Here is a 57,671-nt window from a genome sequence, read left to right on the forward strand (position 1 = left end):
TCGGGGACAGGGAACTGAACTACTACGGCTATTCCTACGGCACGTATCTCGGTGGCACGTACGCGAACCTGTTCCCGGGCTCGGTGCGGTCGATGGTGCTCGACGGCACGCTCGATCTGGTCGCCAACGCGACCGGGAAGCCGGGTCAGGAGCACGCCCCGGTCGACGTGCGTGCCGACGTCGCCTCCGCGCAGCAGGAAGAACTCGAGCACTTCTTCGCCGTGTGCGCCGCGGCCGGGCCGAAATGCGCGTTCTCGCAAGGGGATCAGCGGCAGAAGTTCGCCGACATCTTCGCGAAGCTGAGCCAGGGGCCAGTCGGCGGCGTGACGCTGGCATCGCTGCTCCAGCAGATCGACAGCGCGTTGTACCTCTCACCGCGCTGGAAGGCGCTGGGGCAGACGCTGAACTCCCTCGCCGCGTCGTCGGCCGGGGCGGCGGCCGCGCATCCGCCGGTGCTGGACCCGTACGTCCCGGTGCACACCGGCGGATTCCTCGCCGTGCAGTGCGCCGACAGTGACAACCCGCGGCACCCGGCCGACTACGACAGGCTGGCCGCGAGCGAACAGGCGCGGCAGCCGTACTTCGGGCTCGCCGCGGTGTTCTCGCTGACGCAGTGTGTCGATTGGCCCGGCCACGACGCGGACCGCTACACCGGGCCGTGGAACCGGCCGAGGAAGAACCCGATCCTGGTGCTGAACAACCGGTTCGACCCGGCGACGCCGCTCGCCAACGCGCGAGCCACCGCGGCCCAGCTCGGCGACGGCCACGTGCTGGTGGTGGACGGCGCCGGGCACACCTCGCTGGACGTGCCCAGCACCTGCGCCTCCGCGGCGATTGGGCGCTACCTCGACGACCTCACCGTCCCCGCCGAGGGCACCACCTGCCCTCCGGACGCCCAGCCGTTCTAGAAAACCCGTACCTGGACGGTCGGCTCGCGTACCCAGAACGTCGGCTCGCGTACCTGGACGGTCGGCTCGCCAGCCGACCCTGTGGGTACGCGAGCCGACCCTGTGGGTACGCGAGTTCGCTATTCCATGACGCGGATCGGCTTGCCTGCCTGGTAGGCGGCGATGTCCTCGACCGCGTCGCGGTAGAAAACCTGGTAGACCTCGTGGGCGACGTAGCCGAGGTGCGGGGTCAGCACGGCGTTGTCGAGTGTCCTCAGTGGATGGCCGGACGGCAGCGGCTCGACGTCGTAGACGTCGAGCGCGGCCCCGGCGATCTCCTTGCGCCGCAAGGCGTCCACCAGTGCCGCCTCGTCCACGATCGGACCGCGTGAGGTGTTCACCAGCAGCGCGGTGGGCTTCATCGCGGCCAGTTCGGCCGCGCCGACGAGACCCCGGCTGCGGTCGCCGAGCACCAGGTGGACCGACAGGACGTCGGCGCGGGCGAACAGTTCCTCCTTCGAGACCGCGGTGACGCCGTGTTCCGCCGCCTTCTCGGGCGTCAGGTTCTGGCTCCAGGCAATGGTTTCCATCCCGAACGCCTGGCCGATCCGCGCCGCGCCCGCCCCGAGCCTGCCGAGCCCGAGCAGGCCGAGCGTCCGGCCGTGCAGGGTGATCCCGACCGTGCGCTGCCAGCCGCCCTCGCGCATGGACCGGAACTCGGCGGGCAGATTGCGCGCCGCGGCGAGGATGAGCGCCCAGGTGTGCTCGGCCGTGGACAGGCCCGAGTAGCCGGTGGCGCAGACGACGACGCCGTTGCGGCGGGCGGCGGGCACGTCGATGGCGGCGTTGCGCGTCCCGGTGCTCACCAGCAGCTTCAGGTCCGGCAGCCGGTCGAGGACCGCGGCGGGGAACCGGGTGCGCTCACGCATCGCGACGACCGCCTCGAACCCGGCGAGCCGCGCGACGACCTCGTCGGCGTCCGCGAACGGTTCGGTGAACACCTGGACGTCGGCGTTCAGGGAGTCCCAGTCGCCGTAGTCCAGCGCCACGTTCTGGTAGTCGTCGAGGATCGCGATCTTCATACCGGTCACCATACGTGGCGAGGGCTTTCCCCGCGTGACACGCGGGGAAAGCCCCTCGACCTCACGCCGGGGCCACGGCCCGGAAGTAGAGGAACCGGGGTTTCGTGCGCAGGTTCGCCGCCGCGCGCGGGTTCACCTCGTCCGTCTCGGGCAGCGGCGCTGGCTCGGCGAGCCGGTCGACGGCGAACCCGGCGTCGCGGACCGCGTCGAACGTCCAGCTCAGCGGGCGCCGGTAGTACCGCACCTTGTGCTCGTGGTCCCCCAGCGGGAACTCGTCCTCCAGCAGTTCCAGCCGGAAGTAGTCCTCCCTGCCGAACCACCGCCAGTCCTCGCCGGGGTGATGCACCGAGAACACCAGTACGCCGCCGGGCCGCAGCATCCGCCGGAACCCGGCGAGCGCGGGGTCCCAGTCCCGGAGGTAGTGCAACATGAGCGACGCGGTGACCAGGTCGATCGATCCATCCTCCACAAAGGACAGTGGCCGGGTGAGGTCGGCGTGTTCGAAGCGCGCGACGTCGCCGAAGTGCTTGCGCGCCACGGTGATCATGCCTTCGCTGGCGTCGACGCCGAGGACGTCGGCACCCCGCTCGGCCAGCATCGCGCTCAGGTGCCCGGCGGCGCAGCCCGCGTCGAGCACGCGTTTCCCCGCGACGTCACCGGCGAGGTCGAGGATCGCGGGCCGGTCGTAGAGCGTGTTGTAGACGTGCTTGCCCGAATGCTCGGCGTAGGCCTCGCTGAAGCCGTCGTACTGCGCGGCGCGGGCGCGTTCGATGATCTCGTCGATCACCGGGGTCTTGGCGTCGGCGTAGTTCTGGATGTACTTCCACTCCCGCGCGGCCAGCTCCCGCTTCGTGCGTTCGTAGCGCGCCAGTTCCCCCGGATGGGAGCGCAGCCGTTCGCGGAAGAGCCGGTAACGCTCGGTCTGGCCGTTGCCCGGCGAGTACACGTGCAGGTTGACATTGGTGTCCGGGCCCTTGAAGCACCGGTGTTTCTCCCAGTCCGGCTCACGGATGTTCAGCCGGTACCCCGCCGCCTCCAGATCCGGGACGTAGGCGTCTTCGTCGTCGGAGTCCGGGACTTCGAGCAGGATGTCGATGATCGGCTTGGCGCACAGGCCGGGTACCGACGTCGAGCCGACGTGTTCGAGCACCAGGATCCGGTCGCCGAGCGCGGCGCGGATCCGCTCGGCCTCGCGTTCGTAGAGCTTCGGCCATTCCGGGTCGTACTCGGCCAGGGTGACCCGCGAATTCAGCACGGGTGGCTCCCCCACCCAAGCGGACGCGATGTCGTTTTCGGTGTAGTCGGAGCTGTCCGGTTTGGGCATTTCCCCTCAGTGTCCTTCCCTGCAAGAGGTTCAAGGCAGTCCACCAGAATATCAGCCGATGGCTTGGGGGAAGGGGATTTCAGGAGATCGGCAGCGGCAGGATGCCCCCGGTCGCCACGCGCAGAGCCTCACGCATGGCTTCCCGGGGCGCGGGCAGTCCGGTGAACTGCTCGGCCTGCCCGAAAGCCTGATGCAGCAGCATGTCCAGCCCGGTCGCGAGCCGCCCGCCCCGGGCGCCGACGGCCTCGGCGAGCGGGGTCGGCCACGGGTGGTAGATGACGTCCAGGACGCAGCCGATGCCCGCGAGCCGCTCGACGTGGGGCAGCACCGCGTCCGGCGGGACGGTGTTCACCAGCACCGCCGCCGTGGCCAGTTCCGCGAAGTCCACTTCGGACCAGCGCAGCACCTCGACGTCCAGCGCGGCCCGCTTCGCCGCGTCGACGGTCTCCACGGCGCGCGCGGGCTCCCGCACGACGAGCCGCACCTGCCGCACGCCTAGGTCCGCCAGCCCGACCACCGCCGCCGCCGCGGTGCCACCCGCGCCGAGCACGACGGCGACGTCCCCGGTTGACGGCGTGTACCCGCCCGCGGCGCGCAGCGCGCCGGTCACGCCCTCGACGTCGGTACAGTCCGCCCGCCAGCCGCCCCCGGCACGGCGCACCAGGGTGTTGGCCGCGCCGACGGCCGCCGCGCGCGGCGTCACCTCGTCCGCGTACTCCAGCGCCGCGCGCTTGCCCGGCATGGTGACCGAGCACCCGGCCCACTCCGGGCCGAGGCCGTTGACGAGGCCGGGCAGTTCCTCGGCGCCGGCCTCGATCCGCTCGTAGGTCCAGCCGTCGAGGCCGAGCGCGTGGAAGGCGGCCTCATGCAGCACCGGCGACAGCGAGTGCCCGATCGGCCTGCCCAGCACCCCTGCCTTGCGCGGCCCTGGCTCAGCCGACACCGCGAGCATCCGCGTCGTGCTTGTTCTTCTTGTGGTCCTCGTAGGTCACCGCGAAACAGGACTGGCCGTTCTTCTCGCACTTGACGAAGAATAGCCAGTCACCGGGCGGCGGGTTGAGCGCCGCCTGGATGGCGTCCTTGCTGGACACCGCGATCGGCGTCGGCGGCAGCCCGGTGTTGAGATAGCTGTTGTACGGGCCCGGCTTGGCCCGGTCCGCGTCGCTGGTCCACAGGGTCGGCTTGTCGAGCGGGTAGTTGATCGTCGAGTCCATCTCCAGCTTCATGCCCTTGTCGAGCCGGTTGTAGATGACGCGGGAGATCTTGCCGAAGTCGCTGGTGATCGCCTCGCGCTCGATGATCGACGCGATGATCAGGGTCTCGTACGGGGTCTTCCCGGGACCGGCGTGCTGGGCGGTCAGCCCGGCACCGGCGATCGCCGTCGCCGAGTCCTTGACCAGCTTGGTGACGATGTCGAGCGCGGGCGAACCGGGCTTGACGTCGTACACGCCGGGGGCGATGAGCCCCTCCAGCCGCTTGTCCTTGTGCTCGGCCTTCGACGCGGGTGCCACCGCCCAGTCCGGCACGCCCAGCGCCTTCAGATCGGCGTTCTCGACCGTCTTGCGCAGTTCGTCGGTGCTGATGCAGGTGCTCTTGCCGTTGAGGTTCGCGCAGGAAGCCTTGGACAGCAAGGAAAACACCCCGGGGGTGACCTTGCCGTCTGGCTGCGTGATGTCGTCGAACTGGGTGTAGGGCTTGAGTTCCAGCTCGCCGACGCGCGCCTGCGGGGACACGATCTGATCGACCGCGCTCGCCCCGGACATGCGCTGCTTCAGCACGTAGTAGCCGTGCTGGATCTTGGCCAGTGCCTGATTGTCCTTGCCTGCCTTGACGAACGCCCGCCCGCTCGCCACGACGCCCGCGTCGGCGAGCCGGGCGCCGATCGCCGAGGTCGAATCGCCGTCCTCGACCTGGACGAGGACGTCACCGGTGCCCGAACCCTCGAAGTCCTCGTAGCCGAACAGGGCCTGGTAGCCGTACCAGGCACCGCCGGCGAGCGCCACGAGCACCGCGAGGGCGGCGATCCAGCCGAACGCCCGCTTGCCCCGGCGTTTCTTCGGCTCGGGCTCCTCGTCCTCGTACTCGCCGTCTTCGTACTCGTCTTCGTATTCCTGGTCGTACTCGTCGTCGTACCCGTACTCGTCGAAGAACTCGTCTTCGGCGGGTGCCTCCCCGGGCTCCGGCCGCGAGTCGCGTTTCGGGGGCTCGGGCTCGTCCGGCACGAACGGGATGATGTCGGTGGGCCGCTCGTCCCGGACCGGCCGCGGCCGCCGGGGTGGCTCGGGCGGGACCCGGGGCGGTGGTTCGGCGGGCGTACCGGCGGCACGGTCGGGCGGGCCCGAAGGCCGGTCCGGCGGGCCGACGGGCCGATCCGGTGGGCCTGCCGCACGGTCGGGCGGGCCGACGGGGCGATCCACCGGGCTCGCGGGACGATCGGGCGGACCAACCGGACGTTCCGGCGGACCCGCGGCCCGATCCGGCGGCGGCACCCGGCGGGGTGGCTGCGCGGGCGTGTCGGCCATGCGGCGAGGCCGCGGCGGAGGCGGCCCGTCCGGCTCGTCGCGATACCGGGAACGGGGGGCGCGACGGACGGGGGGCTCGTCGGCGGGTGGCGCGTGGTCCTCGGCCGGAGTCCCGTAATCCCCGGGCGCGTAGTCCTCCGGTTCGGCACGGCGCCGCCGCCCGGACGGGCGAGGCCCGGCCGGGGTGTCCGGGGGCACCGCGCGGCGGCGCGGCGGCGGGCCGTCGAACCCGGGCTGCTCCTCCGGGGGCTGGGCACGCCGGTGGTGCCGGGGCGGAAGTTCACTCGGCTGGGTGGACCGGGCGGGGCGGCCCGGCGCGGGCCGGGGCTCCGGGTTCCGGTGCGGGGGTGTCTCGGGCGCGGGTTCGCGCAGCCGTCGACGTCCTCCTCTACGTTCGGAACCGCCGGGCGGCTCGGTCATGACTCGCCCTCCCGAGCGTGCTGTGCGGCCGCGGCGTCGAGCCACGCCTGCAGGATTTCCACGGCGGCGGCCTGGTCGACCACCGCGCGCTGCTTGCGTCCCTTCACCCCACGCGCCGAAAGGATACGCGTCGCCGTCACCGTCGTCAGTCGCTCGTCGGCGAGCCGGACGGGGACCGGAGCGATCCGTGCGGCGAGCGCGTCGGCGTAGTCGAGCGCGATGGCGGCGGCCGAGCCGTGCCGGTTGGCCAGCGTCCTCGGCAGGCCCACGATCACCTCGACGACCTCGTGCTCGGTGACGAGGGCGGCAAGCTGGTCCAGATCACTGTCGTCGTTCGCATCGCGGGACAGGGTAACGAGCGGGCTCGCGAGGATCGGGGAGGGATCGCTGAGCGCGACTCCCACCCGGACAGACCCGACATCGACCCCGAGACGCCTGCCCCGGCCCGGATCGTCCACACCGGGACGATCCGGGCCGCGCTGCTTACCCAAGGGCGGCGATCGCCGCGCGCAGGGCCGTGACGGCCTCTCCGGCGCCGGCCGGGTTGGTGCCGCCGCCCTGCGCCATGTCCGGCTTGCCGCCGCCGCGGCCGCCGATCGCCGGGGCGAACGAGGGCACGAGCTTGCCCGCGGCGATGCCCTTGTCCCTGGCCGCCGACGTCGTCGCGACCACGAAGCTGACCTTCTCCCCCGCCGGCGCGAACAACGCGACGACGCCGGGGCGCGTGCCGAGCCTGCCGCGGACCTCCGAGGCGAGCGCGCGCAGGCCGTTCGCGTCCACGCCCTCGGGCACGACCTCCGCGACCACGGCGACGCCGCCCACGTCCTGTGCCTTGTCCGCGAGCGCGCCCGCCGAGCCGAGCACCTGCTGCGTGCGCAGCTGCTCGATCTCCTTCTCGGCGTTCTTGAGCCTGCTCAGCACGTCCTCGATGCGCGAGGGCAACTGGTCCGAGGGCACCTTGAAGGTGTTCGCCAGCTGCGAAACCAGCAGCTGTTCCTTGCGGACGTAGCGCAGCGCGTCCGCGCCGACCAGCGCCTCGACGCGGTGCACGCCGGAACCGATCGACGAGTCGGCCACCAGCTTGACCAGGCCGAGCTGGCCGATGCGGCCCACGTGCGTGCCACCGCACAGCTCACGCGAGTACTCGCCCATGTCGACCACGCGGACGTCGTTGCCGTACTTCTCGCCGAACAGCGCGACCGCGCCGAGTTCGAGGGCCTTGTCCTTGGTGGTGACGTAGGTCTGGACCTCGACGTCGTTGACCAGGTAGTCGTTGACCTCCTGCTCGACCTCGGTCAGCACGTCGGCGGAGACCGAGCCGGGGGTGGTGAAGTCGAAGCGCATCCGGCCCGGCGAGTTCAGCGAGCCGGCCTGCGCCGCGCGCTTGCCGTAGGCGCCGCGCACGGCCGCGTGCACCAGGTGCGTCGCGGAGTGGGACCGTTCGATGGACAGCCTGCGGTGCGAGTCGACCGACCCGGTCAGCCCGGTGCCGACGCCGACCTCGCCCTCGGTGACCTCGACGCGGTGCACGAACAGGCCGGGCACGATCTTCTGCACGTCGAGGACCTTGAGCTCGACGCCGTCGCCGACCAGCACTCCGGTGTCGGCGACCTGGCCACCGCTCTCCGCGTAGAACGGGGTCCGGTCGAGCACCAGCTCGGCCTTCTTGCCCGCGCCGACACTGGTCACCGGCTGCCCGTCCGCCAGCAGCGCGACGACCTTCGCGTCGGCCTGCAGATCGGTGTAGCCGAGGAACTGGGTCTCGCCGTGCTGCTCCAGGACCTTGCGGTACTCCGAGAGGTCGCCGTGGCCGCTCTTGCGCGAGGCCGCGTCCGCCTTCGCCCGCTGCCGCTGCTCGTTCATGAGCGAGCGGAAGCCCTCTTCGTCGACGGACAGGCCCTGCTCGGCCGCCATCTCCAGGGTCAGGTCGATCGGGAAGCCGTAGGTGTCGTGCAGCTGGAAAGCCTTGTCCCCGGCCAAAATCTCGCCGCCGGAGCGCTTGGTCTCCTCGGCCGCGAGATCGAAGATGCGCGAACCACTGGTCAGCGTCGAGAGGAACGCCTCCTCCTCGACCCGCACGACCTCTTCGATACGGCCGAAGTCCGCGACCAGCTCGGGGTAGGTCGGGCCCATGGTGTCGCGGACGACCCCGGCGAAGGCGGGCAGCACCGGCTCGTGCACGCCGAGCAGGCGCGCGGAGCGGATGATGCGGCGCAGCAGACGGCGCAGCACGTAGCCGCGGCCGTCGTTGCCGGGGGTGACGCCGTCGCCGATGAGCAGCACGCCGGTGCGGGCGTGGTCGGCGATGACGCGGAAACGGACGTCGTCGGTGTGGTCGGAGCCGTAGCGGCGGCCGGAGAACTCCTCGGCGCGGCCGATCACCGGGCGCACGAGGTCGGTTTCGTAGACGTTCTCGACGCCCTGCAGGATCGTCGCGACACGCTCGACGCCCATGCCGGTGTCGATGTTCTTCTTCGGCAGCTCGCCGATCGGCTTGTGCCCGTGCTTGGGGCTCTGCTCGCCGCGGACGTCCTGCATGAACACGAGATTCCAGATCTCGATGTAGCGATCCTCGTCCGCGACCGGGCCGCCCTCGCGGCCGTAGTCCGGGCCACGGTCGTAGTAGATCTCCGAGCAGGGGCCGCCGGGACCGGGCACGCCCATGTCCCAGTAGTTGTCCTTGCCGTCGCGGGCCTGGATGCGCTCACCGGGCAGGCCGGTGATCTTGCGCCACAGCCCGGCCGCCTCGGCGTCGTCCTCGTAGACGGTCGCCCAGATCCGCTCCGGGTCGAGACCGAAGCCGCCGTCGGCCTGGGACTTCGTGATCAGCTCCCAGGCGTTCTCGATCGCGCCTTCCTTGAAGTAGTCGCCGAAGGAGAAGTTCCCGGCCATCTGGAAGAACGTGTTGTGCCGGGTGGTCTTGCCGACCTCGTCGATGTCCGGGGTACGGACGCACTTCTGGACGCTGGTCGCGCGCGGGTACGGCGGCGGGGCCTCGCCGAGGAAGTACGGCTTGAACTGCACCATGCCCGCGTTGACGAACAGCAGGTTCGGATCGTCGAGGATCAGCGGGGCGCTGGGCACCCGGGTGTGGCCCTTGTGCTCGAAATGGCGCAGGAAACGATCGGTGATTTCGTGTGTGTCCACGGGTCAGTCCTTGTGCAGAGGCTCGGGTACGCGTCCTGGTATCCGGCCGGGTACGGGGAACGACGGCGGCGGCGAAGGGCTCGGGTCGCGGGCGCGGCCCGCTCAGCCCTCCGCCCGGCGAGCTCGCCGGGCAGGGCGACCGGCGGCGGCGTGCCTGCCGCCCGCCACCGGCGCGGAGTAGCCGGTCCGTTCCTCGACCATGTCGTGCAGCTCCTGTTCCCGCTCGTTCATCCCGGCGCGCACCTCGGCGCCGAACGAACCGACGGCGCCGGCCAGCTCACGCACGGCGTCGCCCAGGTTCGATGCTAACCCCGCCGGGGTGGCCTGGCGAGCCGTTTCGGTGGCCTTGCGCGAGAGCGCGACCCCGGCGACGACGCCGAGGCCGAGCCAGAACAGGCGCCTCATTTGCGCCCCCTCCGCCGTGCCGGGCGCAGGGCCTTCTCTTCCTTCTTCTTCCGGCGCGCCTTGACGGCCTTGGTGATGCCGTAGGACAGCGCGGCGGTCTTCACCAGCGGACTGCCGAGCGTCGCGGTGAACACCGAGGACAGCGCCGAGACGTTGCCGCTGACCGCCTGCGCGTTCGCGGTGATGCCGTCGACCCGTTCGAGCTGGGTGTTGACGTGCGTGATCGTCTCGTTGGCGCCGAGCAGCAGCGGATCGGTGTTCTCGTGCGCCTTGCGGATCGCGATGGTGGCCTCGTCCAGCGTGCGGCCGAGCTTGAGCAGCGGGATCGCCAGCAGCAATACCAGCAGTACGAAAGCTCCTGCGGCGATGAGCGCGGCGAGCTGCCCTGCCGACACGGGCCCTCCTCGGGGTTGCACGGTCTGTGGTGCCGTGAGGTTACCGCCTGGACGAGGTCACCCTGCCCGCGCCCCGCCGCACGGTCACACAGCGCAGCCGGACCGCCCCGTCACGCGAGATCTCCCGCCGATCACGCCGCATCTCCCCCGGCACACGTGAGACCTCCTGTTCCGCTCCGCGCCGTGCCGGGAGACCCGCGTGTGCCGGTGGACATCTCACGTGTTTGCGCGGAGATCTCGCGTGATCAGACGGAGATCTCGCGTGCTCAGTCGCGGACCACGGCGCGATAGAGGGCGGCCATGTCCTCGCCGCCGTGCCCGGCGGCGAGGGTGATCTCCAGGTGCGCCAGTGTCGCCCGCGCGCCGCCGAGGTCGACGGCGTCGCCGCCCGCCTCGAGCACCAGCCGCGCGTCCTTCGCGGCGAGGCTCGCCGGGAACGACGCCGGGTACTCCCCCGCCAGCATCGCGCCGCCCTTCACGTGCGCGTAGCCGACGTCGAGCCCGCCGCCCTTGATCGTCTCCAGGAACAACGTCGGGTCGAGGCCGAGCGCGCGGGCCAGGCCGAGGCTTTCCGCGGTCGCGTTGGTCAGCGCGAGCACCCAGGCGTTCGCGACGAGCTTCAGCTTGGTGCCGGATCCGACCGGGCCGACCCAGATCGTGCGCGAGCCGATGGTGTCGAACACCGGCGCGGCGCGTTCGGCAAGCGCTTCCGGCCCGGAGGCCAGCACGACGAGCTGGCCCTTTTCGGCGGGCTGCTTGGTGCCGAGCACCGGGGCGTCGACGAAGGCCGCTCCGCTCTTCTCCGCGTCCTCGGCGAGCCGGGTGGTCCAGTCGACGCCGACCGTGCTGGTCTGCAGCCACAACGTGCCGGGCGCGACGGCCGCCGCCGCGAACGCCTCGGCCACCGCCGGGCCGTCGGCGAGCATGGTGACCAGGACGTCGGCGCCCTTGGCCGCCTCGTCGGGGGTGTCCACGACCCGCGCGCCGTGCGCACCCAACGGTTCGGCTTTGGCACGCGTGCGGTTCCACACGCGGAGGTCGTGTCCGGCGCGGACGAGGTTGGCGGCCATCGCGTGGCCCATGATCCCGGTGCCGAGGAAGCCGATCGTCGTCATGTACTCCATGGTGCCGAACGAGGTGACTCCGCGCAGCCGATCGAGCACGGTTCGGCCCGGTCGTCCGGCGGGGTCGTCCGCCCCACGCGCAATAGCGACTTCCGGTTCTTGTGCCGTTCACCTTGCTCCGCAAGGGTTCCGGCATGCCTGAACTGTCCCGCCGCCGGGTACTCGGCGTCACCGGAGCGGCCCTCGCCGGTTCCCTGCTTCCCCCGTCCGTCCACGCGGCCATGGCCGAGCCGATGCGCCGGGGCGGGCTCGACGCGGTCGAGCACGTCGTGGTCCTCATGCAGGAGAACCGGTCGTTCGACCACTACTACGGGACGCTCCGGGGCATCCGCGGCTTCGGCGACACGCATCCGCTGGAGCTGCCCGGCGGCCGCTCGGTGTTCGAGCAGCCGAACCCCGCCGGGGGCACCGTGCTGCCGTTCTCGCTGCGCAAGGAGGCCGAGCGCGAGGGTCGCGGCGCCGCGGACATCCAGTACCTCGGCGACCTCGACCACAGCTGGAACGGCACCGGCAGGGCGTGGGCGCGCGGGTGGAACAACGGCTGGATCGCCGCCAAGAGCGCCGCGACGATGACCTACTACGACCGCGCCGACATCGCGCTCCAGTACGAACTGGCCGACACGTTCACCCTGTGCGACGCCTACCACTGTTCGATCTTCGGCTCGACCAATCCGAACCGGAACTTCCTGTGGACCGGCACCGTCGGCTTCGAGCCGGGCGGCACCGACCGCGCGGTGACGAACGCGGCCTACTCCTACGACCACGCCGGGTACGACTGGACGACCTATCCCGAGCGGCTCGAAGCGGCCAAGGTCTCCTGGCGGATCTACCAGGAATGGGACAACTTCACCGATAACCCGGTCGAGTACTTCAAACCGTTCAAGAAGATCGGCACGAAGATCCTCGCCTCCGTTTCGCAGAAGTTCCGTACCACCGAGGAGTTCTACGACACCGTCGCCAAGAAGGACGAGGCCGAGCGGAAGAAGCTGCTGGCCGAGTTCGCCGCCGGGGTCGCCAAGCTGAGCCCGGCCGAGCGGAGCCTGTTCGAGCGGGCGATGTACCGCAGCGAGCCGAAGACGCTGGTGTCCCGCCTGCGCTCGGACATCAAAGCGCGCAAGCTGCCCCGCGTGAGCTGGCTGGTGCCCTCGGCCGCCGACTCCGAGCATCCCGGCGCGTCCACCCCGGCCGGGTCCGCGAACCTCATCTACGACGTGCTCGACGCGCTCGCGTCCGATCACGACACCTGGTCGAAGACCGTGCTGCTGGTCAACTTCGACGAGAACGACGGCTACTTCGACCACGTCCCGCCGCCGGTCCCGCCCGGCGGCGCGGCGAACGACGCCGACCACTTCGGCGGCCAGCCGCTCGGCTTCGGGCCACGCGTGCCGATGACCGTCGTCTCGCCGTGGACGATCGGCGGCTTCGTCGACTCGACGGTCTACGACCACACCTCGGTGCTGCGGCTGCTGGAGCGCTGGACCGGCGTCGCCGAGCCGAACATCAGCGCGTGGCGGCGGACCGTCGCCGGGGACCTGACCGGCGCGTTCGACTTCGGCCGCGCGGGACGGCCGCCCCGGCTCACGCACCCGGGCCCGGTGCCCGCGCCGATCGACCGCTGGCACCCGAAGGCCCCGGCGAAGCAGGAGCCGCCTGCCGTCGAGCCCGGTACCCGTCCCGCCCGCGCGCTGCCCTACCAGGCCACCGTGTCCGGCGCGCTCGACGCGTCCGGGAAACTCGCGCTGCGGCTGGAGAACAGCGGGCGGGCCTCGGCGCACTTCGCGATCTACCCGTACGCGGGCGAACTCCCCGAACCCGGGCACCGCGACGTGCGCGGGACGGCGACGGAGACGCTGTCGTGGACCGGCGACGCCTACCGCGTCGTCGTGCAGGGCCCGAACCGGGGCTGGTGGGAACTGCGCGGCAGCCGCACCGGCCCGGCGTCCGGGGTGGACGTCCGGACCCGGACACGGACCTGGCGCTCCGGCGTCGAGTTCACGCTGGCGAACTCGGGTGCCTCGGCGGTCACGCTGCGGCTGACCTCGGGCAACGGCGGCCCGACGCGGATCGTGCGGGTGCCGGCCGGGCGGCGGGTCACCGTGGACTGGCCGAGCACGCACGGCTGGTACGACCTGAAGGTCACCGCCGAGGGCGACCCCGCCTTCCTGCGCACGCTGACCGGCCGCGTCGAGGACGGCCGCCCCGGCGTCACCCCGTGATCCCGGCTGTCCGTGGGGGCCTCCTTGAGGGACCTGGAGTCCCTCAAGGAGGCCCCCACGGACCTTCCGTCACTCCCGGCGCGCGCTGACGACGGGACGTTCGGTGGCACCGCTGTTGACGTTGGCGCGGCGGTGCCACCGCAGTTCCCCGTCGCCGGTGAACTCGGCGGTCACCGTGTCGTGGAACGGCGATTCGGCGAAGTACCAGTCGATCCTCAGCACGCGCGGGGCGCTCCACCGCGCGGCGGCGAGCACGCGCATCGACTCCGACTGGTAGGAGTGGTGCAGCCGCCACCCGGTGACCCCGGTGCGCGATTCGACCCATGTGGACAGTCCACATCGGACGTCGTGGGCGCCGCGGGTGTCTTCGAGGGTGACCACCAGCTCGTCGCCCTCGCGACGGAACGAGATCGCGTCGAGCTCGTCTTCGTTGGCGGCGCAGCGGAATCGCGCGCCGTCGACGTCGATCGCCGGGGTCACCGAAGACACCGGCGGCGCGTCGTGGGTACCCGCCAGCTCGGCGGCCAGGCGTTCGTCGGCGGCGGACGAGGGTGTCCCGGTGAACGCGGGCACCAGCTCGTCGTGCAGCAGCCCGGAAAGCAGCCGGTGGCGGCCGTGCTTGATGCTGCCGGTGGTGACCACGACGGCGTCGTGGTGCGGCAGCACGAACACGTCCTGGCCGAACATCCCGGACGCGCGGTAGGCGCCGTCGGCGTCGAGCCAGACCTGGTAGCCGTAGCCCTCCGGGCGCTCGTCGGAGTCCGCGGCGTCCTGCGGCACGAACTCCGCGCCGTTCCAGGTACCCGAGGTGGCGTTCTCGACGTGCCACGAGGACACCGCGGCGACCCAGCCCTCGGGCAGGATCCGCTCGCCCTCCCACACACCGTCGTTCAGGTGCAGCACGCCCCACTTGAGGAAGTCGGCGCTGCGCACGCTCAGCCCGTTGCCGCCCGAGCAGATCCCCTCGGGGTCGGTGTCCCAGCTGTGCCCGGAGAACCCGAGCGGCGCGAAGAGCCTCGGCGTCAGGTAGTCGAAGACGGTCTCGCCGCTCACCCGCTGCACGATCGCCGAAAGCATGTGCGAGGTCGCGCTGGAGTAGGTGAACGCCTTGCCCGGCGGGAACTCCACCTCGGCGCGCAGGAACTCCTCGACCCAGCTCGTCTTCAGCAGCCGCCAGGTTTTGCCCGACAGCCCGACGCGGTGCCCGGTGCGCATGGTGAGCAGGTCCTCGACGGTGATCGCGCGCAGGTTCGCCGACGCGTCGGAGGGCACCTTGTCCGGGAAGAACGACACCAGCGTGTCGTCGAGACGGAGCAGGTTCTCCGCGAGCGCGAAGCCGACGGCGGTGCCGACGAACGACTTCGTCGCCGAGTGCGTCATGTGCGGCCGGTCGGCCGCGTAGGGCCACCAGTACTGGTCGAGCACCAGTTTCCCGCCACGATAGAGCAGCAGGCTGTCGAGGGACACGTCCTCGGCGGTCAGCCTGCGGACGAACCGCCGGACGGCGTCGGCGTCGACCCCCGCCTCGGACGGCGCGGCGACGGGGAACGGATGGTCGGCAGTGCTCACGAACGCTCCTGTAGCTGGGGTTTGACGGTCCCCTTCCGCTCGGCGAGCCGTTCGGCCAGCCGGGAAAGGAGGATGTTGACGACGATGTAGATCACGCCGACACCGACGTAGGCCTGGATGAAGTTGCCGCTGAACTCGCTGAGCACCTTGCCGTTGTTGAGCAGTTCGGCGAGCCCCACGACGTAGCCGAGACTGGATTCCTTGATCACCCGCACCATCTGGCTGACCAGCGCCGGCGTCAGCGCCCGCGCGGCCTGCGGGAGCACGACGAACGCCATGACCTCCCAGTGCCGCAGGCCGATCGCCTTCCCCGCCTCGCTCTGTCCGCGCCCGATGGCGAGGATCCCGGCGCGCACGATCTCGGCGAAGATCGCCCCGGCGTGCGCGACGATCGCCAGCACCAGCTGCCAGAACAACGGGATCCGCACGCCGAGCAGCGGCAGCCCGAACATGAAGAAGAACAGGATCAGCAGCAGCGGCATCGCGCGGAAGAACTCGATCACGGTGGCCGACGGGATGCCGAGCCAGCGCGTCCGGCTGAGCCTGCCGAGCGCGAGGAAAACGCCGAGCACCACCGAAAGCGCGGTCGAGACCAGGCCGACCACCAGCGTCATCCACAGGCCCTGCAGGAGGAAGCCGAGGATCGGGCCGTCGGCGAGCATGGCCCAGCGGTCCAGGTCGAGCTGCCCGGCCAGGCCGAGCTGGACCAGCAGCGCCACCACGATCGCGGTCAGCACCAGGCCGCAGAGGATCGACACGGTGCGCAACCGCGCCTTCGCCCGAGGCCCCAAGGCGTCGAACAAGATATCTTCGTTCATCGCAATACCCGCGCCTTTCGCTCGATCAGCCGCACCGCGAGGCTGACCACGAGGTTGATGGCCAGATATCCGCACGCGGCGACCGCGAAGGCCAGGATCGGCTCGGCGGTCTCCAGGTTGAACGAGCGGGTTTCCAGCGTCAGCTCCGCGACGCCGACCGCGGCGCCGAGCGCCGAGCCGAGCGCGGTGTTGATCAGGATCGTGCCCAGCGGCTGCACCATCGCGCGGAACGCCTGCGGCAGCAGGACATCGGTGACGACACGGCGGAACGGCAGGCCGATCGCCCGCGCCGCCTCGACCTGCCCGCGGTCCACCGCGCGGATGCCGGACCGGACCGTTTCGCAGACGTAGGCGCCGAAGTAGATCCCGAGCCCCAGCACCAGGCACCAGAACAACGGGATGAGCAGGCCCGCGTCGGGCAGCCCGAAGATGATCAGCACGACGACGAGCAGCAGCGGCGAGTTGCGCACCACGTCGACGTAGAGCCGGCCCAGTATCCGCAGCGGCCGCACCGGGCTGATGCGGCAGATCGCCATCGCCGAGCCGAGGACGAGCGCCAGCGGGAACGCGCACACCGTCAGCAGCAGCGTGGCGTAGAAGCCGTCGAGGATTTCCCCGCCGTGATCGAAAAGCACAGACATGACTCTCCTCCTCTCAGGAGCCGGGAACGGACCCGAGCTTGGGCGGCGCGGGCGCGGCGGTGCGGACGAGAGCGCCGACGGTCTGCTCCCACAGCATCCGCCAGGTGCCGTCGGCCATGATCCGTTCCAGGAAGCCGACGACGATCTTCTTGAACTCCGGGTCGTCCTTCGGCGTCCCGATGCCGAACGGGCTGCTGCCGAAGGTCACCGGGGTCATCTCCAGGCGCACGTCGACCGCGGCCTTGCCGAGCAGGATCGCCGTGTTCGCCGACCACGCCCGCACCCGCCCCTGCCGGACGGCGGCGGAGCACTGGCTGCTTTCCTCGAACACCACGGGTTTCGCCGCCGGGCAGCCCGCGCGCAACGCCTCCTCCGCGGCACCCGGCTGCACCGCGACCTCCTGCCCGGCCAGGTCGTTCAGCGAGGTGACCCGGTGGCCGTCCGTGGCGACCAGCACCCCGGAGCGCGCGACGTAGTACGGGCCGGAGAAGTTGACCAGCCGGGCGCGGCTCTTCTTGATGGTGTACGTGCTCACCGCGACGTCGACGGAATGGTTCTGCAGAATGGCTTCACGGGTGTCCGCGCCGCCGGTGATCGTGTCGACCTCGGGCCTGCCGAGCAGGTACTTCGCCAGCAGCTGGGCGATCCCGGCGTCGAAACCGGTGATCCTGCCCGTGCGTGGGTTCATCAGCCCGAACCCGGGCATCGTCACCGAACCGGACTGCAGCAGCACGCCGCGGTCGCGGATCCGGCGCAGCGTGGGCGTTTCCGGCAGGTCCGCGCCGACCGGGCCGTGGTCGATGGCGCCGGTCTGGTCGATCGTGGCGTAGGCGTTGTTCCCGGTCGTGCGGGCACTGGCCCGGCCCCCGCAGGCGGCCAGCACCGGCACCGCGCCCGCGGCCAGCAGCGCGGCGCGGACGACGTCGCGCCGGGCATGTCTTCCTTGGGTCATCAGCTCTCCTGCTCAGTGGCTCAGCACGCGGGCGAGGAACTCCTGGGCGCGGGCGGTCTTCGGATCGGCGAAGAACGTTTCCGGGGCGGCCGTCTCGGCGATGCCGCCGTCGGCCATGAACACGACCCGGTCGGCGGCCTCGCGGGCGAACCCCATTTCGTGGGTCACCACGATCATCGTCATCCCCTCGGCGGCGAGCCCGGTCATCACGTCGAGGACCTCGTGGATCATCTCCGGATCGAGCGCGCTGGTCGGTTCGTCGAACAGCAGCACCTCGGGTTCCATGGCCAGCGCGCGGGCGATCGCGACCCGCTGCTGCTGGCCGCCGGACAGCTGCGCGGGGAACTTGTCGCCGTGGTCACCGACCCCGACCCTGGCGAGCAGCCTGTCGGCCCGCTCGCGTGCCTCCTCGCGGCTCAGGCCGCGGACCCGGACCGGGCCGAGCATCACGTTCTCGCGGACCGTCTTGTGCGCGAACAGGTTGAACGACTGGAAGACCATGCCGACGTCGGCCCGCAGCCGCGCCAGCTCCTTCCCTTCCCGGGGAAGCGCTTTCCCGTCGATCTCGATGACGCCCTCGTCCGCGGTTTCGAGCCGGTTGATGCACCGGCACAGCGTGGACTTCCCGGAGCCGGACGGGCCGATGACCACCACGACCTCGCCCCGCCGCACGTCGAGGTCGATTCCGGTGAGCACCAGCGCCGCGCCGAACGATTTCCGGACGCCCCGGAGCTTCACCAAAGGCCGATCGGTGTCCATGAGGTCTCCTCGTCGAGCTCACGTGTAGTGTCTACTACATCTCGCGCAAACCGAGTGCAGTTTGTAGTAAGCACTACGACGAAGTCAAGGGTGTCATGGTCACTACTTCGTACGGCGACAACTCCGACGGGGACAACTTCGACGGCTACGTCCGGGCCCGGCTGGACGACCTCAAGCCCGCCGAACGGCAGGTCGCGCAGTTCATGCTGGCGAACCCGAACGACGTGCTGTTCTCCTCCGCGGGCGATCTGGGCAGCGCCGCGGGCACCAGCGACGCGACCGTGGTCCGCACCGCGAAGGCGCTCGGCTACTCCGGGCTTCCCGAGCTGAAGCGGCACCTCGGCCAGACGCTCACGACGCGCACCGAACCGGCCACCCGGCTCAGTACGACGATGGAGAAGATCGGCTCGTCCGGATCCAACCCGATCGACCGCGTCGTGTCCGACGGCGTCGAAATGCTGACGGAACTGCACCGCCAGCTCGACCCGGCCGACGTCGAGGCCGCCGCGGACACCCTGCTCGGCGCCCGGCTGGTCTTCACCTGGGGACTCGGCCTGTCCTCGGTGTGCGCCGAGTACGCCGCGTTCCGCCTCGCGCGCCGGGGCCTGATCACCCGGCACTGCCCGGACACCGGCTTCCGGCTCGCCGACGCGCTGCTCCCGCTGACCGCCGAGGACGCCGTGCTGGTCTACGTCCCGGCACGGCACAACCGGGACGTCGAGATGATCATCGCGCACGCCGAGCGCACCGGCGCCGACGTCGTGCTGGTGACGAGCAAGCTGTCCACCGGCCTCGCCGCGCGGGTGCGGGTGGCGCTCCCCGCGCCGGACTCGCCGACGAAGTTCACCGGCGAGACGCTCACCGCGTCGGTCGTCACCGACATGCTGACGCACACGATCGCGGCGAGGACGTCGGACACCGCCAAGGCCACCACGGAACTGCTCACCCTGCTGCGCGGCGAACTGGGCGAACAGCCGCGCTGACTCCTTCGTCACTCCGCCGGTCCAGGCCGTTGACCTGGCCTTTCCAACGAGTACGCTGTGTATCGGATACAGCTTGTACTCGTTCAAGGAGTGAGTGACATGAGCTTCGCCGTCCCGTCCGACTACGCGTCCCGTCCGGTGGCGGTGATCGGCGCCGGCACCCTCGGCCGCCGGATCGCGCTGATGTTCGCCACCCGTGGCGGCACCGTGCGGATCCACGACCTGTCCCGGCCCCAGCGCGAGGCCGCGGTGTCCTATGTGGAACAGAACCTCGCCGAGGTCGCGGGAGGGATCGAAAACGGCACGCCCGGCGCGGTGGTCGCCAGTGACGACCTCGGCGAAGCGGTCGACGGTGCCTGGCTGGTCGTCGAAGCGATCCCCGAACGGCTCGAACCGAAGAAGCGGATCTTCGGCGAACTGGACAAGGTGGCCGCCGCGGACGCGATCCTGGCGAGCAACTCGTCCTCCTACGCGAGCCGCCTGTTCCTCGATCACGTCGAGCATCCCGAACGCGTGCTCAACATCCACTTCTCCATGCCGCCGGCGCAGAACGCCGTCGACGTGATGTCCTGCGGCCGGACCGACCGGGACGTGCTCGACTTCGTGCTGACCACGCTGCCCGAGTTCGGCGTGTTCCCGTTCGAAGCGCGCAGGGAGAGCACCGGGTTCATCTTCAACCGGGTGTGGGCGGCCATCAAACGCGAATGCCTCGAAGTGGTCGCCGAGGGCGTCGCCACCCCCGAAGACGTCGACGGGATGTTCCGGGTGAACACCGGCTCACGCGGCGGCCCGTTCCGGATGATGGACCAGGTGGGACTGGACGTCGTCCTCGACATCGAGGAACATTACGCGGCCGAACACCCCGAATACCCCGAAGGACCTCGCGTGCTACTGCGTGATTACCTCGCCCGCGGACGCCTCGGCGTCAAGAGTGGCGCGGGTTTCTACGACGACTATCCCCAGCCCTAGCGAGGAAACCGATGCCGAAGTCGCCGACGAAGACCCGCCCGAAGACCGTGGCGGCCCTGATGAGCAGTGCACGCGAACTGTTCGTCGAGCGCGGGTACCACGCCACCTCGATCAGCGACATCTGCGGCCACGCCGGCCTGACGCGCGGCGCGTTCTATTCCAACTACCCGAGCAAGGAGCACCTGTTCCTGGCGCTCTACGACACGGAAACCGACCGTGTCCTGGAAGACCTCGAACGCGCCGCCCGTGACGTCACCGAGGCCGGCGCCCACCCCGTCGCGCGCATCCTGGAGTACCTCGCCACCCACCGCCGCAACGACCGGCAGTGGTTCCTCGTGTCGATGGAGTTCACCCTGCACGCCGCCCGCCACCCCGAGCTGGCCGCCGAACTCGCCCCACACGAGGACCGGCTCACCACCGCGATGGCGGACCTGCTCACCACCCTGCGACCCCGCCTCTCCCCCGGCGACGCGCGCGACCTCGCGTGGCTGATCACCGCGCTGCACGAGGGAACGACCGCGCAGGAACTCATCCACGGCGCCCCGGCCACCGCGTTCCGTGCCCGCACGGTGCCCAGGGTGGTGGACACCCTCGCCACGGAAATGCTCGGCGAGGACGGAAAACCCTGAGGGCGCTACCGGTCGGCCGGATACTCCAGCACCCGCAGCGTGGGCTCCGCTCCGTTGGCGGGCCGGGTGATCGCGAACAACCGCTCGCCGTCGGCGGTCCACGCCAGCCCCCGCGACGCGAGCACCCCGGCATCGGTCACATCCAGTGTGGACAGTGGAGTGACCCCGCCGACCTTGTACACGTAGACGTCGTCACGCGGATTACGGACGCCGCCCGCGACGTACCGGCCATCCGGTGAGGCGGCCACGGAATCCGGGTACTGGCCGGTGCGATAGGCGCCCGCGCGGGTGAGATCGGCGCTGTTGAAGGCTTCCATGGCCTCGCGGGACCCCGACGCGGTGTAGATGGTTTTGCCATCCGGGGACAGGGTGAGGTCGGCGAGGTCACTCCCGGCCACCGCGCCGGACGCACGGGCGTCAAGCTTCCCTGCGGTGACGGCGTAGACGTACACCGCGGACTGGCTCAGTTCCGCCTGCCCCGCCACGAGCGGCCCGGTATCGCCGCTCTGTGCCGCGACGAGCGGGGCGTGCCGAAAGTGGACGTTGGCGCCCTGCTGGTCGATGGCCACGGTGGGCGGGGTGGCCGTGGTGTCGAGCCTGCCGATGCCGCCGTTCCAGGATTGTTCGCATCCGTACCCGAACCAGACAAGGGTCCCGGTGCGCGCGAGATGAGCGGGGCAGGTCTGGGAGCCGGTCGGGTACCGCGCGGTCTCGGCGAGCGTGGTGGTGTCGATCGCGGAGATCGCGTCGCCGGACGCGAGCGCGACGTACAGCGTGCGGCCGTCACCCGAGAGCACCAGACCGGACGCGCCGTACTGCCGGTCGATGGTTTTGCGTACCCTGCCATGGAAGTCGGTGACGACGACACCGTTGCTCGTCCCGCCCCCGCTCACGAACACGTGGTGGTGCGCCTCGTCGACGACCAGATCGGAATAGGCCGGCAGGCCCAGCGAACCCGTTCGCGGGCTCGCCGCCGCGCCCGGCGCCACTGCCAGCGAGGCCGCGACCGCCACCGCGGTCAGTACCGTTGTTTTCGCACACGAAACAGTTCTCATCCCGGTCTCCCCATCCGCGGAACCATGCGATCGCATGACTTGAGTGATCCGAATGTAGCGAATATCGGGAAGTGGTCCATACCGCCGACCGGTGGCGTCCCGGCCCATTGTTCATCGAATGTCCAAGCTGGACCATACGGGCTATTGAGGGCCCGGTGAGCCGGTTGTAGCGTCGTTTGCGGTGTTCGCCGCCCAGAGGAGATGCTGGCGTTGCCGCCGGCCAGTCGCATATCCAGCGGACTCGGGCGCGATTGTGCAGGGGGAAGCGAAAATGCCGACCAAACGCGCGTTTTTGTGCTGCGCTCTTACGATTATCGTAGTCGCCGGAACAGTTTTCGGAACCGGTCCGCTGGCCGCCGCGCTACCACCGCGCATCACCGCCGCGAGCCCGCCGGGCCATACCCACCACAGTGTTCCGCCGTCGCCACCGGGCCCCTCGGACGTGGTACCCCGCCACGAGGCGGCACCGCTGGGACAGGTGACACCGGAACCCCGGCGATTGAACGAAAAGATCGAGCGGCGCACGCGGACGACCAAGGCATTCCCGCTGTCGGACGGGCGGACGCAGGTCCAGGTTTCGCAGACGCCCCTGCACTATCGCGAGGCCGCCGGGCATTGGCAGGACATCGACACCCGGATCGCCAGGACCCCGGCCCGCCGAGGCTACGATTTCGGCAACGAGCGCAATACTTTCGAGAGCTCTTTCGGTACCACAACGGACACCCTCGTCGGCTTCAAGCAAAGCGAGCGGGAGGTCCGGCTCGGTATCAGCGGTGCACCGCGGGCGCTGGCCCCACGGGTTGAGGGCAGCACGATCAGCTACCCGGACGCGTTCCCCGGCGCCGAGGTCGTCTACCAGGTGACACCGCAGGCATTGAAGGAAAAGCTCGTGCTGGCCAAGCCGCCGGCACAGGCGCCGAGCTACAGCTTCACGATGGATCTGGCCGGTGTCGAGGCGCAGCAACAGCCGGACGGGTCGATCGCGTTCCACCGCGCGGGCGGCGACCGCGACGGCGGTCCGGTGTTCGTCATGGCGAAGCCGTTCATGCTGGACGGCCGTGACGACGCGGCTTCCCCGTATGGCAAGTCGTGGAGCGGCAAGGTGACGCAGACCCTCCGTGCCGACGGGAGCCGGTTCACGATCACGGTCACCGCGGACCAGGAATGGTTGCGTGCCAAGGAACGCGTGTACCCGGTCGTGATCGACCCGACCATCAAGATCCAGCCGACCGTCACCGAGGCGCAGGACACGATGCTCACCTCCGACGAGCCGGACACCAACCACGACGGCAGCTGGCGGCTTTCGGTGGGCGCGACCAACGCCGGCGCCGCACGCAGTCTGCTGAAGTTCGACCTCGCGGGCATCCCCGCCGGGACGCGCCTCGACGCGGCGCAGCTACAGGTGTACTACGACCAGGACCACACCACCGGCGACAACGACGTCACCGTGGAAGCGCATCGGGTGACCCAGCCGTGGACGGCGAACACGGCCACCTGGAACTCCTCCGCGGGCGCCTTCGCGGAAACCGGGCAGAACCAGGACAACGTCGACGACGGGGAACCCGGGCGGACCGCGGCGAACGGCGAGTGGCGCCCGGTCGACACGGGCGACGCCGAGCAGGCGGTCGGGCACAGCTACCGGATCAACCGGACCGGCGCCCCCGGCGACGACTACACCTGGGTACCGCGGCTGACCGAGGACGGTGACTACCAGGTCGAAGCCCACTACGTCGCCGCGGCGGACCGCGCCACGGACGCGCCCTACACCGTGTCCTACCAAGGCGGGCAGCAAACCGTGCCGGTGGATCAGACCGCCGCGTCCCCCGGCGGCTGGAAGACGTTGGGCACCTGGCCGTTCAAAGCCGGGACGAGTCACAAGGTCGTGCTCGGCGGGGTGCGGGGCAAGGAGGTCGTGGCCGACGCGGTGCGCCTGACCAAGCCCGGCACGCAGGTCAAGCAGGCCGGCAAAGCCAACGTGTGGCACAGCTTCAGCGTGCGCTCGACCGTGCAGGACTGGCTGGACGGTACGCAGCCCAACCACGGTTTTCTGCTCAAGGCCGCCGATGAGACCCGAGGCAAGGGCGGGCCGCGTTACGAGGCCGCCGAGTACGCCTACAACGGCGCGACCGACCAGACCCCCCGCCTGATGCTGACCTACGGCCGTCCCGGCCCGTCGCTCGAGACGCCGACGACGATCCGGGCGACCGGGGCGAACCTGTCCTGGGGCGCGTACCCCGGTGACGACCTGGTCGAGTACCAGGTCCACCGCAGTGTCTTCCAGCGGTTCACCCCCACGGCGGCGACGCTGGTCGCCCCGGTGCGGCCCGGCTCCACGAGCTACGCCGACACCACCGCGCAGCCCACCAGGGCCGACGATCCGCAGCCGTTCGGCAACGCCTTCTACTACGTCGTCGCGGCCAAGACCCGCGACGGCCTGCTGATCCCTTCGGCGACCCAGCTGGTCCGGCTGCCCAAGGCGGGTCAGGTCGTCAAGGTCGTCCAGGGCAACGCCGCCGACACCACTCTTTCGAGCAAGCAACCGGATCAGCCGCACGACCGGCTGACCGGTGAGCCGTGGCTGTCGGTCGGCAACAACTCGGGTACCTTCGGCGCGACGCGCAGCGTGCTGAAGTTCCCCGACCTGAGCGGAATCCCGGTCGGCGCGCGCGTACAGAACGCCGAACTCAGCCTGTGGGGTTTCACCTACGTCGGCGGTACCCCGGTCGGCACCGGGACCTACGAACTGCACGGCCTCACCAGGGATTTCGACCAGGGCAGTGCCACCTGGAACAGGGCAGGCGACCGGACCGCGTGGGCCGCGCCGGGCGGTGACTTCGACCCGGCGGTCGCGGGGAGCACGACGGCGATCACCAACGATCCGGCGTTGCGCGTCTTCGGCGCGACCGGCCTGGCCCAACGCTGGATCAACGACCCGGTGAGCAATCACGGCGCCCTGGTCAAGCTCGCCGACGAGGCCAATCCTCAGGAACGCACGTTGTTCCTCAGCAACGAGGCCGCCGAACCACGGCTGCGGCCGAAGCTGACCGTGGTCTACACCGAGCAGACCGCCGAGAACACCTACTACGCCCCCACCACGCCGGACCGGATGATCCCCGGCGACGAATACACCGTCCCGGTCACCCTCACCAACACCACCGGCCAGACCTGGACGGCCGGCGACCATGTCCTTTCGTATCACTGGGAACTGCCTGACGGCACCGACGTCACCGGCCCCGGCAACCGGTTGGAAACCACGCTCCCCAAGGACCTCCCGCCCGACGGTGTCGTCACAGTCGACGCGAAGGTCAGGACGGCCACCCCGTTCGACCTCGGCAACAAGCGCGAAGCCTTCGTGCTGAAGTGGGACCTGCGCGACCGGGCTGCCGGGAAGTGGCTGTCGGAGACCACGAAGATCCCGCCGCTTGCCCAGAACATCACCATCGACGACCCGAAGTCCGATCAGCTGGGCCTGGAGAAGTTCTACTCCTACACCGGCGGCAGCACCGGTGCCGACTCGACACTGATGGTCAACCAGTTCGCCGGGAACGCGGTGTGGTCCTACAACGCGCTGAGCAACCCCAGCCGCGGCCTGGCGACCTTCCTGCGGATGACCTACAACGCCCAGGACACCTCCAACTCCTACATCGGCTCCGGCTGGTCCCTTTCCGCGTCCACGTTGGCGCGCCTGGGCACCCCGTTGCAGTTCTACGGCTGGGGTGGGCCGGGGTATCCGGCGAAGATCGTGCTCACCGACGGGGACGGCACCAGCCACCAGTTCACGTTGAACAAGCACGACAGTCCCGACCCGCGTTCGTGGGACTACGACAAGCCCGCCGGTGTGCACCTCTATCTGCAGCGGACCGGGAGCACCGACCCCCAGCGCACGTGGGTGATGACACGACCGGACCGTACGCAGCTCGTCTTCGACAGTGACGGCTACCAGAGCACCACCGTCGACAAGAACGGCAACGAACTGCAGTTCACCTACGAGCGGTCCTGCGTCAACAACCACAACACCGGGGTCCTGAAGTACATCACCGACGCCACCGGCCGCCGCACGCTGAATCTGGAGTACTTCCAGACCGGCGACCCGGACTACGACTACTTCACCGGTGACAGGAAGCTGCACGGCACCAACCTGGCCAACGGGAAGATCGCCAACCAGCTCAAGACGATCACCGACATCACCGGTCGCCGGCTCGAGTTCGTCTACAGCGACCGTGGCCTGCTGCAGGAGATCACCGACGGCGCGGGCAGCGACCAGCACAAGACGTTCACCTTCTTCTACAACAACGCGCTGCTGAACAGGAACGCCAAGCTGATCTCGGTCACCGATCCACGGGGCAACTCCACTGGACTGTCCTATTACGACGATCCGGCCCGCAAGTGGAAGACCAGGACACTGACCAACCGGGCCGGCAAGGACACCGGCTTCGACTACCGCTACCCCGACCCGGAACACAGCTCGGCGGTCGACTCGATCGTGACCGATGCCAACGGGCGTACCTCCGGCACCTTCATCGACGGCTACGGCCGCCCCACCAAGCTGACCAACGCCAAGAACCAGACGACCGAACTCACCTGGGACGCCGACAACAACGTCCGCCGCCTCGCCGAGGACGGCGGCAAGGCCGTCACGACATGGGAGTACGACCCCACCACCGGATTCCCCCAGAGCATCACCGACGCCGAAGCCACCGCGAACAGGACCCCGCCCACCAAGCTGAACTACCGAACCGGGCTGGGCGGCCACGTCGCCGACCTGACCGAGAAGATCACCCCTGAGGGCCGCAAGTGGCTGTTCACCTATGACGACCGCGGAAACCTCGTCGCCGTCACCGACCCCAAGGGCAGCGGGAACCCCACGGCCGGGCACTACACGACCCTCAGCAGCTACGACACCTTCGGCCAGCTGCTCACCGTCACCGACGCGAACGGCAACGCGACCGCGTTCGGCGACTACGACCCGATCGGCTCGCCGCGCAGGATCACCGACGCCTACGGACGCGACACGCTGACCAAGTTCGACGCCGCGGGCAATGTTGTGTCCACAATGGACGCCCGGAAGAAGGTCAGCGAGTACACCTACGACGTGTTCAGTAGACCACTGTCCTCGAAGGTGCCCAAGGACGCCGACAAGGGCGACTACCTGTTCACCCCCGGCGCGCAGTACGACCCGAACGACAACGTCATCAAGACGACCGCGGCCAACGGCGCGGTCACCACGGCCGCCTACCAGCCCACCGACGAGATCGTCTCGGTCGGCACGCCCAAGGACGACCCCGGCGATCCCGACCGGATCACCACCTACGAGTACGACAACGTCGGCAACCTGCTCCGGCAGACCGATCCGAAGGGCACCCTGACCCCGGATCCGAACGATTTCACCACCACCCGCGAGTACGACCCGCTCAACCGGGTCGTCGCCACCGTCGACGCCGAGGGCAACCGGGCCACCTACGAATACGACAACGTCGGCAACCTCACCGTCGTGGTCGACCCGCGCAAGACCGCGACACACGACCCCAAGGCGTACACGTCGAAGTACGCCTACGACCTGAACCACCGCGTCAAGACGGTCACCGACGCGGCGGGATCCACCACCGGCAAGAAGTACGACCGGGACGGCAACGCCGTCGAGACCACCGACGCCGAGCAGAACACCACGGTGCTCAAGCTCGACGCTCGCGCCATGGTCGAGGAGCAATGGGTCCCACGCACCAAGGACGCCCAGGGCAACCCCGTCTACCGCAAGACGCGCTTCGAGTACGACGAGGTCGGCAACAAGACCAAGGTCATCTCGCCACGCGGCACGGAGATCCCCGGTAACGCCGAGAACTTCGCCGCGGTCACCGTCTACGACAAGCTCAACCGCGTCGTCGAACAGCAGACCCCGTTCGATCGCAACGACGAACGCGTCAAGACACCGGACAAGACGATCTACACCTACGACGAGGTCGGCCGTCTCACCGAGGTCAGCGCACCGCCGTCCAACGGACAGGCCGTCCGCAACGTCACCCGCACCAGCTACTTCGACACCGGCTGGCTGCGCTCCAGCACCGATCCGTGGAACATCACCACCACCTACGACTACGACGCCCTCGGCAAACAGACCGCGCGCACGCTCACCGCGGCGGGCGGGTCCATGAGCCGCACGATGGCGTGGTCGTTCTACCCCGACGGGAAACTCAAGTCCCGCTCCGACGACGGCGTCCCGGTCGGCCGGGACGTGCGCGTGGTCGACAACACCGACCCCGCCGCCGTCGTCACCGGGGACTGGGGCACCGGCGGGGCCGACACCAGCCCCGACTACGAGGGCTTCGACTACCGGCACCACAACCCCGGCAGCGGCACCGACACCGTCGCCTGGAACCTCGACGCGCCCCGCACCGGCACCTACGAGATCCTCGTCCGCTACCCGAAGGGCGCCACCGCCACCAACGCCACCTACACCATCGACCACGACGGTGGCAGCACGACCAAGATGCTCGACCAGACACAGCAACCCGGCCAGTGGGTCAGTCTCGGCTCGTACAGCCTCACCGAAGGCCAGGCGCGCAAGGTCACGCTGTCGGACAAGGCCAACGGCATCGTCGTCGCGGACGCCGTCAAGATCGTCCGCGACGGTGGCGGCGAAACCGGCCCCGCCCAGCAAAAGACGTTCGGCTACCGCTACGACCCGAACAACAACCTCGTCGACATCACCGACTCCAGCCCGAACACGAAGATCGACGACTACACGATCACCTACACCGGGCTCAACCAGATCAAACAGGTCCAGGAGAAGCTCAAGGGCGCCGTCGCCAAGACCACCGCCTACAGCTACGACCCCAACGGCAACCCGAAGACCCGCGACCACGACGACCAGCACTCGGTCTACGAGTACGACATCCGAGACCTGCTCGAAAAGGTCACGAACACCGACACCGGCGGCACGCCCCAGGTCGCCACCTACACCTACACGCCGCGAGCGCAGAAGCTGCTCGAAACCAAGGCGAACGGCAACCTCCTGCAGTCCGAGTACCTCCCGGACGGCGCGCTACGACACGAGGTCGAGAAGAAGCCCGACACCACGATCGTCAGCGAGCACACCCGCGACTACGACGCCAACGGCAACCCCGCGCGCGACACGCAGCACACGATGAACGCCGACAACCACGGCGCCTACCTCGACAACACCCGCACCTTCGCCTACGACCCCCGCGACCGGCTCCGCGCGGTCACCAAGACCGACTCCACCGGCGCCACCCTCGGCGTCGAAAAGTACGCGCACGACGCGAACAACAACGTCATCGAGCAGACCGTCGACGGGAAGACCACCAAGTACACCTACGACCGCAACCGGCTCGTCACCTCCGCGATCGACAAGAACACCAGCACGCACACCTACGACCCGTTCGGCCGGCTCGACAATGTGACCGCCGGCAGAAAGCTACTGGAGAAGTACCGCTACGACGGCTTCGACCGCATCGCCGAGTACCAGAAGCTCAAGGAAGGCAGCACCACCGAGCACGTCACCACCACCTACGCCTACGACCCGCTCGACCGCACCCTCGCCAAGACCGAGGCCGGCAAGACCACCGACTTCGCCTACCTCGGCCTTTCGAACAACATCCTCAACGAGAAACTCGCCGGGAAACTGGACAAGTCCTACCAGTACAGCCCGAACGGCCAGCGCCTGTCGCAGACCAAGCAGAACACCGACGGCGGTAAGGAAACCACCCAGTACGGCTACAACCCGCACACCGACGTCGAAAGCCTCACCACCGACAAGGGCGACACCAAGGCCACCTACGGCTACACCGCCTACGGCAGTGACGACAAGCAGTCCTTTACCGGCATCGACAAGCCCAAACCCCAGGATCCCGCGGCGCAGGCCTACAACCTGTACCGCTACAACGGCAAACGCTACGACCCCGCCACCGGCAACTACGACATGGGCTTCCGCCACTACAGCCCAGGCCGCAACACCTTCTTGACTCGCGACTCCTACAACGGCGCACTCAGCGACCTGGGGCTCTCCACCGACCCGTTCACCGGAAGCCGCTACGCCTTCACCGGCGGCAATCCGGTCAGCCGAGTGGAATTCGATGGCCACAAACCCTGCGGAAGCGCCGAAGACTGCCAGCAATACGACAAACACCTCAATGACACCGGTCAGTACTACAGCCCGTCAGGTGGCGAAAAGCCAAAGACCGATGCCATGAAGAGAAACGACGCCGAACAACAACAAGGCCGACGGAATAGATGGGTCGCCGACCACTCCAGCCAGTCCAACGACCCCTACCGTGTAGGTAACGAGTTGTACGACGCACAGACTCCACACCTCGGGGGCATGTATTGGGATCCAGCCAAGAAGAATACATGCTTCGGGCTTCGAGCCTGCAATAAGGCATGGCTATACCTCCTCGAAACCCACGACGTTCAAGGCGCAAAACGTATAGGCGCTCTGTACTGCGTCGACAACCTGGACGAATGCGCAGCCGACGCCAAGCGGTTTGACATCACAAGCGACCTGACATCCGGCGCACTGACCTTATTCGCCGGTTTAGGCATGAGATCGTCATCCGCCGCCGGCATGGTCGGCGAAGCCACAGCAGCGAGATCTTCCAGCAAGCCGTCGGTCGCAAGCGAACCGGCACCGAATGCCAGACTTGGCGACCTACGCAAACTACGTTCCGATAACCCGCTTGAACCCCCTAAGCAGGCAGTAATCGACAGTCTAACGGATGAACAGTTGCTCAACTCGGTGCGAAACCCGCTGGACGGCGGCTATTTGGCCGTAACCACGGGACGAGACGTTATCATGAACGGGAACCATCGCGTCACCGAGCTACTCAGAAGGGCAGGAAGTCCAGAGCATCCGACAATCACAGATGACCTCCGAATATTTGTGGCCAACTGGTAACCAGCAGGAAGATTTACAACACCGGAGAAGAATGATGTCAAGTTCCACCGCCAGTGGATTTCGGACCGGGATGCTCGGTGTGCCCGTTCCGAATGTGGTCAAGACCGTCTCGGCTGCTCGTCTCCTGCAACTCGGTAAGAGGGCTCGCAAGCTTGGTTACAGTGCAGTCGGTCGCCCGACATGGACCGAGGCCCACAGGGCGGAGATCGAGTCGGTCGTACTGGTCGCCATCTGCCCGGAAGGCGCAGCAGGCCAGCCGCACAGCTGCTGGCGCTGTTACGCAGGCACGAGCGCAAAAGAGACTGGCGTGGTGGCCTTCGGTATCGACATCGAGATGTCGGAGTTCGCCAAACTTGACACCGTTACGGACCCGTGGATTCTCGCGGAGATTCTGCTGTACCCGGCAAATCATCTCCCCGTAGACGCACGATGAGCCGGCTTGCCCTGGAATTCACGGCCGCGGCGATCAGCTCGGCAAGGTGCAGGCGTTGCGCTGGACCTCGACGTCGGTGAACTGTTGCCAGCCGCCGTTGCCGATGGTGACGGGGCCGTTGTCCCAGGCGTCGCTGTAGGGCAGGTAGCGGTACCAGCGCAGGTCCCCGTCGCGGGTCACGGCGTAGAGGACATCCGCGCCCGCCGACGAAATGCGGCGGAAGGTGTTCCAGCCGCCGTTGCCCACGAGCTTCCTGCTCTGGGTCCAGCGTTTGGCGGCGGTGTCGTAGGCGAAGCGGTACAGCAGCCCATCGGGCGTACGCGCGTACAGCACGCCCTTGCCCGCGCCGGTGATCAGGTTGTAGGCGTTCCAGCCGGTGTCGATCGTTTCGCTGGACCACGTCCCGGCGGCGGCGTCGAACACGCGGCGGTTCAGTTTGCCGTCCGGCGTCACCAGATAGAAGTCGCCGGTGGCGTCGACCGTGACGCGGTCGCGGGTGGCGTCGGTGTCGAAGCCGGTCCAGCCGCTGGCGACGAGCCGGCGCGAATCGGCGGTCCAGCCGGTGCCGTTCCACTGGTAGCGGTAGACCTCGCCGTTGGCGCGGATTCCGTAGACCAGCCCGTCGGGTCCGGCGACGACCCGGGTGAAGCCCGACCAGCCACCGTTGCCGATGACCGAGCGCTCCGGGGCCAGCGGACCACCGTCCGCGGCCGCCGGGTGACCGTAGAGCAGCACGTCGTCGCTGACCGCGAACATCGGCGCGGTGGGCACGCACTGCGTCGCCAGTTCCAAGCGTTTCGCGCGGATCCAGCCGCTGAAGGCGCTCACGCTGGTGAACACGTCGGGATATCCCAGTGCACAGTGGACACCCCAGGAGTCGACGCCCACCTGGGTCCCGTCCGCCGCCACAAGCGGACCACCGGAGTCACCCTTGCAGGCGCCCTGGCCTTCCGGGCTCGTCGTGCAGAGACTGCCGGTGCTGATCGGCCCCTTCGACGCGAGCCGGGTGGCACAGGACTGGAGGTCGATCGCGTGCAGGTCGATGGTCTGCAGGGCGTTCGGGTTGTCCCCCGGGTAGCTCGTCTTCCCCCAGCCGGAAAGGGTAAGCGTCTCCCCGTCGCGCACGGCACGGTTCGCCGGGGCCAGCGTGACCGGCCGGGTGTGCGCGTCGAACGGCACCGACGACACCAGCTTCAGCAGCGCGATGTCGTTGAAGTACGCATCGGGTTTGAACTGGCTGTGCGCCACGATCTTCCGGACCGCGACCGGGGTGCCGCCGTCGAGCTGGTTGCTGCCGTGCCGGATCACCACCCTGCTCGCGTCCCCGTTGTACCGGGCCACGCAGTGCGCCGCGGTGAGCACGACGTCGGAGTCCACAAGGGACGCTCCACATTGGAACGCGCCGTCACCCCAGAGGCTCAGCTGGTAGGGGAACTGGCCGGGGGCCGCCGGGTGCCCGCCCACGATCGCGGGATCCGCCGAGGCCGGTACCGCGACGGTGACCGCGAGTACCGCGGCAACGAGAACCGACCCCAGCCGCCTGAGCCCCGCCATCGGTGTTCCCCGCTCCCTGCGCAGACATACGTGGTTGTGGCACGTACATTGCTACGGGAGCAGCCGGGCGACAAGTCCACGACCGAGTGACAGAAACCCGATATCCGTTCAGTCCTTTTCGGACCACGCTCGTGTCCCTCCTGGACGTTCAGCGGCGGGACGCGGTGAGCGTGTCGAAGTCCGGGAAGTCGTCCGCCAGTGTCGCGCCGGTGAAGGTGCCGACCCAGCCACCGTCGTCGTGGAAGAAGCGGATCGAGACGTAGTCCGGGCGCGTGCCCATGTCGAACCAGTGCGTGGTGTTCGCCGGGACGCTCAGCAGATCGCCCGCCTCGCACAGGATCGCGTACACCTGACCGTCGACGTGCAGGTAGAACACGCCGGAGCCGCGGGCGAAGAACCGGTCCTCGTCGTCGGCGTGGGTGTGTTCGGCGAGGAACTTCCGGCGCGCGGCGGCGGCTTCGGCGGCCCAGGCGGGATCGTCGGCGGGGGTCATCCGCATCGCGTCGACGACCTGGTAGCCCTCGGACTCGACGACGCGGTCGATCCGCGCGCGGTAGGCGGCGAGCACCTCCTCCTGCGTCGCCTCCCCCGGCAGGTCCGCGACGACCTCCCAGCGTTCGAACCGCACGCCGAGCCGCTTGAGCTCGGCCACGATCGTCTCGGTGTCCTCGGTCCGCAGCCGGACCTGGTCGGGCCGGTCGTCCGGCCACACCGTCAGCAAGGTCATCGCAGTCCCCTTCCGCCACCGTCGAGTGTCGTCTGAACCTGGAGGCACGATGAACTTATCCTTGCGCAGCCGTTCATCGTGCCGACCGGGTGTGGGTGTCCCACTGAACAGAGAAGCGCAGCAACCACTCGAGACATTCCAGCCGGTGCCTGGCCTGCCGCAGATCGTCACCCCAGACGTAGACGCCGTGCCGCGCGACGATCAGCGCGGGCGTGTCGGCCGCGTAGCCCGCCTCGAAGGCGTCACCGAGCGCCCGCATGTCCTGACCGTTCGCGATCACCGGCACGGTCACCGGGTCGTCGTGCGCGGCCCGGCCGAAGCCCTTGAGCATCTCCAGGTCCCGCAACGGCACCCCGCCGGGCCAGCGCTCCGCCGCCACCACCGGGGCGAGCGCGTGGACGTGCACGACGGCACCCGCGCCGGACACCGCGGCGATACGGCCGTGCAGCCCGGCCTCGGCCGACGGCGTCCGCTCCGGGTGCGGCTGGTCGGCGACGGCCTCGCCGCGCTCGTCGACCACGACGACGTCGTCCATCGACAGCTCGCCCTTGTCGCGCCCGCTCACGGTGACCGCCAGGCGCAGCGGAGCACGCCCCAGCACGACCGACAGGTTGCCCGAGGTGCCCCGCATCCACCCCATCCCGGCGTACCGCGCGGACTCCGCGGCGATCGCCCGCCCGGCCGCCTCCAACGCCGTCACAACGGCACCACCGCCACCTCGCCGAAGGACCGGATCTTCGCGTGGGCGCCGAAATCCGCGTCGCCGTACGGTTCGCCGTCCCTGGCGAGGCCGACGGTCTGCCAGCCGTCGGCCGCCGCGGCGTCCAGCTCGGCCGGGACGTCGGAGAAGAACACCACCTCGGCGGAGGGGACGTCGAGGACGGACGCGATGGCCCGGTACGAGGACTTCTCCCGCTTCGGCCCGGCGTTGACGGTGTCGAAATGCGCCTCGAACAGGCTGGTGACGTCGCCGTCGGTGGTCCGGGAGAACGACGCGACCTGCCCGGCGACCGAACCCGAGGAGAACACCGCCAGCCGCACCCCCGCCCCACGCCAGGCGCGCACCGCGGGCGCGACGTCGGGGAAGAACTCGGTGATCAGCTCCCCGGAGGCGTACCCGCGCTGCCAGATCAGCCCCTGCAACGTCTTGAGCGGCGCGGCCTTGCGGTCCTCGTCCATCCAGCCGTGCAGCACCTCGACGACCTCCTCGGTGGAGGCCGACTCGGGCAGCCGGGCCACGTGCCGCACCTGCGTCACCGCCGCGGTGACCTCGGGATCGCCCGGGTGTTCCTCGATCCACGGGCCGAGCCGGGGCCGCGCGTAGTCGTAGAGCACGACGTGCACCTGGCTGGTGGCCGTCAGCGTGCCCTCGATGTCGAGCACGGCCCACCGGGCGGTCAGGGTGGTGGTCACTGGTTGGGTTCCCCTTCTGCGTAGTACTCGCCGAGCCTGCCTGGAGCGAACGCGCCCCGGTCGGTCACGACCGTGGTGACGAAGCGCGGGGGTGTCACGTCGAAGGCGGGGTATCGGCCCCGGACGCGGTCGCTCGCGACCCGGTGGCCCAGCACGCTCAGCACCTCTTCGCCGTCGCGGTACTCGATCGGGACGTCCGCGCCGGTCGGCGCCGCCTGGTCCGGGGCCTGCGCCATGGCGTGGAACGGGACGCCGAACGCGTGCGCGGCGACGGCGAGGCCGAGGGTGCCGATCTTGTTCACCACGTGCCCGTCCATCGTGACCCGGTCGGCGGCGGTGACCAGCGCGGCGATCTCGCCGGAGGCGAGCATCGCCGCGCCCATGCCGTCGGTGATCACGGTCGTGTCCACGCCCATCTCCGCCAGCGTCTCCGCGGTCAGCCGCGCGCCCTGCAGGTACGGGCGCGTCTCGGTGCAGACGAACGCGGGTTCCCGGCCCGCGCGGCGCGCGGCGAGCACCAGCTCGACCAGGTACAGGTCGGCCCAGCAGTGCGTGAGCACGGTCGCCCCGGCGGGCAGGAGCTCCGCGGCGTGGGTGCCCAGCGCGCGGCTGCGGGCGCGGTACCGCTCGTCGCCGAGCCGGGCGCCCGCCTCGGCCGCGGCGACCAGCTCCGCACCGGACACCGGCCCCGCGGAGTCCACTTCGGACAGTACGAAACGGACGGCCTTGCGGAGATGGTTGTTGGTCTTCCTCGTGCCGACAAGACGATCCGCGGCCCGCCCGAGGTGGGCACGGGCCGCCGGCGGCGGGAGCGCGGACGCCGCCCGCGCGGCCAGCACCATCCCGCCCAGCGCGGCGAAGTACGGGCCGGACGACTGCGTGACCATCTCCTCGATGGCCACCGCGACGTCCTCGACGGTGGCGCAGCGCACCCATTCCCGCGTGAACGGGAACCCGCGCCGGTCCAGGATGCGCACGCCGTCGGGGGCCAGCCGGACACTGTCGGCGAGCACGGGGAGCACCATCAGCTGTACCCGGACGGCTGGGGCCGCGTGCCGCGCAGGAAGTGGTCGCCGACCTCGCGGGCCTTGTAGACGACGGGATCGTGCAGGGTCAGCGTGCGCGCGTTACGCCAGAATCGGTCGAGCCCGTGCTTCGCCGCGGTGGACCGGGCACCGGTGAACTCGAAGATCTTCGACGTCGCCTCGACCGCGGCCCGGCTGGCCACCACCTTGGCGCCGGAGATCGCGATCGCCGCCTCGGCGCGCTCGTCATGGGTGAGGTCCCAGCCGCGTTCGTCGGCCTGCCCGAGCGCGGTGACCGCGGCGTCGACCGCGAATCCGGCCGCCCGCGCCGTGGCGACCAGCTCGCCGTATCCGGCCAGTACGTACGGATCGGCGTCCGCGCTGTCCACATCGGACAGTATCCAGGCGCGGCCCGCTTCCCGGGTGTACGCGGCGGCCGCGTCCAGCGCGCCCCGCGCCAGCCCGGCGTAGACCTGGGCGAGCATGAGCTGGAATCCCAGTGCCGCCAGGGAAATCCGCGGACAGCGGGGATCGGCGGGGTTCTCCGGCTGGATCCCGAGGACGTCGCGGGCGTCGACCCGGGTACCGGCGAACCGCACCCCGCCGCTCGCGGTGAGCCGCTGCCCGATGTTGTCCCAGTCACCGGAATACGTGACGCCGGGAGCCCGCGCGTCGACGACGAAGGTGAGCTTCTCGGCGGTGTCGGTACGGGTCCCGCTCACCACCAGGCGATCGGCGACCGAGGCGCCGGTGGCGAAGGTCTTGCTCCCGTCGAGCGTGAAGCCGTCGCCGCAGGGGGTCAACCGCAACGCGGCGTCGAGCGGATTGCTCACCCCGGCCCAGAACCGGTCCGGCTCGCCGGGCACCCGCGCCCCGAACAGGCCGGTCCGCCACAGCTGCAGATAGTGGTAGCCGAGCAGGTGCCCGGCCGACGCGTCGGCCGCGGCCACAATCCGGGTGACCTCGTTGGCCGCCGCCCATCCCCCGGTGTCCAGCAGCGCGAGCAGTCCCGAGTCCCGCAGCAGCCCGACCTCGCGCACGGGCTCGTCCCCGGCCCGGTCGCGCGCCACGGCGTCGGCGGCCAGGACGTCGGCGAGCTTCGTGGCGGCCTCACGCCACGGCTGGGTCACGATGTACCTCCACCTCGTCGGGGTGGTCCCACCGTGCCACGCGACCCGGTCACGGCGCGAGTGACACCGATCTCACTCCGCGTCCGGGATCCCGCCCCGGAGTAACCGGATGACCTCCTTACAGAGCAGCCGTATAGGTCGTTATACGTCAGGCATCACCGGGGTCGGCACCGAGGGCGGGAGCGTCGGTCCGGTGCCGGGTGCCCAAGCCGCTCGAAGCGGTGTGGAAGCCCGCGACACGGCGCAGGGTGAAGTGATCGATCCCGGTGCCGTCCTCGCGCAGGGCGCGCACGGTCAGTGTCGTCGGGTGGCCGCGCCAGGCGGGCTGGGCGTCGATGGCGAGAAACGCATACCCGGTGTACCGCACGCGCGACCACCCGACGGTCTCGCCGGCCTTCGCACCGTCATCGGTCCAGTGGTAGGACCGGTACTCGCCGGTGAACGTGTCGGGCACCGGGAAGTCGTAGACGCTCCGGCCGCCTCCACCGCAGGTCGCGTACACGGTGCCGTCGTGGTCGGGGTCGATCGTGTCGCCGATCCCCACTACGCGGGTGACCCGGCCGCCGCGCAGGGCGTCGGTGCGCTCGTAGATGTGGTTGTGCCCGTTGATCACCAGGTCCACGTGGTACTCGTCGACCAGCGGCACCCATTCGTCGCGGACGCCGCCGTCGGAGGCGTGCTGGTTGGTCGTCGAGTAGGCGCAGTGGTGGAAGAACACGACGACGAAGTCGACGTCGGGCTGCGCGCGCAGGTAGCGCAGGCGCCGCCGGAGCCACGCGGTCTGCCCGCCGCTCGAGTACCCGAGGTTGGCCGGGATCTCGTACGAGACGTCGTTGGCGTCGAGCGAGACGACACCGACGTTGCCGTAGAGGAAGGAGTACACGCTGGGGCAGCCGGCGGGCCCGCTGCCGGGGAAGTCCCAGCGCTTGAGCTGCCCACCATAGCCGTCGGGCGAGTACAGGGCTTCCATGTCGTGGTTGCCGGTGGTGACCATCCACGGCACGGACGCGGCGACGGCCTCGATCTGGGCGAGGTAGGCGTCCCAGACCTTCGGGTCGTAGCTGTCGTGCTCGTCGTCGGCGTGGTCGCCGACGGGGTTCCCGGCGCCGGTCGGGTCGGCGTAGGCGATGTCCCCGGCCAGCAGGTGGAACCTCGGGTTCTGCCGGGCGACGGCACCGTCCTGTGCGAGCGCGGTGGTGCTCACGCCCTGGTCGCCGAAGGCGGTGAAGGTGAACTTCTCGCACGGGAATCCCCGCGCGGGCGCGGTGGTGAACGTCGAGACGGCGGCGGCGCCACCGTCACCGGCCGCCGGGTCGAAGCCGTCGTGCCCGACGGCGTAGTGGTAGGTGCGGCCGGGCGTCAGGCCGGTCGCCTCGGCGTGCAGGTAGTACTGGTCGTAGGGCGCGATGACCCCGGTGACCTCGGAGTGCAGCACGCGTGTCTCGGCGGGGACGCGGTGGCTCCACCCGGTACCCCCGTGCTGTTCGGCAAGGCGCAGGAACGGGTTCCGGACCCGGGCCGGGGTCTGCCAGGCGACCCGCATCGAGGTCCGCGGGTTGCGGCCGAAGGCGAGGTGACGTCCGCCAGGGGCCACCCGCGCGCCGTCGGCGTGGGCGGGGACGGGCAGCAGGAGCGGACCCGCGGCGAGCAGCGCGCCGCCCGCGGCGGCGCCCTTGAGCATCGAACGACGGCTGAGGTACTCGTGGTGTTCGGCGATCGACAGCCGGGTGGCCAGTGCGTCGGGAAGACCGACTCTCGGGATTTCCATGAGCGGGATGTTCGCCCGTCCACGTGCCGTAGACCCGACGCCGAAGCGAAGGAGCGTCGTCCAGCACCTCAGCGGGAAACCAAGGCTTTCTTAAGAGAATCTACCGTTTTCGCCGCGGATGGTGCGGCGCAGCTTCGGGACGCGTTCGGCGAGTGTCCGTTCGGCGCCGCGCTGGGTCGGGTGGTAGTAGTCCCTGCCCACCAGCTCGTCGGGCGGGTACTGCTGGGAAAGCACGCCCTCCGGGACATTGTGCGGGTAGCGGTACCCCTTCGCGTTGCCGAGTTTCTCCGCGCCCGCGTAGTGCCCGTCCCGCAGGTGCGGGGGCACGGTGCCGATCCCGCCGGCACGGACGTCGGCGAGCGCCCCGTCGATGCCGGTGATGACGGAGTTCGACTTCGGCGCGGTCGCGAGGTGCACGGTCGCCTGCGCCAGTGCCAGCCTGCCCTCCGGCATCCCGATGAACTGGACGGCGTGCGCCGCGGCCACCGCGGCCTGCAGTGCCGTTGGGTCGGCCATCCCGATGTCCTCGCTGGCGTGCACGACCAGGCGCCGGGCCAGGAACCGCGGGTCCTCCCCCGCCTCGACCATCCGGGCGAGGTAGTGCAGCGCGGCGTCCACATCGGACCCTCTGATGGACTTGATGAACGCGCTGATGACGTCGTAGTGCTGGTCGCCGTCGCGGTCGTAGCGCACCGCCGCTTTGTCCACTGTGGACTCGACGACGGCGAGGTCGATGGTCCCGCCATCGGTGGAGCCCGCCGCGTCGGCCGCCGCCTCCAGCGCGGTGAGCGCGCGGCGCGCGTCGCCGCCGGCGAGACGGACGAGGTGCGCCCTGGCGTCCTCGGTCAGCGTCAGCGTGCCACCGAGGCCGCGCTCGTCGGTCAGCGCGCGTTCGAGCACCTCGACGATGTCGTCGTCGGTCAGCGGGCGCAGCTGGAGCACCAGCGACCGCGACAACAGCGGGGAGACCACGGAGAACGACGGGTTCTCGGTGGTGGCCGCGACGAGCAGTACGGTGCGGTCCTCGACGGCGCCGAGCAGCGCGTCCTGCTGGGTCTTGGAAAACCGGTGCACCTCGTCGATGAACAGCACGGTGTTCTCGGCGTTGTACGCGCGTCTGCGCCGGGCCTCCTCGATGACGCCGCGGACCTCCTTCACCCCGGCCGACAGCGCCGACATGGCGACGAAGCGGCGACCGGTGGCGATGGACACGAGGTTGGCCAGTGTCGTCTTGCCCGTGCCCGGCGGGCCGTAGAGCAGCACCGACGCCGGGGCCGCGCCTTCGACGAGCCTGCGCAGCGGCGCGCCCTCGCGCAGCAGGTGCTGCTGGCCGACGACCTCACCGAGCGAACGCGGGCGCATCCGCACCGCCAGCGGCGAGCTCGCCGGGTCCGCCTGCGCCGCCTCGGGGTTCGCGCCGGTCGGCTCCGGCGGCGGGCCGAGGTCGGGGTTCACGGTGAAGAGTTCGTCTTGCGCCACACCTTCGACGTTAGCCGCTGCCCCCGACAGGATCGGCCACGGGATCGCCGTTTCACCGCGTCCGCTGGCGGAAGGAATGCCACATGATGGCCACCGCGTAGGGCAGGAACTCGCCGCCGCGACGCCACAGCCACGGGATCCCCTTGAACACCAGCCACCCCAGGTGTGCCACGGTGCTCGGTTCGGCACCGCCGGAACAGGTCAGGCTCACCGGCTCGACGACCTCGAACCCGGATTCGGCCAGCAGCGCGGTGAATCCCGCCGCGAGCATCCGGTGGCCCAGCTCGGACGGGTGCAGCCGGTCGACGCTCCAAGCGGCCAGGTCGTAGGCTCCGGGCATCGTGGCCAGGTCGAGGCACGGGACGCCCTCGCGCTCGACGACGGCGTCGATCGCGGCGTTCAGCTCGGCGACGCGGGCGCTGAGCGCGCGACGGATCGACGACGGGAGCCGGAACACCTTCGCGTGGTCGTGGTAGCGCACCGGGACCACGGTGGTGCCGACGGCGGCCAGCTCGCGCAGGACCGCGGTGAGGTCCGCGGCGATGGCCTCGGCGTCGAAGTCCGGGCGCAGTGTGTCGTTCATCCCGACCACGACCAGCGCGACGTCCGGCCGGTGCGCGAGGGTGACGGGCAGCTGGTCGGTGCGGACACAGCTCATCCGCGCGCCGGTGAACGACGGGTTGAGGTAGCCGTCCGGTTCGACGCCGAGCGCGGCGGCGACCAGCGGCCCGACCCCGCGCCAGCCGCCCCGGCGCGGCAGCGGATCGCCGAGGCCGACGGCGGTCGAATCGCCGAGGACGGCGAGCCGCCGGGCGCGGCGCGCCACCGGCACGAGGTGCGGGCGGCGCGGCTGGTGGGGTTCCGGGAACTCGGTGACTTCGATGCCGATCACGGTCACGGTGATGACCATGCGGCATCGAAACTCACCTGCGGTGATGACTGGGTAACGCGGCGAGGACGCGTCGGCGAAAGTTCCGTGCGTCCGGCGCCGTCGTCGGTCCGTGGGGGCCTCCCCGAGGGACCTGGAGTCCCTCGGGGAGGCCCCCACGGACCTTTGGAAGGGTCGGCCGGGCCAGTGCCGTCAAGGCCACCTTGCGGGCGTCTGACGCCCGTAAGGTGGCCTTAACGGAACGCCGGGTAGTAGGCCAGGTCGGAGTGCGGGCCCAGCCGGGCGCCGAGCGCGGCGGCGACGCGGGTGGCGTGCTCGGCGACGTCGGTCAGCCGCGCGTACCCGGCGTGCTTGGCCAGCTCACGCCACCAGGTGACCAGCGCGGCCTCGCGGCTCACCGGGGTCGCGGGCCTGCTCAGGTCCAGCGTCGGCAGCATCTCGAAGGTGCGGAGCCAGACCAGCAGCATCTCGCTCGTGGTGAGCTGCTCGGCGAGCAGGTCGTCGTCGGCGAAGGACGGCCACACCGCGACCACCTCGGCGCGCCAGGCGGCGATCATCGCCTCGCTCATCCCCGCCGGCAGGGCGAGCGCGCCGGGCGAGGACGCGAACGGGATCCGCAGGTAGGCGGCGTCCACGAGCGCCGTGCGCACCAGCCCGCGCTCGAAGTCGAGGAACCGCACCCCGGCGCTGGTGACGAGGTTGTTGTCCGGGCTCAGATCGACCGGGCTGAACGCGCGGTAGGCCACCGCGCGGGACATCTCCGCGGCACGCGAAAGCCGTTCGCGGATCGTGTCCGGCGTCGGCACGTCGAGCTTCTCTTCCAGCAGTTCCGCGACCCGCTCGCAGGTCGGCAGGGTGAGGTCCGCGCACTTCACCGGACCGCCCAGCCGCCGCAGCAGTGCGTTGAAGTCGGCCTCGCGGTTGGCGGTGGTGGCGTGCAGCCTGCCCAGCGAACGGGCCCACGACAGCAGCGCGCGCTCGGCGGCGCGGGAGTCGCGGGCGTTCAGCTTGTCCTCCAGCGTCGGCGCGCGGCCCAGATCGTCCAGGACCAGCACCCGGTGCCGCGCGTCGTGCGCGAGCAGCTCCGGGCACATCCGCTCACCCGCGGTGAGCGCCGTGAACAGCTGGTAACTGACGGCCTCCTGCGCGTACGGATCCGGTTTGCCCGGTTCGGCGGGATCCGGGTAGTGCTTGATGACCAGCGTGCGCGGCAGCGCGAACGGCGAGGACGCGACCCGCGCCCTGAGCACCGTCGCCGGCCCGCTCCCGGCGAGGTCCTCCGGGGCGACGAGGCTGATGGTGCTGCCGAAGCGGCGCGTGAGAACGGACTCGCCGGCTGCGACCGCCGCCGCGACGGCGAGGTGTTCGGCTCCTGCTCCGACGGTGGAGTCGTCGGCGGAGGAGGTGTCGACTGTCATTGTCACCGACCCTACTCGTGACTGAGCAATCATGACCACTGACATCCAGGGCACGCGACCGCGGCGCGGACGCGGTGGATCACCCGCGTGAAAGCGGACGTTCCATTGAGGGTGAGCGTTGCACGCGACGACGCAACATCAGCACAATGGCCGCAGCTGCAACGATTCCGATGAGGTTCACGACGAGCTGGCCGAGGGATCCGAGGAACCGCAGCCAGTCTCCGGCGACAACCGCGACCATCGCGTAACCGGCGGCGGGCACGGTCGTGACCGAAATGAAAACTCCCACCAGCGCGGCGGATTTGGCCGAGGTCATCGCGAGCATCCCGGCCGCGCCCGCGAGCAGCGCGACCACCAGTGAGAGCGGCCCGACCTTGTAGACGAAGTCGACCTGGTGGTTGTTCACCACGGCGTCGGCGTCGAAGAGCCCGGTGACGCTGCCGAGCAGCACCACCCCGAAGGTCAGCGCCATCGACACCGGGAACGCGACCGCGAGCGCGGTCCCGGCCTGCCGCACCAGATCCCACCGGCGCAGCACCAGCCCGACCGCGATCGCCGCGAGGGGCCCGAACTCCGGGCCCACCACCATCGCGCCGACGATGGTGACCGCCGAGTCGGTGAGCACCCCGACCGCGGCGAGCAGGCAGGCGATGGCGAGGAACGCCAGGAACGTCGCGTTGAGCCGGGACTCCTCGCCGGTGCGGCCGAGAAGTTCCTGCCACACCACCGCGTCCGCGCCCTCGCCGGGCGCCGCCTCCTCCGCCGCGTCGGCGGCGTCGGACAGCGCCGTGTCGACGGCTTCCAGGGTGATCCCGCCGCTGTGGTCGAGGTCGAGCGCGCACAGCGCGTCGACGATCTCGTCGGCGGCCTCGCGGGCGACGTCGGCCTCGACCAGGTCACCCTCGGGACTCACCGCGACGCCGCGGTGCACGACCAGATGTGCGGTTCCGGCGTGTGCCCGCAGGACGTCGAGGGCTTCCCCGGTGCGGTCCGGCGGGCACACGGCCCTCAGATGCAGCATCAGTTCGCGGGCGGCACCGGCTTGGCGTCGATACCCGCCTCCTTGCGCTGCTGCGCGGTGATCGGGGCGGGGGCGGCGGTCAGCGGGTCGAACCCGCCACCGGTCTTCGGGAACGCGATGACGTCACGCAGCGAGTCCGCGCGCGAGAGCAGCATCACGATCCGGTCCCAGCCGAACGCGATGCCGCCGTGCGGGGGCGGGCCGAACTGGAAGGCGTCGAGCAGGAAGCCGAACTTCTCCTGCGCCTCCTCGTCGCCGAGGCCCATGATCTCGAAGACCTGCTTCTGCAGCGCGGCCTGGTGGATACGGATCGACCCACCGCCGATCTCGTTGCCGTTGCAGACGATGTCGTAGGCGTAGGCCAGCGCGGCGCCAGGGTCCTCGGAGAGCTTCTCGATCGACGCGGGCGTCGGCGAGGTGAACGCGTGGTGCAGCGCGGTCCACTTGCCGCCGCCGACCGCGACGTCGTCGCCGATCTCCTCGACCGGCACGAACATCGGGAAGTCGACCACCCACACGAACGACCAGGCGTTCTCGTCGATCCGGCCCAGCCGCTTGCCGATCTCGACCCGCGCGGCGCCCAGCAGCGGCTGGACGTCGGCGGCCTTGCCCGCGCCGAAGAAGACGCAGTCGCCCGGCTTCGCGCCCGCCGCCGCGGCGACGTTCGCGCGCTCGGTCTCGGACAGGTTCTTCGCGACCGGCCCGCCGAGCGTGCCGTCGGTGTTGACCAGGATGTAGGCCAGGCCACGCGCGCCGCGCTGCTTCGCCCACTCCTGCCACGCGTCGAGCTGGCGGCGCGGCTGGTCGGCCCCGCCCTCCATGACGACCGCGCCGACGTAGGGCGCCTGGAACACGCGGAACGGCGTGTCGGCGAAGAACTCCGTCATGTCGGTCAGTTCGAGGTCGAAGCGCAGGTCCGGCTTGTCCGAGCCGTACTTCGCCATCGCGTCGGCGTAGGTGATGCGCGGGATCGGCAGCGGGATCTCGTGGCCGATGAGCTTCCACAGCGCCTTCACGACGCTCTCGCCCAGCGCGATGACGTCGTCCTGCTCGACGAAGCTCATCTCGATGTCGAGCTGGGTGAACTCCGGCTGCCGGTCGGCGCGGAAGTCCTCGTCCCGGTAGCAGCGGGCGATCTGGTAGTACCGCTCCAGGCCACCGACCATGAGCAGCTGCTTGAACAGCTGCGGCGACTGCGGCAGCGCGTACCAGGAGCCGGGCCGCAGCCGGGCGGGCACCAGGAAGTCGCGGGCGCCCTCCGGCGTCGAGCGGGTCATGGTCGGCGTCTCGACCTCGACGAAGTCCTGCTCGTGCAGCACCTCGCGCGCCACCCTGCTGACCTCGCTGCGCAGACGCATCGCGGCCGCCGGGCCGCTGCGGCGCAGGTCGAGGTAGCGGTGCCGGAGGCGGACCTCCTCGCCGACGTCGACGCGCTCGTCGATCGGGAACGGCAGCGGCGCGGCCTCGGAGAACACCTCCAGCGCGGTGGCGAGGACCTCGATGTCGCCGGTCGGGATCTCGGCGTTGGCGTTGCCCTCGGGCCGCCGTGCGACCTCGCCGACCACGCGGACGCAGAACTCCGAGCGCAGCTGGTGGGCGCGCTCGGCCATCTCGCCCTCGCGGAAGACGACCTGGGCGACACCGCTCGCGTCGCGGAGGTCGATGAAGATCACGCCGCCGTGATCGCGCCGCCTCGCCACCCATCCGGTGAGGGTGACGGTCTGACCAGCGTGCTCGGCACGCAGGGTGCCGGCTTGGTGAGTGCGGAGCACTGCGACTGCTCTCCTTCGGCAGGGGAATTACGGGCGGTTTTCGCCAAGCGCACAGGCTAACGAACCGCCGTCGGCGGACGTCAGGCAGACCCGGCTGATCACAGCAGCCGCAGCTGCTCCGCCGGATTCGCCGGGGCCACGACCGGCTCGGCGCGGTGACTCCGCTGCCCGGGCAGGGCCGGTGGCCGGTCGAGGCCGTACCGCCGCAGCAGCGGCCCGACCCGTTCGCCGAGCCGCTCGCGGTAGGCCTTCGAAACGTAGCTACCGCGCGCGTACAGCTGTTTGTACCGCGGCACCAGCGCCGGGTACTCCCTGGCCAGCCACCGGGCGAACCATTCGCGGGCGCCGGGCCGCAGGTGCAGCGGGAGCACCGTGACGCGGCTCGCGCCCACCTCGGCGAGCCGCGCGAACAGGGCGTCCAGCGCCTCGGCGGAGTCGGTCAGCCACGGCAGCACCGGGGCCACCAGCACCGAGCACGGCAGGCCGGCGGCCCGCGCCTTCTCGACCAGCTCCAGCCGCGCGGCCGGGCCCGGCGTGCCGGGTTCGAGCCGCCGCTGCAGCTCGCGGTCCAGGAGCGCGATCGACACCGCCAGGCTCACCGGGACGTCGGCCGAAACGCTCTCCAGCAGGGGCAGGTCCCTGGTCAGCACGGTGCCCTTGGTGAGAATCGAGAACGGCGTTCCCGAGCGGGCCAGCGCGGTGACGATGCCCGGCATCAGCCGGTAGCGGCCCTCGGCCCGCTGGTACGGATCGGTGTTGGTGCCCATCGCGACGTGCTCGCGGGCCCAGCCGGGACGCCGCAGCTGCGCGGCCAGCACCTGCGGCGCGTTGACCTTCACCACGACCTGGGTGTCGAAGTCGCGGCCCGCGTCGAAGTCCAGGTAGGTGTGGGTGTTGCGGGCGAAGCAGTTGTGCGACACCATCCCGTCGGCCACGAAGTCGCCGGTACCGGTGGTGATGTCGAACAGCGGCAGCCGCAGCCCCAGCGGCTCGGCCGAGACCACCCGGCGGCGGCTCGTCCCGAGCACCGCCCCGTCGAGCGACCGCCGCCTGCCCACGGCCGGATCGCAGGTGTGCAGGAACCGGATGACCTCGCCCGTGCCGCCGCGCAGCCGCACCCGGCACCGCCCCGGCTTGCGCTCGGCGACGTCGTAGCCGAAGCCGGACGCGTCGAGCGCGGCCCGCAGCGCGCCGAGGACCTCCTGGTCCTCGTGGGTGATCCACAGCGCGCCGCGCCGGTACCCGCCCGCGAGGTCGAAGAGCCCGGCGAGGAATCCCCGCCGCCAGTGCGCGTCGGGCGTCCCGGGAACACGCAGGAATCCCACCGAGGAGCCGAAGTCCGGCAGGTAGCCGACGGCGCGGGCGGTAGCCTCCGGCTCGACGGCGAACCCGCCGGAGCGCAGCATCCCGCACAGGTAGCCGGCGCGGTAGCCGAGCGTGTCGTCCGGTGTCGCCGCGAACGCGCCGACACCGACCAGCTCGGTGCCCTCGGCCAGGTGCGGGCGCTGCGCGGCGCCGAGCCTGCTGCCCGCCACGAACCGCCAGCCGCGCGCGGACAGGAACCGGTGGTCCTCCCCCGCGACGATCCGGGTGCCGTCGTCGAGCGTGACCCGGTACGCCTCGCGCAGCGTGGACCAGTGCGCGAGCACGGTGGTCGGCACCAGTCCCCGTGCCGAACCGTGCCCGCGCGTGCCGTAGATCCGGTCGCCCACGCGCAGTTCGGCCAGCGCGCGTGTGCGCCCGTTGGCCAGCAGGACGCGGGTGCCGCCCTCCAGGCAGTACGTGCAGGCGTGGGAGCAGCCGCGGTACGGGTTGACCGTCCAGCCGAAGGGGACGCCGGAGCCCTCCGGCACCTTGTTCAGTACCGAACGAGCCCGCACCTCGTGGAAGGTGACCCCGTCGAACTCCGGTGGCCGCACCGTCCGCACCAGACCCTCCAGGCCCGGGAGTACCGGCTCCACCCCCACCCGCTGTCGTTCCCATCGCACCCTGCCAGTCGAACACACGTTCTAATGCGCTGTCAAACCGGTTTCGGATCACAGGGAAGCGACAGCCCGTTCCGGCCGCTCAATTCTGTCCACAAAGGACATATTCGCCGGGGTCGCCTACGGTCCGTGGGGGCCTCCTTGAGGGACTACAGGTCCCTCAAGGAGGCCCCCACGGACCACAACGGACGGATCGGGAATACCGCTCAGCGGCCGCACATGGCGGCGTCGAGGATCTCGAAGCGGAGATCGTCACCGGTGGTGCCGGGGGCGGCGTTCATGGTGTTGGTCACGACGGTCGCGTAGCGCCCGTCGTCCGTGGCCGCCGTCCAGGTCGCGTAGCCGAGGACGTTGCCGGGGTGACCCCACGCGTCGCCACCGCAGGACAGCGTGTGCTTCAGCAGGCCGAGCCCGTAGTCGTAGCCCGCGGGCGCGCCCTCCCAGGGAATCGTCCTGCGCATCTCGGCCAGCCCGGCGGGCGAGACGAGCTTGCCCTCGGCCAGCGCCCGGTAGAACGCCGTCACGTCGGACATCGTGGACACCACGGCACCGGCCGGGCCGAACATCGACGGCTCCAGGTTCGTCGTGTTGTCCACCCAGAAGAAGATCGGGCCGACCCGCCCGCCGGCGTACCCGTGCACGTACGGCGCGGGCAGGGTCCGGTCGCCGCCACGCGGGTAGCTCGTCGCGCGCAGGCCGAGCGGGGTGATGATCCGCTCGGTGATCGCCTCGCCCACCGTCTTCCCGGTGACCTTCTCGATCAGCAGGCCGAGGATCTCGAAGTTGGTGTTGGAGTACTCGAACCTGGTGCCCGGCGCCGAACTCGGCTTCAGCGTGAGCCCCTCGCGCACCACTTCCCGCAGTGTGTAGGAACCGTCGGGGTTCTGCCGGGGACGCGGATTGTTGTTCACCGGGATCCCGGTGTGGTGCTGCAGGAGCTGCCGCACGGTGATCCTGGTGCCGTCGTAGCCGTTGCCGTCGACCACGCCGGGCAGGTAGGTCTCGATCGGCGTGTCCAGCGCCACCTTGCCCTCGTCGGCCAGCTGGAGCGTCACCACGGCGGTGAACGTCTTGGTCTGGCTGGCGATCCGGTGGTGCTCGTCCGGCTGGATCGGCTTCGCCGCCTGGGTGTCGCCCGTCCCGGACCGCAGCGACCAGGAACCGGCGGCGTTCCCGGCGAACACCGCCGCGCCCGGCGCGTTCCGCAACGCGCGGTCCAGCAAAGCCCTGGTCCCGGCGTGATCGTCCGCGGCCTGGGCCGCGGCCGGGACCGACACGGTGAACGCGGCGGCCGCCAGCACGGCCACCGCACAGGTCAAGGTTCTCTTCGACACTGTCGTGCTCCCCACCTTCGAGTCGTGTTGCTCGCGGATCGGACACTAGGCACAGCCCATGAAATCCCGATGACACGACCTCGTGGCCAGCGGTTTCACTTCAGTGTCGTGGAGGGGTCCTCGGGGACCTCGGGGGGAACGCGTCGTAGTCGAGCCACGGGTCCTGGAGGAACTCGCGCCACCGCGGGTCGTGCCCGGTCCGCTTCAGCCGGAAGTACAGCGCACGCCGGGTCTCCGCCGCCGTGTTGCCCCCGATGTTGTGGCCCAGCAGGTAGTGCGCCAGCAGCAGATCGCCCGCCCTGCCCCGGATCTGCTCGGGCTCGGGCAGCCGGATCGGCGGATAACCACCCGCGGCGAAGAACGCGTCCGGCCCGTGCTCCCGGAAGTACTCCGCGTGCGTCAGGTGCGTGCCCGGCCAGACCCACAGGTTGCCACCGTCCTCCCCGAGCTGGTCGGACATCAGCACCCCGGCCAGCATCGTGAACGTGTACGGCCGCCCGTCCGGGCCCGGCGGATACCCGTCGATGTGGTGCATACCGGGCCGGTGCGAGAACGGCGGGATGTTCAGCGCGACCTGCACCTGCCCCGGCACGTCGAGTTTCCCCACGCCGACAAGGGATTCCGCGTACGACCACGCGGGAGTCCCGGTCAGCGGGGCAAGCAGCGCCGGGACGTCGGCCGCGTCGGGGAAAAAGAAGTGCGGACCGGTGACGTGCGCCTCCGGCGGGTCGGCGGCCAGCAGCGCGTCGATGCCCCGCGTCGCCTCCGCCACCACGTTTTCCGGCACCACCCGGGGAATCACCACGAAGCCGCGTTCGGTGAATTCGTCCCGCTGTCGCTGATCCAGCATGATCCGCAGCGTAGAACCCCGGGACCGGCCGAGCGAACCCTTTTCGCGCGGCTCAGGAGCGCAGGGCGGACCGGGTGCGCTGCCAGTCGGTGACCGCGTCCAGCCCGGCGTCGATCTCCGCGCGCAGCAGCGCCGCGATCAGCTCGGCGACGTCCTCCCCGAGCAGTTTCGGTGCCTCGTCCTCGAACGCCGCCAGCGCCTCCCACGGTGTCGCCGCCAGCTCACCGGTCACCTGCCCGGCCGGGGGCGGCACCAGCCCTTCGGCGATCCCCGCCCGCCCCGCGGCCAGCAGCGCGGCGACCACGAGGTGCGGCGCGGCGTCGGCACCGGCGAAGCGGAACTCCAGCCGCTGCCCGGCGCCGGTCCCGGCGAGCCGCACCGACGCGGTGCGGTCGTCGGTACCCCAGCGCAGCACCCGCGGCGAGAACGGCGCGGTCCGCAGCCGGGCGTAGCTGTTCCACGTCGGCGCCCAGACCGGCGTCAGCGCCCGCGCGTACCGGAGCACCCCGGCGAGAAAACCCGCCAGCGGGCCGGAAAGCCCGGCACCGATCGGCAAACCGTCCGTTGTGGACAGTGAGAGGTGGACGTGCCCGGAGTTGCCCTGCCCCGGGGCGGGCGCCGCCGAATAGTCGGCGAGCACGCCGTGGCCGGCCGCGACCCGGCGTACGACCATCCGCAGCAGCAGGGAGTCGTCACAGGCGGACAGGGCGTCCCGGTGCCGCAGCACGATCTCGTACTGCCCGGGATGACATTCCGCCCGCGCCGACTCCACCCCGAGACACACACCATCCAAAGTGGACCGGAGATCGCCCAGCAGCGCCGCCATCGGCTCGGTCCCGCCGACCGCGTAGTCCACGCCGTGCGCGGTCAGCGGCTCGCCGCCGGGGTCCCGGAAGACGACCTCGTGCTCGATCCCCACCGACGGGGCCAGTCCCAGCTCCTCCAGTGCCGCGAGCTGCCCGCGCAGGACCGTACGCGGCGCGACGGCCGCGGGTTCCCCGTCCGGCCACGCGACGTCGCCGACGACCGCCCAGACCCGTTCGTCCAGCGCCACCGCCGACGCCGGGTCCGGGGTGGTCACCAGATCCCCGAACCCGCCGAGGTACCGGGCGAGCGCGCCGTCGTCGGGCACCGGCAGCGGATCGCGGTCCGGGGTCCACGCGAGCACGTAGCTGCACACGCCGTACCCGTCGTCGAGCACCTCGGCGGCGAACGGCGCGCTCAGCTCCACCATGGCGAACCGCGTGTGCGGATCGGGCACGAGCAGGAGCAGCCGCGCACCTGGTTCGGCGAGCCGGGCCCGCAACACCTCGGCGGCCACGCCGCCCGCCGCCGCCCGCCCGGCGAGGGTCCGCGCGCCGACCGGCCGCGCGAACGGGCTCACCAGGCGCCCTCCGGGTCCGGCCCGTGCAGCGGATTCGGCACCCGGCCCCAGCGGACGTCGAACTCGTCGTCCCGCTCGACCTTGTCGAACCCCTGCCCGGCGAGGTGTTCACGGTTCAGCGTCACCCGTTCGACGTCCGGCGCGAACAGCAGGCACGCGTCGAACCGCTCGGCGACGTCGGGGTTTTCGTCCCGGTAGCGGCCCACCACGGCCCGTACCAGCGCCCAGAACCGCGCCCGGTCCAGGCCGAGGTCGTCGAGCAGGATCTCCGCCCAGAACCGCAGCTGCCCGGAGAACACCGAGCTGAACAGCGACTGCGCGAGCAGGTGCGGCGCCCAGCGCAGCATGTCCGCGGCCGCCTCCGGCGGCAGGTCGGCGTAGCAGGCCAGATCCTGGTCCATCAGGTCGACGCCCTGCGCGAAGTCCTTGATCACCACGCGCAGCGGGTACCCGGCGGAATCGGTCACCAGCACCAGGTTCTGGCCGTGCGGGCAGAATCCGACGCCGTAGCGCAGCAGCCACTGCAGCAGCGGGGTGAGCAGCAGGTCGAACACCCGCGCCAGCCACGCTTCGGCGTCCGCGCCGGACCGGGTGGCGAGCTCGGTGAGCACCGAGACACCGTCCGCGTCGCGGTAGGGCAGCGCGGCGAAGGAGATCGCCCGCTCCCCCTCGGCCAGCCGCGCCACCAGCGGTTCGCGCCACAGCGCGCCGAGCGTCTCGTGGAACCGGTAGGGCAGTTCCTCCAGCGCGCCGAACAGCGGGTGCCGCACCGACACGCTCGCCACCTCGCCGAGCAGCTCGAACCGGTACTTCTCCGACAGCAGCGGGTCCGCGTCGTGGACGCGCCGCAGCCAGGCGGTCACCGACGGGCCCGCCAGGGTGGCCGCCGAGTTGAGTCCCCGGTAGACCAGCGTGTTCCGCACCGACACCGCGGTCTTGACGTCGTGCCGGTCGGGCCTGCTCAGGTTCGCCAGCGTCCGCACCGTCTGATGTGGACGGTAGTGGTCTGCCGACTCGCCGAGGTCGATCATCGCTCCGGTGGCCAGTTCGGCGGCGTACAGCGTCCCGATGACCTCGTCGGCCTGCCAGGGGTGCACCGGCACCCAGACGTAGTCGGCCGGATCACCCGCCGCGGCCACCCGCGCGGTGAACTCCGCACGCTGCTGTTCGCCGAGTTCGGCCGCCAGCAGGGACTCCGCGCTCAGCTCTTCGACGCAGCGGAACTCGGCGTGGTCGCGGTGGACGGCGAACCAGCGCAACCGGATGTCCGCGCCGGACTCGGGCGCGAACCGGGCCCGGTCGGCGGCGGAGAACCCGACGCGGCCCTTGTTGAGCACGAGCCGAGGATGTCCGGTCAGGTGTCCGTCCGCGAGGTTGTAGTCCATGGTGGACAGTGCGGCCGCGCTCGGCGCGCGCCGGAGCCGCGCGGCCTCGTTGGCCACCGTCGCGGTCAGCTCGGCCAGTACGTCGGCGAGCCGCAAACCGGTCAGCCCCAACGTTTCCCTGGCGTCGACGACGAGCGTGCGCGGGTCGTCGGCTGGCACTTCGGGACCGTCGCCCACCCGCCGCGTCGCACTGCCGGGCAGGACCGTCCACGACTCGAACGCGCCCCGCCGCGCCTGGAACGCGTAGCCGACGCCGCCGGGCAGGCCCAGCCGCCACCAGCGGTGACCGCGGCCGGTCTCCTCCCCCGCCTCGGGGACCAGCATCCCCTCGTACGACAGCTCGCCGAGCATCTTGTGCGTGATCAGCGCGCCCGCGGCCCGCCACGCTCCCGCGTTGTCCATCCTCATGCGATCGCCTCACTCCGCGCGACAGTGCCTAATTCCTCTTGGCGCATGACATCCATGAGTCGCCCGCAAGCTTCGCTCATCGCTCCTGTCCGTTCCCGAGCCCGAAGGTGGTGAACGCGGTGCGCGCGGGCAGCTCGTAGACCGGCCGCCCACACACCGCGTTGAGGATCGCCGCCGCGCGCCACGCGCCGAGACCGAGGTCGGGCGCGCCGGGGCCGTGCGTGTGTTTCTCCGCGTTCTGCACGAAAAGCGCACCGCCGATCGCCGGGTCGAGCTCGACCCGGTAGTCCGCGCCGATCTTCAGCCGCCCCCGCGTGTCCCGGCGCACGGCGTCGCCCAGCCCGGCCAGCAGCGGCCCGGTCGGTGTCTCGGCGTAGCCCGTCGCGGCCACGATCGCGGCGGTACGCACGGTCGCGGTCCGGGCCTGCTGGACGTGCCGCACCTCCAGCGCGAACCCGTCGTCCACAGTGGACGCCGACACGATCTCGACACCCGGCGTCAGTGTCGCCCCCGGCCAGCCGCCGCCGACGCTGCGCCGGTACAGCTCGTCGTGGATCGCGGCGATCGTCTCGGCGTCGATCCCCTTGTACAGCTGCCACTGCGCGGGCAGCAGCTCGTCACGCACCGCCTCGGGCAGGTCGTGGAAGAACGCCGTGTAGTCGGGCGTGAACTGCTCCAGTCCCAGCTTCGAGTACTCCATCGGCGCGAACGCGGGCGTGCGCGCGACCCAGCGCAATCCGTCCACTGTGGACCGCGAACGCAGCAGGTCGAGGAACACCTCCGCGCCGGACTGCCCGGAACCGACCACCGTCACGCTCGCGGCGGCCAGCAGCGCGTCCCGGTGGGCCAGGTAGTCGGCCGAGTGCAGCGCGAGCGAGCCGGGATCCCCGACGAACCGGCGCAACGGCTCCGGTACCGAGGGCACCGAGCCGACACCGAGCACGACCGACCGCGCCAGCACCGGTTCCGCGCCGGAGATCGTCAGCTCGAAGGCCTTCCGATCGGCCACCCAGCGCACCCCGGTCACCTCGTGCCCGAAGTGGCAGCCCGGGATCCGGGCCACCGCCCAGCGCCCGTAGTCGTCGTACTCGGCGCGCGGCAGGTGGAAGCGTTCGGCGAAGTAGAACGGCAGCAGGCGCCCGCGTTCCCGCAGGTAGTTCAAAAAGGACAGTGGGCTGGTCGGGTCCACGAGGGACACCAGATCGGCCAGGAACGGGACCTGGAGCGTCGCGCCCTCGACCAGCAGCCCCGGATGCCAGCGGAACTCCTGCCGCGCCTCGAACAACGCCACGTCGAGCCCGTCGACCGGCTGGGCGAGCGCGGCGAGGGAGAGGTTGAACGGGCCGATGCCGACGCCCGCGACGTCGTGGATCCTCACGACACCACCGGGCTTCCCGGCGCGGCCGCGCGCTCGGCGTCCGCGGTGGCGACCACCTTCTCCAGCAGCGCGCGGTAGTCCTCGACGGTCGCGTGCGGGTGCAGCAGGGTGAGCTTGAGCCACAACCGCGGCGCCCCGTCCGGCCCGGTCGGGAGCGCGGCGCGGCCGATCACCCCGGTGCCCGCCTCCAGCAGCGTGCGGCGGACGCCCGCGACGAACTCGTCCGGTTCGGGCAACTCGTCGGCGGCCACCGGCCGGAAGACCACAGTGGACAGCGCGGGCGGGGCGAGCAGCCGCAGCCCCGGATGCTCGGCCACCAGCGCCGCGACGTCCGAAGCGGTGGCGCAGCAGCGCTCGACCAGCGCGCCGATCCCGTCGGTGCCCAGCGCCCGCAGGGTGACCGCCATCCGGAACGCGTCCGGGCGCCGCGAGGTCCGGATCGAACGGCCCAGCAGGTCCGGCAGCCCGGCCTCGGTGTCGTCGTCGGCGTTGAGGTACTCCGCGCGCACGCTCAGCGCGGCGAGGTCGCCGGTCTCCCTGGCCGCGAGCAGCCCGGCCGCGACCGGCTGCCAGCCGAACTTGTGCATGTCCAGCGCGACCGAGTCGGCCTGGTCAAGTCCCGCGAGCCGGGAGCGTAGTTCCGGGCCGCACAAGGCCATTCCGCCGTACGCGGCGTCCACGTGCAACCGGGCACCCGCCCGCCGGCAGAGCGCGGCGATCTCCGGCAGCGGGTCGATCGCGCCGGTGTTGGTGGTGCCCGCGGTGGCGACGACGACCGCCGGGCCGTCCACCGCCGCGAGCGCCCCGGCGAGCGCCGCCGGGAGCACGCGGTCGTCCTCGCACGGCACGACGACCGGTGCGGGCAGGCCGAGCAGCCACGCCGCGCGCGCGACACTGTGGTGCGCGTTGGCGCCGCACACCGGCCGGACCGGGACGCCGGGGGCCGCTTCGCGGGCGAGCAGCAGACCGAGCAGGTTCGACTCGGTCCCGCCCGAGGTCACCACGGCGTCCGCACCGGGCGCGTCCGGGTAACACAGCCGGGCGATCCCGGTGGTGAAGGCGCGCTCCAGCTCGCTGGCCACCGGGGCCTGGTCCCACGAGTCCATGGACGGGTTGAGCGCGCTCGCGACGACGTCGGCCGCGACCGAGACGGCCAGCGGCGGGCAGTGCAGATGGGCGGCGCAGGCCGGGTCCGCCGGATCGGCCGAGCCGGCGGCGAGCAGGTGGCTCAGCTCCGCGAGCGCGCGTTCGGCGCCGACCCCCGTCCTGGGCAGGGTCCCCGTCCCGCCCCCGGCCGCGGTGAGGGCGGCCGCGACCGCCGCTGGCCCGCCCGCGGGTACCGGCCCGCCCCGTTCGGCGACACCGGCGGCCATCGCGCCGAGTGCGACCGGGATCAGCTCACCGAGCCGCGCGGCGCCGCCATGACCACCGGCGAGGGACTCTTCCCGCATGGACCCGCCTTTCTTAGGGTTGCCTTGCCTACCCTGAGCAACAATACGGACACCGTCCGGTGCCCGGCATCCGGGTGGCGCCCGGCGTCCAGCATGGTCGACCCGCCCGCCGCGACGCGTCCGCCATCGGGTGAGAAACTGCTGCTTATGCCTGTGACTCCGGCGACCCGGTGGGATGTCCTGCTCACCATCGGCGCGGGCGGCGCGCTCGGCAGTCTCGCCCGGTACGGGCTGTCGGTGGCGCTGCCGCACGCGCGCGGCGCGTTCGCCGTGTCGACGCTGCTCACGAACGCGCTCGGCTGCCTGCTCATCGGCGTGCTGATGGCCGTCATCAACGCCACCGCGCAGCCGCACCACCTGCTGCGCCCCTTCCTCGGGGTCGGGGTGCTCGGTGGCTTCACGACGTTCTCGACGTTCGTCGTCGACACACTCGACGCACTGGACACCGGCCGGATCACGGCCGGGCTCGGCTACGTCGCGGCGTCGGTGCTGCTGTGCCTGTGCGCCGTCACCGCCGGATTCACCGGCACCAGGGCCCTGACCGACCGGACCCTCCACAAGGGACAGTGACGCCGAAGGGGACAGCGCCGAAGGGGACAGCGCCGGAAAGGGGCAACGATGGAGGAATCGGGAACCGCCACCCGCCTGACGATCTACGTCGGCGAGGACGACCACTGGCACCACAAGCCGCTCTACCACGAGATCGTGCGCCGGGCCCGCGACGCCGGGCTGGCCGGGGCGTCGGTGCTGCGCGGGATCGAGGGCTACGGCGCGAGTTCGCTCATCCACACGACGCGGATCCTGTCGCTGTCGGAGGACCTGCCGGTGGTGGTCGTGATCATCGACGAGGAGCCCAAGCTGCGGGAGTTCCTGCCGCAGCTGGACGAGCTGATCGGCGAGGGCCTGGTCACCCTCGACCAGGTCGAGGTGGTCCGCTACGTCGGCAGGCAGCCGAAGTGACCCTGCTCTTCGTGGCGCTCGGCGGCGGCCTCGGTGCCGTCCTGCGTTACCTGACCGACCGGCGCGTGCAGCAGTGGCGTGGCTCGACGTTCCCGTGGGGCACCCTGACCGTCAACGTCGCGGGCTCGCTGATCCTCGGCCTGCTGTCGGGCTGGGCGCTGCACGGCGGACAGCCCTCGGCGATCCGGGCGCTGGTTTCGGTGGGCTTCTGCGGCGGGCTGACCACGTTCTCGACGTTCGGATACGAGACGCTGCGGCTGTTCCTGGAGAAGACGCGGCTCTACGCGGTGGTGAACGTCGTGGTCACCGTGCTCGCGGGCCTGGCATCGGGCACCCTGGGCCTGCTACTCGCCTCGCTCCTGTGGTCCTGACGCCGACGTGCTCTGAAGGCCACCTTGAGGGACCAGAACGCCCTCAAGGTGGCCTTCAGAGACTTTCACAAGCATGTCTCCACCGCCCGGGACTTGGGGGCCACTGGGTCGGGAGCTATCGGCGTGGGGCGAGGGCGCGGACCTGGTCGAACGGGTCGCCGCCGGTGGGCAGCAAAGCGATGACCGGCGTCGTCAGCCCGTTGTCCACATAGGACTGGACCTGCTCGCGGCAGGACTCGGGGCTGCCGTGGATCACCAGCTCGTCGACCACCGAGTCCGGGATCACCTCGTTCGCCTTCTTCCGGTCCCCCGCCGCCCACGCCTCGTGCATCGGGGCGAGCAGCTCGCCGCGCCCCAGCCACTCGTGGAACGCCGCGTACACCGGCACGGTCAGGTAACTCGAGATCAGCATCCGCCCGAGTCCCCGCGCAGCCGCGGCGTCCTCGGTGGGGCACACGAAGATCCGCGCCGCCAGCTCGACGTCCGGGCCGATCTCGCCGCGCACGCGGGGCACATCCGACGCGGCCAGCCAGTTCGTGATGGCGCCGTCCGCCTCGCGCGCGGCCAGCCGCAGCATGCCAGGACGCAGCGCCGCCACCATCACCGAGGGCGGCGGGTCCACCGGACGCTCCAGGCGGAACTTGCCCACCGAGAACGTCTCGTACTTCTCACTCACCTTCTCGCCCGTCAGCGCCGAACGCAGGAACCGCAGGGTGTCCCGCGTCCGCGCG

Annotated in this window: 45 protein-coding genes (2 of these 45 only partly in view); 10 read left to right on the forward strand and 35 right to left on the reverse strand. The window is 70.6% G+C overall.

The genetic code is table 11. The features are described from left to right. Positions 1-908 carry the 3' portion of an alpha/beta hydrolase gene (locus ABD987_RS04570; RefSeq protein WP_345387229.1) on the forward strand. It extends 625 nt beyond the left edge of the window, so the window shows 908 of its 1,533 coding nt (coding positions 626-1,533); its start codon lies beyond the left edge, outside the window; the stop codon is at positions 906-908. Between the two features lie 119 nt (positions 909-1,027). On the opposite strand, the gene ABD987_RS04575 is transcribed toward ABD987_RS04570, so the two are convergent. From ABD987_RS04575 to ABD987_RS04615, 9 genes are all read right to left on the reverse strand, one after another. After that, positions 1,028-1,969, reverse strand: a complete 942-nt coding sequence (locus ABD987_RS04575; protein ID WP_345387231.1) for a D-2-hydroxyacid dehydrogenase family protein — start codon at positions 1,967-1,969, stop codon at positions 1,028-1,030. A gap of 61 nt (positions 1,970-2,030) precedes the next feature. Further along, positions 2,031-3,293 carry a GrpB family protein gene (locus ABD987_RS04580; protein ID WP_345387233.1) on the reverse strand — a complete coding sequence of 421 codons (1,263 nt, stop codon included), beginning with the start codon at positions 3,291-3,293 and terminating at the stop codon, positions 2,031-2,033. Between the two features lie 79 nt (positions 3,294-3,372). Then, positions 3,373-4,245, reverse strand: coding sequence for a shikimate dehydrogenase (locus ABD987_RS04585; protein WP_345387235.1), 873 nt, complete (start codon positions 4,243-4,245; stop codon positions 3,373-3,375). Further along, positions 4,226-6,235, reverse strand: coding sequence for an endolytic transglycosylase MltG (mltG, locus tag ABD987_RS04590; RefSeq protein WP_345387237.1), 2,010 nt, complete (start codon positions 6,233-6,235; stop codon positions 4,226-4,228). Before mltG ends, ABD987_RS04585 begins: the two co-directional genes overlap by 20 nt. After that, positions 6,232-6,693 carry a Holliday junction resolvase RuvX gene (gene ruvX, locus ABD987_RS04595; protein ID WP_378214345.1) on the reverse strand — a complete coding sequence of 154 codons (462 nt, stop codon included), beginning with the start codon at positions 6,691-6,693 and terminating at the stop codon, positions 6,232-6,234. Before ruvX ends, mltG begins: the two co-directional genes overlap by 4 nt. A 25-nt stretch (positions 6,694-6,718) precedes the next feature. Next, the gene (gene alaS, locus ABD987_RS04600; RefSeq protein ID WP_345387241.1) at positions 6,719-9,382 is read right to left on the reverse strand and encodes an alanine--tRNA ligase; all 2,664 of its coding nucleotides are present in this window, start codon (positions 9,380-9,382) and stop codon (positions 6,719-6,721) included. Between the two features lie 102 nt (positions 9,383-9,484). Further along, on the reverse strand, positions 9,485-9,787 hold the full coding sequence (locus tag ABD987_RS04605) for a hypothetical protein (protein ID WP_345387243.1): 303 nt from the start codon (positions 9,785-9,787) through the stop codon (positions 9,485-9,487). Continuing rightward, a complete protein-coding gene (locus tag ABD987_RS04610; protein WP_345387245.1) occupies positions 9,784-10,182 on the reverse strand; it encodes a DUF948 domain-containing protein in 399 nt (132 codons plus the stop codon). Before ABD987_RS04610 ends, ABD987_RS04605 begins: the two co-directional genes overlap by 4 nt. Positions 10,183-10,448: 266 nt before the next feature. Beyond that, positions 10,449-11,297 carry an NAD(P)-dependent oxidoreductase gene (locus tag ABD987_RS04615; RefSeq protein WP_345387247.1) on the reverse strand — a complete coding sequence of 283 codons (849 nt, stop codon included), beginning with the start codon at positions 11,295-11,297 and terminating at the stop codon, positions 10,449-10,451. 143 nt (positions 11,298-11,440) lie between these two features. Between ABD987_RS04615 and ABD987_RS04620 the strand changes: the two genes are divergently transcribed. After that, positions 11,441-13,522, forward strand: coding sequence for a phosphocholine-specific phospholipase C (locus ABD987_RS04620; protein WP_345387249.1), 2,082 nt, complete (start codon positions 11,441-11,443; stop codon positions 13,520-13,522). A gap of 69 nt (positions 13,523-13,591) precedes the next feature. Here ABD987_RS04620 and ABD987_RS04625 read toward each other — a convergent pair whose 3' ends face one another. The 5 genes from ABD987_RS04625 to ABD987_RS04645 are packed head-to-tail and all read right to left on the reverse strand — an operon-like array spanning position 13,592 to position 18,261. Beyond that, a complete protein-coding gene (locus tag ABD987_RS04625) occupies positions 13,592-15,091 on the reverse strand; it encodes a serine hydrolase domain-containing protein (protein ID WP_345387251.1) in 1,500 nt (499 codons plus the stop codon). Further along, complete coding sequence (locus tag ABD987_RS04630) at positions 15,088-15,909, reverse strand: amino acid ABC transporter permease (protein WP_345387253.1); 822 nt, start codon at positions 15,907-15,909, stop codon at positions 15,088-15,090. Before ABD987_RS04630 ends, ABD987_RS04625 begins: the two co-directional genes overlap by 4 nt. Next, the gene (locus ABD987_RS04635; RefSeq protein WP_345387255.1) at positions 15,906-16,550 is read right to left on the reverse strand and encodes an amino acid ABC transporter permease; all 645 of its coding nucleotides are present in this window, start codon (positions 16,548-16,550) and stop codon (positions 15,906-15,908) included. The genes ABD987_RS04630 and ABD987_RS04635 overlap by 4 nt, the downstream gene beginning before the upstream one ends. Before the next feature lie 13 nt (positions 16,551-16,563). Beyond that, positions 16,564-17,502, reverse strand: a complete 939-nt coding sequence (locus ABD987_RS04640) for a transporter substrate-binding domain-containing protein (protein WP_345387257.1) — start codon at positions 17,500-17,502, stop codon at positions 16,564-16,566. A 12-nt stretch (positions 17,503-17,514) separates the two neighbouring features. Next, positions 17,515-18,261, reverse strand: coding sequence for an amino acid ABC transporter ATP-binding protein (locus ABD987_RS04645; protein ID WP_345387259.1), 747 nt, complete (start codon positions 18,259-18,261; stop codon positions 17,515-17,517). 95 nt (positions 18,262-18,356) lie between these two features. Between ABD987_RS04645 and ABD987_RS04650 the strand changes: the two genes are divergently transcribed. From ABD987_RS04650 to ABD987_RS04660, 3 genes are all read left to right on the forward strand, one after another. After that, positions 18,357-19,244 (forward strand): MurR/RpiR family transcriptional regulator, encoded by an 888-nt coding sequence (locus ABD987_RS04650; protein ID WP_345387261.1) that lies wholly within the window; start codon positions 18,357-18,359, stop codon positions 19,242-19,244. Positions 19,245-19,343: 99 nt separating this feature from the next. Continuing rightward, positions 19,344-20,213: a 3-hydroxyacyl-CoA dehydrogenase family protein gene (locus ABD987_RS04655; protein ID WP_345387263.1), complete on the forward strand. Its 870-nt coding sequence runs from the start codon at positions 19,344-19,346 to the stop codon at positions 20,211-20,213. Between the two features lie 11 nt (positions 20,214-20,224). Then, positions 20,225-20,842: a TetR/AcrR family transcriptional regulator gene (locus ABD987_RS04660; RefSeq protein ID WP_345387265.1), complete on the forward strand. Its 618-nt coding sequence runs from the start codon at positions 20,225-20,227 to the stop codon at positions 20,840-20,842. 5 nt (positions 20,843-20,847) lie between these two features. Here the strand turns inward: ABD987_RS04660 and ABD987_RS04665 are convergent, their stop codons facing one another. Next, a complete protein-coding gene (locus ABD987_RS04665) occupies positions 20,848-21,897 on the reverse strand; it encodes a hypothetical protein (RefSeq protein ID WP_345387267.1) in 1,050 nt (349 codons plus the stop codon). 499 nt (positions 21,898-22,396) lie between these two features. Here ABD987_RS04665 and ABD987_RS04670 point away from each other — a divergent pair, with 499 nt between their 5' ends. Both ABD987_RS04670 and ABD987_RS04675 read left to right on the forward strand, forming a co-directional pair. Then, positions 22,397-30,805, forward strand: a complete 8,409-nt coding sequence (locus ABD987_RS04670; RefSeq protein ID WP_345387269.1) for a golvesin C-terminal-like domain-containing protein — start codon at positions 22,397-22,399, stop codon at positions 30,803-30,805. Beyond that, positions 30,774-31,238 (forward strand): hypothetical protein, encoded by a 465-nt coding sequence (locus ABD987_RS04675; RefSeq protein WP_345387271.1) that lies wholly within the window; start codon positions 30,774-30,776, stop codon positions 31,236-31,238. Before ABD987_RS04670 ends, ABD987_RS04675 begins: the two co-directional genes overlap by 32 nt. 33 nt (positions 31,239-31,271) lie before the next feature. On the opposite strand, the gene ABD987_RS04680 is transcribed toward ABD987_RS04675, so the two are convergent. From ABD987_RS04680 to ABD987_RS04770, 19 genes are all read right to left on the reverse strand, one after another. Next, positions 31,272-32,792 (reverse strand): trypsin-like serine protease, encoded by a 1,521-nt coding sequence (locus ABD987_RS04680; protein ID WP_345387273.1) that lies wholly within the window; start codon positions 32,790-32,792, stop codon positions 31,272-31,274. 148 nt (positions 32,793-32,940) lie between these two features. Beyond that, entirely contained in the window at positions 32,941-33,519 is a 579-nt protein-coding gene (locus ABD987_RS04685; protein ID WP_345387275.1) for a 1,2-dihydroxy-3-keto-5-methylthiopentene dioxygenase, read from the reverse strand. 73 nt (positions 33,520-33,592) lie between these two features. After that, positions 33,593-34,219: a methylthioribulose 1-phosphate dehydratase gene (gene mtnB / locus ABD987_RS04690; protein ID WP_345387277.1), complete on the reverse strand. Its 627-nt coding sequence runs from the start codon at positions 34,217-34,219 to the stop codon at positions 33,593-33,595. Next, positions 34,216-34,932 (reverse strand): acireductone synthase, encoded by a 717-nt coding sequence (gene mtnC, locus ABD987_RS04695; protein WP_345387279.1) that lies wholly within the window; start codon positions 34,930-34,932, stop codon positions 34,216-34,218. The genes mtnB and mtnC overlap by 4 nt, the downstream gene beginning before the upstream one ends. Further along, the gene (locus ABD987_RS04700) at positions 34,929-35,957 is read right to left on the reverse strand and encodes a s-methyl-5-thioribose-1-phosphate isomerase (RefSeq protein ID WP_345387281.1); all 1,029 of its coding nucleotides are present in this window, start codon (positions 35,955-35,957) and stop codon (positions 34,929-34,931) included. The genes mtnC and ABD987_RS04700 overlap by 4 nt, the downstream gene beginning before the upstream one ends. Then, positions 35,957-37,087 carry an acyl-CoA dehydrogenase family protein gene (locus ABD987_RS04705; RefSeq protein WP_345387283.1) on the reverse strand — a complete coding sequence of 377 codons (1,131 nt, stop codon included), beginning with the start codon at positions 37,085-37,087 and terminating at the stop codon, positions 35,957-35,959. Before ABD987_RS04705 ends, ABD987_RS04700 begins: the two co-directional genes overlap by 1 nt. A 148-nt stretch (positions 37,088-37,235) precedes the next feature. Then, entirely contained in the window at positions 37,236-38,855 is a 1,620-nt protein-coding gene (locus ABD987_RS04710) for a purple acid phosphatase family protein (RefSeq protein ID WP_345387285.1), read from the reverse strand. Between the two features lie 90 nt (positions 38,856-38,945). Further along, positions 38,946-40,334: a replication-associated recombination protein A gene (locus ABD987_RS04715; protein ID WP_345387287.1), complete on the reverse strand. Its 1,389-nt coding sequence runs from the start codon at positions 40,332-40,334 to the stop codon at positions 38,946-38,948. A 52-nt stretch (positions 40,335-40,386) separates the two neighbouring features. Then, on the reverse strand, positions 40,387-41,244 hold the full coding sequence (locus tag ABD987_RS04720) for an SGNH/GDSL hydrolase family protein (RefSeq protein ID WP_345387289.1): 858 nt from the start codon (positions 41,242-41,244) through the stop codon (positions 40,387-40,389). Positions 41,245-41,456: 212 nt separating this feature from the next. Then, a complete protein-coding gene (locus ABD987_RS04725) occupies positions 41,457-42,641 on the reverse strand; it encodes a phosphotransferase (protein ID WP_345387293.1) in 1,185 nt (394 codons plus the stop codon). Between the two features lie 79 nt (positions 42,642-42,720). Continuing rightward, positions 42,721-43,662 (reverse strand): DUF389 domain-containing protein, encoded by a 942-nt coding sequence (locus ABD987_RS04730; RefSeq protein WP_345387297.1) that lies wholly within the window; start codon positions 43,660-43,662, stop codon positions 42,721-42,723. Beyond that, the gene (aspS, locus tag ABD987_RS04735) at positions 43,662-45,434 is read right to left on the reverse strand and encodes an aspartate--tRNA ligase (protein WP_345387299.1); all 1,773 of its coding nucleotides are present in this window, start codon (positions 45,432-45,434) and stop codon (positions 43,662-43,664) included. The genes ABD987_RS04730 and aspS overlap by 1 nt, the downstream gene beginning before the upstream one ends. Positions 45,435-45,532: 98 nt before the next feature. Continuing rightward, the gene (locus tag ABD987_RS04740; RefSeq protein ID WP_345387301.1) at positions 45,533-47,422 is read right to left on the reverse strand and encodes an intein-containing Rv2578c family radical SAM protein; all 1,890 of its coding nucleotides are present in this window, start codon (positions 47,420-47,422) and stop codon (positions 45,533-45,535) included. 203 nt (positions 47,423-47,625) lie between these two features. Beyond that, positions 47,626-48,753, reverse strand: a complete 1,128-nt coding sequence (locus ABD987_RS04745; protein ID WP_345387303.1) for a serine hydrolase domain-containing protein — start codon at positions 48,751-48,753, stop codon at positions 47,626-47,628. A gap of 100 nt (positions 48,754-48,853) precedes the next feature. Further along, a complete protein-coding gene (locus tag ABD987_RS04750) occupies positions 48,854-49,603 on the reverse strand; it encodes a phytanoyl-CoA dioxygenase family protein (protein WP_345387305.1) in 750 nt (249 codons plus the stop codon). 52 nt (positions 49,604-49,655) lie between these two features. Further along, positions 49,656-50,987, reverse strand: a complete 1,332-nt coding sequence (locus ABD987_RS04755) for a type I glutamate--ammonia ligase (RefSeq protein ID WP_345387307.1) — start codon at positions 50,985-50,987, stop codon at positions 49,656-49,658. After that, complete coding sequence (locus ABD987_RS04760) at positions 50,984-52,780, reverse strand: IucA/IucC family protein (RefSeq protein ID WP_345387309.1); 1,797 nt, start codon at positions 52,778-52,780, stop codon at positions 50,984-50,986. The genes ABD987_RS04755 and ABD987_RS04760 overlap by 4 nt, the downstream gene beginning before the upstream one ends. Positions 52,781-52,856: 76 nt before the next feature. Continuing rightward, positions 52,857-54,158 (reverse strand): lysine N(6)-hydroxylase/L-ornithine N(5)-oxygenase family protein, encoded by a 1,302-nt coding sequence (locus ABD987_RS04765; RefSeq protein WP_345387311.1) that lies wholly within the window; start codon positions 54,156-54,158, stop codon positions 52,857-52,859. Then, on the reverse strand, positions 54,155-55,609 hold the full coding sequence (locus ABD987_RS04770) for a pyridoxal phosphate-dependent decarboxylase family protein (RefSeq protein ID WP_345387313.1): 1,455 nt from the start codon (positions 55,607-55,609) through the stop codon (positions 54,155-54,157). The genes ABD987_RS04765 and ABD987_RS04770 overlap by 4 nt, the downstream gene beginning before the upstream one ends. A 147-nt stretch (positions 55,610-55,756) precedes the next feature. On the opposite strand from ABD987_RS04770, the gene ABD987_RS04775 reads away from it, so the two are divergent. Genes ABD987_RS04775 through crcB form a run of 3 tightly spaced genes read left to right on the forward strand, consistent with a single transcriptional unit; the run spans position 55,757 to position 56,940 of the window. Beyond that, positions 55,757-56,179 carry a fluoride efflux transporter FluC gene (locus tag ABD987_RS04775; RefSeq protein WP_345387315.1) on the forward strand — a complete coding sequence of 141 codons (423 nt, stop codon included), beginning with the start codon at positions 55,757-55,759 and terminating at the stop codon, positions 56,177-56,179. Between the two features lie 48 nt (positions 56,180-56,227). Further along, a complete protein-coding gene (locus ABD987_RS04780; protein ID WP_345387318.1) occupies positions 56,228-56,569 on the forward strand; it encodes a DUF190 domain-containing protein in 342 nt (113 codons plus the stop codon). Then, positions 56,566-56,940, forward strand: a complete 375-nt coding sequence (crcB, locus tag ABD987_RS04785; protein ID WP_345387320.1) for a fluoride efflux transporter CrcB — start codon at positions 56,566-56,568, stop codon at positions 56,938-56,940. Before ABD987_RS04780 ends, crcB begins: the two co-directional genes overlap by 4 nt. A gap of 115 nt (positions 56,941-57,055) precedes the next feature. Here crcB and ABD987_RS04790 read toward each other — a convergent pair whose 3' ends face one another. Next, a protein-coding gene (locus ABD987_RS04790; RefSeq protein ID WP_345387322.1) for an LLM class F420-dependent oxidoreductase crosses the window boundary here: on the reverse strand, positions 57,056-57,671 show its 3' portion. Its footprint extends 341 nt past the window's final position; the window shows 616 of its 957 coding nt (coding positions 342-957); the start codon falls outside the window, past its right edge — the gene reads right to left on this strand; it ends in the stop codon at positions 57,056-57,058.

It is taken from the genome of Amycolatopsis samaneae (assembly GCF_039541975.1).
GTDB lineage: Bacteria > Actinomycetota > Actinomycetes > Mycobacteriales > Pseudonocardiaceae > Amycolatopsis > Amycolatopsis samaneae.

Coding starts and splice junctions, on each gene's coding strand:
- ABD987_RS04575 (WP_345387231.1), bottom strand. CDS start 1,969: ATGAAGATCGCGATCCTCGACGACTACCAGAACGTGGCGCTGGACTAC.
- ABD987_RS04580 (WP_345387233.1), bottom strand. CDS start 3,293: ATGCCCAAACCGGACAGCTCCGACTACACCGAAAACGACATCGCGTCC.
- ABD987_RS04585 (WP_345387235.1), bottom strand. CDS start 4,245: ATGCTCGCGGTGTCGGCTGAGCCAGGGCCGCGCAAGGCAGGGGTGCTG.
- mltG (WP_345387237.1), bottom strand. CDS start 6,235: ATGACCGAGCCGCCCGGCGGTTCCGAACGTAGAGGAGGACGTCGACGG.
- ABD987_RS04605 (WP_345387243.1), bottom strand. CDS start 9,787: ATGAGGCGCCTGTTCTGGCTCGGCCTCGGCGTCGTCGCCGGGGTCGCG.
- ABD987_RS04615 (WP_345387247.1), bottom strand. CDS start 11,297: ATGACGACGATCGGCTTCCTCGGCACCGGGATCATGGGCCACGCGATG.
- ABD987_RS04620 (WP_345387249.1), top strand. CDS start 11,441: ATGCCTGAACTGTCCCGCCGCCGGGTACTCGGCGTCACCGGAGCGGCC.
- ABD987_RS04630 (WP_345387253.1), bottom strand. CDS start 15,909: ATGAACGAAGATATCTTGTTCGACGCCTTGGGGCCTCGGGCGAAGGCG.
- ABD987_RS04635 (WP_345387255.1), bottom strand. CDS start 16,550: ATGTCTGTGCTTTTCGATCACGGCGGGGAAATCCTCGACGGCTTCTAC.
- ABD987_RS04640 (WP_345387257.1), bottom strand. CDS start 17,502: ATGACCCAAGGAAGACATGCCCGGCGCGACGTCGTCCGCGCCGCGCTG.
- ABD987_RS04645 (WP_345387259.1), bottom strand. CDS start 18,261: ATGGACACCGATCGGCCTTTGGTGAAGCTCCGGGGCGTCCGGAAATCG.
- ABD987_RS04650 (WP_345387261.1), top strand. CDS start 18,357: ATGGTCACTACTTCGTACGGCGACAACTCCGACGGGGACAACTTCGAC.
- ABD987_RS04655 (WP_345387263.1), top strand. CDS start 19,344: ATGAGCTTCGCCGTCCCGTCCGACTACGCGTCCCGTCCGGTGGCGGTG.
- ABD987_RS04660 (WP_345387265.1), top strand. CDS start 20,225: ATGCCGAAGTCGCCGACGAAGACCCGCCCGAAGACCGTGGCGGCCCTG.
- ABD987_RS04665 (WP_345387267.1), bottom strand. CDS start 21,897: ATGAGAACTGTTTCGTGTGCGAAAACAACGGTACTGACCGCGGTGGCG.
- ABD987_RS04675 (WP_345387271.1), top strand. CDS start 30,774: ATGACCTCCGAATATTTGTGGCCAACTGGTAACCAGCAGGAAGATTTA.
- ABD987_RS04680 (WP_345387273.1), bottom strand. CDS start 32,792: ATGGCGGGGCTCAGGCGGCTGGGGTCGGTTCTCGTTGCCGCGGTACTC.
- ABD987_RS04685 (WP_345387275.1), bottom strand. CDS start 33,519: ATGACCTTGCTGACGGTGTGGCCGGACGACCGGCCCGACCAGGTCCGG.
- ABD987_RS04700 (WP_345387281.1), bottom strand. CDS start 35,957: ATGGTGCTCCCCGTGCTCGCCGACAGTGTCCGGCTGGCCCCCGACGGC.
- ABD987_RS04710 (WP_345387285.1), bottom strand. CDS start 38,855: ATGGAAATCCCGAGAGTCGGTCTTCCCGACGCACTGGCCACCCGGCTG.
- ABD987_RS04720 (WP_345387289.1), bottom strand. CDS start 41,244: ATGGTCATCACCGTGACCGTGATCGGCATCGAAGTCACCGAGTTCCCG.
- ABD987_RS04725 (WP_345387293.1), bottom strand. CDS start 42,641: ATGACAGTCGACACCTCCTCCGCCGACGACTCCACCGTCGGAGCAGGA.
- ABD987_RS04730 (WP_345387297.1), bottom strand. CDS start 43,662: ATGCTGCATCTGAGGGCCGTGTGCCCGCCGGACCGCACCGGGGAAGCC.
- ABD987_RS04750 (WP_345387305.1), bottom strand. CDS start 49,603: ATGCTGGATCAGCGACAGCGGGACGAATTCACCGAACGCGGCTTCGTG.
- ABD987_RS04760 (WP_345387309.1), bottom strand. CDS start 52,780: ATGAGGATGGACAACGCGGGAGCGTGGCGGGCCGCGGGCGCGCTGATC.
- ABD987_RS04770 (WP_345387313.1), bottom strand. CDS start 55,609: ATGCGGGAAGAGTCCCTCGCCGGTGGTCATGGCGGCGCCGCGCGGCTC.
- ABD987_RS04775 (WP_345387315.1), top strand. CDS start 55,757: ATGCCTGTGACTCCGGCGACCCGGTGGGATGTCCTGCTCACCATCGGC.
- ABD987_RS04780 (WP_345387318.1), top strand. CDS start 56,228: ATGGAGGAATCGGGAACCGCCACCCGCCTGACGATCTACGTCGGCGAG.